Below are 57393 nucleotides of genomic sequence, written 5' to 3' on the forward strand. Positions count from 1 at the left end.
GAAGAAGCTAAGAAGGCAGAAGAAGCTAAGAAGGCAGAAGAAGCTAAGAAAGCAGAAGAAGCTAAGAAAGCAGAAGAAGCTAGGAAGGCAGAAGAAGCTAAGAAGGCAGAAGAAGCTAAGAAGGCAGAAGAAGCTAAGAAAGCAGAAGAAGCTAAGAAAGCAGAAGAAGCTAGGAAGGCAGAAGAAGCTAAGAAGGCAGAAGAAGCTAAGAAGGCAGAAGAAGCTAAGAAAGCAGAAGAAGCTAAGAAAGCAGAAGAAGCTAGGAAGGCAGAAGAAGCTAAGAAGGCAGAAGAAGCTAAGAAGGCAGAAGAAGCTAAGAAAGCAGAAGAAGCTAAGAAGGCCGAGGAAGCTAGGAAGGCAGAAGAAGCTAAGAAAGCCGAGGAGGCTAAGAAGGCCGAGGAGGCTAAGAAGGCCGAGGAAGCTAAGAAAGCAGAAGAAGCTAAGAAGGCCGAGGAGGCTAAGCGTCCAGAAACAAATACCAAGAAACAAGAACTTTTGAAATTAGAGAAAAAAGTTATTAAAATTAAAGAACAAATCTCTATTTCAAAAATGAATGGTGTTGAAAATGATCAAGTAAATGAATTGCAACAAGCATTGGCAGACTATGAAGATGCCATTAAGACTCTAAGTAGTGTCATGTCAGCTGTTCTTGAAATTGAAGACTTTAAAGGTGGAGTGAATGCAGTTGAAGCTGCGACTACAGAATTGCCAGAATACAAGCAAGGTGTAAACGCGGTAGAAGCTGCAGTAAATGAACTCCCAGTCTATGCAGAAAGCGGTGCTCCAGCAGTAGCGAATGTTCCAGTTTATGCAGAAAGCAGTGCTCCAGCAGTAGTGAATGTCCCAGTTTATGCAGAAAGTGGTTCTCCGGCAGTAGCGAATGTCCCAGTTTATGCAGAAAGTGGTGCTCCAGCAGTAGCGAATATTCCAGCTTACGCTGAAAAGATTGAACCAGCAGTAAACGAAGTTCCAGAATATACTGGCAGTGCGGTTCCTTTGGCTACAAATCCTACTCTCGGTACGAAACAAGATCGTACCTACAAAGCCCCTGCAGCAACGGACGAGCAACTCCTTCCAAATACTGGAAGCCAGGACACCTCAGCAGTCGGATCGCTCGGATTTATCGGTCTCCTTCTTGGTTTGCTACCATTTGCAAAGAGAAGATTGAACAAATAAATTGCCTAACATTGATACAAGAAAAGGATTCGTAGGATCCTTTTCTTTTTATGGAGAAATAGAGATAAATCAAAGTCTTTCGGCTCTTTCCGATGGTATTTTTCCTTGCTTTCATTTATAATGGGTGTATGGACAAGAAAAAATTATTATTAATTGATGGATCTTCTGTTGCCTTTCGAGCTTTTTTTGCGCTTTATCAGCAACTAGATCGGTTTAAAAATGCTAATGGCCTTCATACCAATGCAATCTATGGCTTTCAACTCATGTTGAATCATGTCTTAGAGCGGGTTGAGCCTAGTCATGTTTTGGTAGCCTTTGATGCAGGTAAGACGACTTTCCGAACAGAGATGTATGCAGACTACAAGGGTGGTCGCGCGAAAACTCCAGATGAGTTTCGTGAGCAATTTCCCTTCATTCGTGAGTTGCTAGACCATCTTGGAATTCGCCATTATGAGTTGCCACAGTATGAAGCGGATGATATCATCGGGACTCTTGGTCGTTTGGCTGAGAAAGATTCTTTCGATGTGACAATCGTTAGCGGAGATAAGGACTTGATCCAGTTGACGGATGAACGTACAGTGGTCGAGATTTCCAAGAAAGGTGTGGCTGAGTTTGAGGCCTTTACACCAGCTTACCTTATGGAAAAGATGGGCCTCACACCAGCTCAGTTTATAGATCTCAAGGCCCTGATGGGGGATAAGTCTGATAATATCCCTGGCGTCACTAAAATTGGTGAAAAGACGGGCATCAAGCTCTTGCTGGAACACGGCTCGCTCGAGGGTATTTATGAAAATATCGATGGGATGAAGGCTTCTAAGATGAAGGAAAATCTCATCAATGACAAGGAACAAGCCTTCCTGTCTAAAACCTTGGCGACTATTGAGACTCATGCACCTATTGAGATTGGCCTTGATGATTTGGTCTATAGTGGACCAGATGTGGAAAATCTCGGAAAATTCTATGATGAGATGGGCTTCAAACAACTCAAGCAAGCTCTAAATGTTTCATCAACGGATACGCCTGAAAGTTTGGATTTCACTATTGTTGACCACGTCAGTCAAGACACGCTGAGCGCAGACTCTATCTTCCACTTTGAGCTTTTTGGTGAGAATTACCATACAGATGATTTGGTTGGTTTTGCCTGGTCTTGTGGGGATAAACTTTACGCTACAGATAAACTTGAGCTCTTGCAGGAGCCTATTCTCAAGGAATTTCTAGAAAAAACAGCTCTGAAAGTGTATGACTTTAAGAAAGCGAAGGTTCTGTTAAATCGCTTGGACTTGAACCTGCAGGCCCCTGCTTTTGACAGTCGCTTGGCCAAGTACCTTCTCTCTACTGTCGAGAATAATGAAATTTCAACCATTGCGAGTCTTTATGGTCAGACTTACATAGTCGACGATGAGACCTTCTACGGCAAGGGGGTCAAGAAGGCACTTCCTGAACGGGAAAAATTCTTGGAACACCTAGCTCGCAAGGTTGCGGTATTGGTTGAAACCGAGCCTGTTCTACTTGAAAAACTCGGTGAACATGGACAGTTAGACCTTCTCTATGATATGGAGCAACCTCTGGCCTTTGTTCTTGCCAAGATGGAAATCGCTGGAATTACGGTCAAGAAAGAGACCTTGCATGAGATGCAGGCTGAAAATGAACTTGTCATTGAAAAGCTAACTCAGGAGATTTATGAGCTAGCTGGTGAGGAGTTTAATATCAACTCACCCAAGCAGTTGGGCGTGCTTCTCTTTGAAAAGCTCGGCCTTCCTCTAGAATACACCAAGAAAACCAAGACAGGTTACTCGACAGCCGTGGATGTGCTAGAGCGTCTGGCTCCTATTGCGCCAATTGTTAAGAAAATTCTAGACTATCGTCAGATTGCTAAAATTCAATCGACTTACGTGGTTGGCTTGCAGGATTGGATTTTAGATGATGGCAAGATTCACACGCGCTATGTGCAGGATTTGACTCAGACAGGGCGTCTGTCTAGTGTGGATCCAAACTTGCAAAATATTCCTGTACGTTTGGAACAAGGCCGCCTCATTCGTAAGGCTTTCGCGCCAGAGTGGGAGGATAGTGTCCTTCTCAGCTCGGACTATTCACAGATTGAGTTGCGCGTTTTGGCGCATATCTCTAAGGATGAGCACTTAATCAAAGCCTTCCAAGAGGGAGCAGATATCCATACCTCGACAGCCATGAGGGTCTTTGGGATTAAACGCCCTGAGGATGTGACTCCAAACGATCGTCGTAACGCCAAGGCCGTTAACTTTGGGGTTGTTTATGGGATTTCAGACTTTGGCTTGGCAAACAATCTTGGTATTAGCCGTAAGAAGGCCAAAGCCTATATTGACACCTATTTTGAACGTTTTCCTGGAATCAAAAACTATATGGAAGAAGTGGTGCGTGAGGCGCGTGATAAGGGATATGTAGAGACCCTCTTCAAGCGTCGTCGAGAGCTACCAGATATCAATTCGCGCAACTTTAACATTCGTGGTTTTGCAGAGCGAACTGCCATTAACTCCCCTATTCAGGGTTCGGCAGCAGATATCCTCAAGATTGCTATGATCCAGCTAGATAAAGCTTTAGTTGAGGGTGGTTATCAGACCAAGATGCTCTTGCAAGTGCATGATGAAATCGTCCTTGAGGTTCCGAAATCAGAACTAGCAGCCGTTAAAGCTCTAGTGAAACAAACCATGGAAGAAGCCATCCAGCTTAGTGTCCCACTCATTGCTGATGAGAATGAAGGAGCAACCTGGTACGAGGCTAAATAAGAAAGTTATGAAAGAGTTTGAAGCATTTATCTTCAAACTCTTTTTCATAGTTTTCTGTAAGTAGTTTCCTTGACTTTTCCTTGCATTTGCGTTACTATATTTCCATATAAGATATGGGAGTCTGTGTACAGTCTGAGAGGAAGTGTTAAACTTCGACCGCACCTGATCTGGGTAATGCCAGCGTAGGGAACGATACTTAGCCGAATTCTGCACCTTTTCCATATATGGCAAAGGTTTTTCTTTTTGTTCAAAAGGAAAGCCGAGAAGAGGAGGATTTTATGAAAGCAAGCATTGCCTTGCAAGTCTTGCCCCTATCACAGGGGATTGATCGAATTGCTATTATCGATCAAGTGATTGCTTATCTGCAAGCTCAGTCCGTGACCATGGTGGTGACACCATTTGAAACGGTCTTGGAAGGGGAGTTTGATGAGCTCATGCGCATTCTCAAAGACGCGCTAGAAGTGGCAGGGCAGGAGGCAGATAATGTCTTTGCCAATGTCAAAATAAATGTAGGAGAAATTTTAAGTATTGATGAGAAACTTGAAAAGTATACTGAGACGACACATTAGTCTATTGGGTTTTCTAGGAGTCTTGTTAATCTGGCAGTTAGCGGGAATATTCAAACTTTTACCCAAGTTTATCCTGCCAACCCCTTTTGAAATTCTTCAGTCATTTGTTCGTGATAGAGAATTTCTCTGGTACCATAGCTGGGCGACCTTGAGAGTGGCTTTGCTAGGTCTAGTCTTAGGAGTCTTGATTGCCTGTCTTATGGCGGTGCTCATGGATAGTCTCTCTTGGCTCAATGACTTGATTTATCCTATGATGGTGGTTGTTCAGACCATTCCGACCATTGCCATAGCGCCTATCTTGGTCTTGTGGCTAGGCTATGGGATTTTGCCCAAGATTGTCTTGATTATCCTGACAACAACCTTCCCTATCATCGTCAGTATTTTGGATGGATTTAGGCATTGTGACAAGGATATGCTGACCTTGTTTAGTCTGATGCGAGCAAACCCTTGGCAAATCCTTTGGCATTTTAAAACACCAGTCAGCCTGCCCTACTTTTATGCGGGATTGAGGGTCAGTGTCTCCTACACCTTTATCACAACCGTGGTGTCCGAGTGGCTAGGAGGCTTTGAAGGACTAGGTGTCTACATGATTCAGTCCAAGAAACTGTTTCAATATGATACTATGTTTGCGATTATTATTTTAGTGTCGATTATCAGTCTTTTGGGTATGAAGCTGGTTGATGTTAGTGAAAAATATGTGATTAAATGGAAACGTTCATAGGACAAGAACGTTTGAGAAAAAGAAAAGAGGAAATGAAAATGAAGAAAACATGGAAAGTGTTTTTAACGCTTGTAACGGCTCTTGTAGCTGTCGTACTGGTGGCCTGTGGCCAAGGAACTGCTTCTAAGGACAACAAAGAGGCAGAAGTTAAGAAGATTGACTTTATCCTAGACTGGACGCCAAATACCAACCACACAGGGCTGTATGTTGCCAAGGAAAAAGGTTATTTCAAAGAAGCTGGAGTGGATGTTGATTTGAAATTGCCACCTGAAGAAAGCTCGTCTGACTTGGTGATCAATGGCAAGGCGCCATTTGCTATCTATTTCCAAGACTACATGGCTAAGAAATTGGAAAAAGGTGCAGGAATCACTGCCGTTGCCGCTATCGTTGAGCACAACACATCAGGAATCATCTCACGTAAATCGGACAATGTCAGCAGTCCAAAGGACTTGGTTGGGAAGAAATACGGAACTTGGAATGACCCGACTGAACTTGCTATGTTGAAAACCTTGGTGGAATCTCAAGGTGGAGACTTCGAAAAGGTCGAAAAAGTACCAAACAACGACTCAAACTCCATCACACCAATTGCCAATGGCGTCTTTGACACTGCTTGGATCTACTATGGGTGGGACGGTATCCTTGCCAAATCTCAAGGTGTAGACGCCAACTTCATGTACTTGAAAGACTATGTCAAGGAATTTGACTACTACTCACCAGTTATTATCGCAAACAACGACTATCTCAAAGACAACAAGGAAGAAGCTCGTAAAGTCATCCAAGCCATCAAAAAAGGCTACCAATATGCTATGGAACATCCAAAAGAAGCTGCGGATATTCTCATCAAGAATGCACCTGAACTCAAGGAAAAACGTGACTTTGTCATCGAATCGCAAAAATACTTGTCAAAAGAATACGCAAGTGACAAGGAAAAATGGGGACAATTTGATGCTGCTCGCTGGAATGCCTTCTACAAATGGGACAAAGAAAATGGTATCCTTAAAGAAGACTTGACAGACAAAGGCTTCACTAATGAATTTGTAAAATAATGACAGAAATTAGACTAGAACACGTAAGCTATGCCTATGGCGATGAAAAGATTTTAGAGGACATCAACCTGCAGGTGACTTCGGGTGAAGTGGTTTCTATCCTAGGTCCAAGTGGTGTTGGAAAGACCACTCTATTTAACCTAATCGCTGGGATTTTAGAAGTCCAGTCTGGGCGAATTGTCCTTGATGGCGAGGAAAATCCCAAGGGGCGCGTGAGTTATATGTTGCAAAAGGATCTCCTCTTGGAGCACAAGACGGTGCTTGGCAATATCATCCTGCCCCTCTTGATTCAAAAGGTGGATAAGGCGGAAGCTATTGCCCGAGCAGATGAAATCCTTGCGACCTTCCAGCTGACAGCCGTACGGGATAAGTATCCTCATGAACTTAGTGGTGGAATGCGCCAGCGTGTGGCCTTGCTTCGTACCTACCTTTTGGGGCACAAACTCTTTCTTTTAGACGAAGCCTTTAGCGCCTTGGATGAGATGACAAAGATGGAACTCCACGCTTGGTATCTGGAGATTCATAAGCAGTTGCAGCTAACGACCTTGATCATCACACATAGTATTGAAGAGGCCCTCAATCTCAGCGATCGAATCTATATTTTGAATAATCGCCCTGGGCAGATTGTTTCAGAAATTAAACTAGATTGGTCTGAAGACGAGGACAAGGACGTCCAAAAAATTGCCTACAAACGTCAAATCTTGGCAGAATTAGGTTTAGATAAGTAGAAAAATAGGGAGTTGGTGAAGATTATCCTTTACCAGCGCCCTTTTCCTTTAAAAAAATCAAAAATTTCGGTATAATAGTCAATTATACCGAAATCATTCTATAATCGTTGATACATAAGGGTATTATGTGTCGCTTTTTTTATTTTGTGGACTTTTTTAAGAACTTTTTATTTTTTCGAGGGCAGTTTCAAAGAATGAGACTGCTCTTTTTTGGTTCTCTTTTGATAAATGGCTGTAAGTGTCCATAGTTACAGATATTTTTGCATGGCCAAGTCGTGTCTGTATTTCCTTGTAGGGTAGACCGGCATTAAGCAAGATACTAGCGTGAGTGTGTCGGAAAGCATGAAAGCCTAAATCAGTACAGTTAGCGTTTTTTAAGTGTTTATGTAGGCGATAATCGACCTTTCGAGTATTGACATAGTTGTCAAAGCTATCAGAGAATACCTTCTCATAGGTTAGGCCAATGTTTCTACCGTTTTCTGCTTGTCTTGCTCGGTTGAGACGAAGCATGAGTACTGTTTTATGATCGATATCTAGGACTCTATAGCTTGATTTTGTCTTAGGAGTGTTTACCTGGTTTAAAATATTGAGTGTTTTGTTAATATCGATTGTTCCGTTCTGCAGGTCAATATCAGACCATTCCAGGGCCAGACATTCACGGATGCGCAGTCCAGTAGCTAGGAGCGTTTTATAAAGCACAGTATCATAGAAATTGATAAAGGTATTCTCCAGGTTATCGAGATAGGAGAGGAAGTTTTTAAGTTCCTGATCTTGAAAGTATTTAATTTCTTGCTTATCTCTTGTTATCTTTCTAGGAATGACAACATCACGAGCAGGGTTATTATCCAATGCCTGGATAGAAACTCCATACTGTAGAATACGTTTATTTAAGGCGTGAAGGTGATTGTATTCTTTATATCCCGTTCCGTCCTGATTGTACTCATCCGCCCATTTATTTACCTGAGTTTGGATAATAACAGGAGTAAGTTTATCTAGTTTGTAAGTACCAAATGAGGGCAAGAGGTAATTATTTAAGCAGCCTTTTATCTTTATCTGCGTGTTAGTCTTTATGGTATGTTGGTAGGTTTGCCAAAATAAGTCCACAAGTTCGCTATAGGTTGTTATATGCGAGCGTTGTTTCCGTGTAGAGCCGTTTTTCTCAAATTCTACCTTAGCCTGGGTGACCTTGTTTTTGAGTTCTTTCTTTGTTCGTGCTGATATGGTAGTCTTGACCTTCTTACCAGTAATAGAATCAATGCCAAGATAGATACTGGAGCGGTAGACTGCTGATCCGTCTTTTTTCGTGTGTTGTGTAATTTTCATGGTTTTAACTCCTTTTCCATCAGCAGGCAAGCAATTAGAAAAGGTTTTGAATTTATACCATGCGAGGAGCTACGAGAACCCCTCTATTTTCGATTTTAAGCAGTCGGACGGTAAATTGTACCAGAATAGAAAACAAGGCGAATATGGGGAGTTTTTTATTTTAAGTTATGTTTACTAGAATATAAAAAGAAAAGTAGCCGTATCAAATACGGCTACTATCACGTTATGGATCTAAAATCCAAATGTAAACTTTATGGAGCTAAACTCCTAATAGCTGTATTGTAATATAATTATTAAAAAATGTCAAGAGATTAGAAAAGGTATAATTCTTTTAACTTTTCGTTAATTTTGTCCAATGTGTTATCAGATACTTTCATTTTTCCGATTGGATCTAATCTATTTTTCTTTAAAATTCTATCTTTGCTGATTGTTTGAAGGTTATTACACTTGGCATAAGAACGCTTAATGTATTTTTTGTAGTATTGAGTTAATTCAATAACGTCATTTATTTCTGATTGTGTCCGTTTAAGGTTATCATCGTCTATTATCTTAGGTTGAATTATTTCGTTTGAAAATTGTTCTGTATAAGCTTGGTAGACATCCGATAAGGCAGCTTCAGTAATTGCATTATTGGAATCTAAATATTTTAGGTAGGCAAATAATTCTTTGTGTAATTTTTCAATATATTCATCAAGCAAAATAGAAGGATATTCCGCAATGACTTCGTCTATGAGTACAGTATCTATTTGATTTTTAGATGTTAGAGGAATTACTGTAAGTGTTTTTTTATAGGGACTATCTACTTTGTCTAAGACAATAGCCCAATGATTATTTGATAATTCTCCGCCTATATTTACACCGAACTCTACAAATACCAGAGAACCACGACTGAATTTCCAATATTTTCTTTTTTGAGTCTTGGCTTCAAATAAGAATTGTTCAGATTGTCTTTTAACTGCTGGTGCAAGAAATCTGTATTTAGAAGATGTATGCTTTGCTTTACCAAGTTTATAGAGTTTTTCAACTTCTATGTAGTTTTGTTTGGTTTGTTCAAAATATGGATTTTCTTTGTTCATTTTAATTCTCTCTACATATGCCCACGATTTCGCCGATGGTTTAGAAGATATTAGTCATCTCTATTTGTCAATTTTGCCGTTTTTTGCGCTTTAGTCTGTAAAATTGGCTTTCTATTTTTCACTTTCCCTTGTTTTTGCACAATAGACCTTAGAAATATGGGCACTATTGGCGAATATGGGGGATTTTTATAGAATCTTCTCAAAAACCATTGTGGCCTGGATACGGTTTCCACCACCCAGTCCTTTGCTTCCACCATTGGCGGTTGTGATGGTATGTAGGCGATAACCTTTTGATGCTTGCTTATTGATAACATCTTCTAACTCTGTAAGGTTTCCTGATCCAGTTCCGAAAAACTTTTCTTTCAAAGTTACCTGAAGGACAACGTAGTGTAGTCCATTTGCTCCAGATGCAGTAGAAAAACTACCTTCTTGTTTTACAGTGTCAAAAAATCCCATGGGGTTACTCCTTTTCTTTGTCTCTCTCAGATAGTTTTTGAACTAAATCAAAAGCTATTTTTTTATCATAGTCATTTAAAGAAATATAGTTGATTAAAATATCTGCAAAATTTGTATTGTTCTCTTTATCAGCATTTATTAGTTCTTCAATTGTAAACATATACGATGGGATATGATTAAGCAATCCTTTTCCAAAATTGTTATACTTTACAGGATTATTTATATGTTCTTCAACGTTTTTGTACGCTGAACTAAGTTCATTTATTTTTTCAATATCTATATCATTAAGTAATTTTTTAAATTCGTTACTTTGGATTATTTTTAAAATATTTTGTTCATCTTCATGTCCCAATAAGTGGCCAACGCTTACCCCAAAGTGGTTAGCGAGTAGCTGGGCTTTATCTGGTTTGATAGTATGTTTATTATTTTCCCAATTAGATATCACCATTTTGGATATTGGTTTTTCGTTTTCTTTTAGTTCTTTATTTATTATTTGAGCTAATTCATCTTGAGTTATTCCCTCTTTGGTTCTTAGAATCTTTAGCCTATTTTTTATTGTTGACATTTTATCACCTCAGTTAAATTATAACCGCTAAAAAAACTTTTGTAAAGTTTTTATTTATTTTCTCTTGACAGGTAAAGAAAAACATTATATACTTGGTCTAAGTAAAGATAAACTTTACAAACAAGAAAGGAGGGAACTGTATTGCTTATCACCTCAACACAAGCAAAAGCAATTCGCCGAAAGCAAGCGGACAAGAATTTGACTGCTAAAAGAGCCAGCGAGGAAATTGGAGTGAATCCAATTACTTACAGGAAAATCCGAGACGGAGGCGAAGTAAAGCCTAGCATTTACCAAAAAGCCATGCAGTGGCTTGCTGAAGATTACTAGAAAGGGGCATAAGACAGAGTCTAGAAATATTTTGCTTGCTACCTATGGCAGTATCAAGGGTTTGTAGGGGTTTATTCTCTCCTAAATTTTCCCTACCTCAATGATTTACTTTGGTACTGTTTTAGGTGGCAAGCACTGACAAAAGAAGAAAGGAGCGAACCAATGGAACTGGTTTACATGGACGGCAAGAAAGAGCCGTATACACTGAGCAGTGTCGTAGCAGAATGCACTGGATTGCAACATCACACAATAACCAAGACAATCCGCAAACATCAAGTAAGGTTTGAACGGTTCGGAAAGGTTGGATTTAAAATCCAAGCTATGGAAAGCGGTCAGAATACTAAGGATTATATTTTGAATGAGCAACAAGCGACCTTGTTAGTTACATTCTTAAAAAATACTGAGCAAGTGGCCAACTTCAAAACTAATCTTGTCAAAGCCTTCTTTGAAATGCGTGATGAACTTTCTAAACGCTACCTTCAAAGAGAACTGGAAAAACCAAAGCGTAAAAGCTTAACTGAAGCTATTCAAACATGGGAGAAAGCCCCCAAGCATGCCTATAGCACCCTGACAAACTTACTGCTAAAGGGAGTGACAGGGAAGAATAAAGCGCAACTAATGAAGGAGCGAGAAAGTAAGAACGGTATTGATGGCTTGACAAGTGTAGAGCTGACAAACTACCAACGTTTGGAAGATATGGCAATAGCTATGATTAACTTGAATAGGGGGTATTCAGAAATTAAGGAATTAATTTTTAAAGTATAGGAGTATGGAAAATGGAAAATGAATTTAAGACAGTTACAAATGCCAAAGGGTTAGAAATTCCCAAGTATTTCAAGGATTTTAAAAAGCTAGTTGAGAAAGACAGACAACTAGCCGAATATCTTTGTATGAACTATGAGGACTTAGAAAGTGAAGACCTGGGCGCATTTCTTGAAATGGTGAAGCAGGGATTCAGCTGGATTCTGGATCTTATCGATAGTAAAGATTTGATTTATAAACCACAGTCGGGTAGTAATCATGCAAAAAGAAAATAAAAAAATCACTTGCTCAAATTTTAGACGAGGCGAGCAAGCGACAAGATTAAGGATATAGAAATTTTTTCTATGCTTTGATTATAGCAAAAAATATCTATTCTATCAAATACCTAAAGAAAAACCGAAGAGCAGGCAAGCAATTAGAAAAGGTTTTGAAATCAAGCGCTGACAGGGTGATTCTAAGGCCTTGTTTAGCTGAAAGATGGGTAATTACTCATGAAACACCGCTACAAGCGTTCGCCAACTTGGGGCCACTGCCCAGCGTTTGGAGTGGTGAAGCATACCATATAGAAAACAGGCAAGAAAAAGGACAAGGAAAGGCTAATGGAGAAAAATATGACTCTAGATCTAGATAACATGACACGATCAGAATTTGACAAGCTAATGACTAAAATCAAGGATAAACATCCGAACCTCTTTCAGTTCATCATTGACTTTTTAGATGATAAAGTAACTTCTGAAGAGGTGTACGACTTTCTGAAGATGAAGCGAAGCTATCAAGTAAATTATATCAAGAATTACAAAGCGAGGGCATAGCATGAATGAACTAGATTTAAGCAATACACAGGCGCTTATTTTTACCGTGATATTGATTGACTTTCTCATGTATTTAAACCACCGAGACCACAAAAAAAGCGCCCAAATCGAGCGAGAAAGTACACAGACGATAGAAACAACTATCGAGGATTTAAGCCCTGATTATGGGCGATATATTCAGCTTGCAGCGGTTAAGCCATGGGGGTACTAAGATGTTTGAAAAAATGATTGAAGATTTAAAGTCTAAGATTTTGGAGGCAGTGGAACGGTATTTAAAAAGCCATGAGAAAGTACCTCAAAAAAGATTAGATTTGATCAGCAAGGTGGAATTAAAGGAAGAACTGGGCATAGGAGATAAAACCTTGATAAAATGGGAAGGTGCGGGACTACCACAGTATATACCGCCTATTGAAGATACTAGAAAAGCGTATTATAAAATCTCAGATGTTTTAAAGTTTTTGGGGGTAGATGATGGCAAAGACTAAAGTATATTTTTGGTTGAAAATTGATAAGAAATTTTTTGACAACCTATTTATTAAGCGTCTAAAAAGTATGCCTGGTGGCTATACCATGACAGTGATCTATATGCGCATGATGTTAGAAAGTCTTGAAAGTGATTGTATTCTGTATTACGAAGGGTACTTTGAAACCTTAAAAGAAGAACTGGCCTTGAAATTAGATGTTTCTGAAGATGATATATCTATGACTATAGCTTATTTTACGCAATGTGGCCTGATTCAGATTGATGAAGATAAAAATGCCGAGTTAACACAAGCAAAAGCTTTGGTACAACAAGAAACAAACCACGCTGCATATATGAGAAGCTACCGCAAAGAGCAACAAGAGAAAGAAAATAATCTTACATTGTTATCTAATAATTTTACAACGTTATCTACATGTAAGACAGAGAAAGAGATAGATAAAGAGAAAGAGTTAGAGCAAGATTTAAAGTTAGATATAAATAAAGAATATATAGTCGAGGGAACCTCGCCTAATGAGCAAAGCTCATCTTTCACTTTTCCTACTTGGCTTGAAGAAACAGCTATAAAAGATTTAGAGAAAACAAAACATAAAGAACTTTGGATTCCTATTGTTTATCTGAATCAAGTAGCTAATAAGAGGTATAAGTTTGTTGATAAGACAAAAAGGCTTTTACTAGCACGATTCAAAGAAGGCTATACACTTGAAGATTTTAAACAGGTGATAGATATTAAAACGGCAGAATGGAAGGATAGTCCTGAATTTTCTAAATATCTGAGACCAGAAACACTTTTCGGATCTAAGTTTGACGGTTATTTGAATCAAAAGCCTAAAACCATAAAAGGGAAGTCCGAAGACAACTTTCCAGATCTACCATTTTAGGAGTTGCAAAGATGAAGGAACAATTTAAAGAATTTAATAACAGAAAAATATCGGATAAGGTTTGCGATATTCACCAGGTAAATTATTGGGAAATTTCTGTACCAGTGTTAGGGAGTTCAGAAAGGAAAGTACAAGCATTTTGCCCGGAGTGTGTGAAGGGAGAGATTAAACAAAAAGAGCAAGACTTATTACAGCAGTTCGAGGATAGACAGGCTTACTTTAAAACTTATGATGTCTTAATGCGTGACAGTACGATTCCTAACGAGTTGAAGGGGGCAACGTTTGATAATTTCTTTGTTAAGACGACAGAAGAGCATCAGATGTTAGAGTTTGTAAAGGGGCAAGTCCAGAAGTACCTTGCAGGTATGACAGGAAATACTTTAATCAGCGGTAGCACAGGAATAGGGAAAAGTCATTTATCTCTTGCCCTGGCCAAAGAAATCAATGAGAGCTTCAGAGAGAAGAACGAGCCTAAGAGTGTCTTGTTTGTCAGCTTAACCGAGATTATCAAGCAGATAAAAGAAGGCTGGGCTTATGGAAGAAATGCAAATTTAACAGAGTATGAGGCGGTTAAAAAGCTTGTTGATGTTGATTTTCTAATCATCGATGACCTGGGGGCAAAAAATGGGACGGTAACACCTAAGAGCGATTGGGAACAGGATTTCTTGTTTGATATTATCAATAATCGAGAAACTACGATTTTCAACACGAACCTAGATAGTAGTGAACTGCGAACGGTATACAATGCTAGAAATTCAAGTAGAATTTTGAAAGGTTTAGAAGGGAACACTTTCAAGGCTTTTACGATCAAAGATAAGAGATACACTATAAACACAGTGAGGGGAGAATATCAATGAATGATGATAAAATGCGATTTGCAACAGAAAAAGGCTTTGTTGTCTATGAAAAATGTGGTATAATAGAGATAGAAAAAGTTCCAAGTTTTGGAGAAGTTACTTTATTCTATTCAGATGGGAAGTTTACCCATCTAGTCAAAAAAGAAACTAAAAAATAAGTCTATTGAGAACAACTCAGGGACATACCGTAAGCATATAATGCTAGTGGTATGTCCCTTTTTGTTTGCATAGAAAGGGGGTGAGGGAGATGTCAGGAGATACTTCTTTAGGGTATGTAGTAGCCAATAAGTTTTCTATGGACCCAGATAAAAGACAGAAAATCTTTTCTCAGTGTAAAAAAGAAGATGATAGCTTAGAACAACGGAAACAAGAAATACTAGAAAAATATGCTAACAAACAAGACAAATCAAAATCTAGAAAAAATGATTCTAAAGGCTCGGAGAGTCATAAAAGAAAAGCTAAGAGCAAAGAATTTTAGAAAAAATTATAAACAAAAATCAGATATTAAAAGATAAAGGAGCAAAAAATGACAACTAACTTAGTTAAACAAAAAGAAAATTTAGAAGCTTATATCCGAAGTACAGGTTATAACACTAGAGGGATGAACGTAGAAAATAATCATGTACTCATTGAAAAACCAATACTTGATAGTTATGAAGATGAACATCAACGTAAAGAGCTGGTTGATCTAGTAAATGTTATTGAGACTCGTACCCGTGGTGGGAAGTATGAAGTAACTGACTTTGAATCTGATTCATTACAAGAAGTTAGCGAAAATTCGGTTGAGAGAACAGAAGCAGATAAAAAGAAAACTATCAGCGTTGATTACTTAGTTAAATTATTCAGTGGAAAACTTGATTTTTCACAGGAACAATTAGATGATGGCCAATATAATTTAACGGATTTTCTTGGTAAGAAGATTATTAAATTAAAACGTAGAACACGAAATAGAGAGATTGGCAAAATTCTCCAAACTGCGAAAGTGCAGACTGCTACAAGTATGGACGACTTGAAATCTATTGTTTCTTTAATCAATCCAGAGCGCAATGTATCTATGGTTGTTAGTCAATCACTATTTAGTGTCTTAGAAAAAATGAAAGACACTTCAGGAAATTATCTTCTTAAAGTTGATAAAGAGACAGGAACAAGTGAAACATTCTTTGTAGATAACTTTTTAATTGTAGATGATACAACCTTAGGGAATAAAGGTGACAAAAAAGGCTTTATCGGAGATCTAGAAAATTTTGTTACTTTGTTTGACCGAAAGAAAGATACACTTAGCTGGGTGAATGCGAATGACTATTTTGGAAAACGGTTGATTTTACATACCCGTTTTGATGTAAAAAAAGTTGAAGAAGATTGTGGTTACTTTATTCAATGGAACTAGGAGAAAGAAATGGATATTAATCAAGTATTTGAAACACTGGATGATCTAGATAATAAAAAAAGTAAGATTAATTCAGCACGAGAACAGTTAAGCGAAAAAAGGAAGAGTCTTTTAGGCAATCAAACAGTTTCATTTGAGAATATAGATTCTTTTTTGTCAAATAACTTAGAATCTTTAGAAAAGCTGGAAAAGATGGAAAAAGCTATTAATTCTCTTCAGGAAAAATATAATAGTGATTTTTCAGAAGCTAAAGCAGTCATCTTTGAATACATTTTTAAAGAAACTAAGCAACGGATGGAAACTAAGAAGATCTATAAACAATACCGAAAGAAACTTAGACGAATTCTGGACGCATATGATGAAATTCAAGAACTAAAGAAGGATGTAGAAGAAATCCATGCAGGTGTAGTCAGGGAAATAAGTCAGAAACATTCTCTATTGCTATATCGAACGGAAGTAAGTCCGCGTACTGTCTTACCATTCTTAAACCCTGATATTAGCGGGTGGATGAATTTTTATAAGGAATATCGGGACATTAAAGAGTATTTAGAAAAATAGGGAACAAATTAAGTAAGGCTAGTGATATATGGCTGAAACAGAAGAGATATCGCTAGTCCTACTTTTATGCTTTACTAAGTTTCACATAACAAAGTAAGCATAAACTGAAAAGAAGTAATAGCTTGAAAGCAAGGTATATCAGGGGTTTACAGAATGGAGTGAGTTTCACAGAATGTAAGATATGAGAAACTGAGGGGATAAATTAAAGAAATTTCCCTTGAACTTGTCATATTGAAGAGTTGTCAAACTTAAAACAATGATACCTGGTAAGTGGAGTGTTGGAAGGCTTTTAGCGCTTTTTGTCAGTTTGACAGAATTTACAATTTGACAAATTGAAAGATAAAAAAATTTTTAAATTTAAGTGGAGGTACTTGCCTATGTACGAGTTGAGTAACAGAGACCTGGACGGGATAGATATTGAGTTAGGACGATATAGAACGCTTGCTAATAGAATTTATTTGAGAAGACAGGAACTGATACATAATAAGAAACATAGCACTGAAGATTATACTGGTGGGAAAGGCAAGACAGTATCTAGTCCTACTGAAGCGACAATCATTAGAATTGAAGAAGACCAAACACTAAGATATTTAGAAGGCTTCAAACTAGTTGTAGATACCTTGATGGAAAACTTAATTGAAAGTGATCTAGTCATTTTTAAAATGAGATATTTAGAAGCTGGTGCGACTTGGGAAGACGTGGCAGAGAAACTAAATAAAACTACTCGTTATATAAATAGCCGTAGAAAGGTAATCGCTAAAAGATTTGTGGAATTGAAAGGATATTGACTCCCCCCACCTTTTAAAAAATCTTTTTGGCCAGTAGGGTACCGGTGAAGGGAACTTTTTCCAAGTCGGAGCACTTCAGACAAAAAGGGGGTAAAAACTGGCCGATTTTGAGTAAAATGCAGGATTTACATTGAGTGTTTAAAATTCAAGTTGAACTTCAGTAAGTCCTTACTTTGTTGTATATGAACTAATTGAATCTTAATTAAAAATAAATCAACACCGACTGATTTTTTTGGTAATACTTAATCAACAATATTGAATAATAAGTAAAAAAGGGATATAATTAGTTCAAAGTATTAATTTATCTCTTGAAAAACTACATTATACAATCAGGAATTGCAGATATGATTAAATCATTGTTTGATTAAAGTATGGAGGGGAATATGCAATTTAACGTACATGGGAATCTAGAGGGTGGCGTAATTGATGTACGAGAAAAATCAGAAATTGAAGATTTTTTGGTGAATGGCTTTCGAACTTCAACTACACGTTATAGAAATTTTGAATCATTTTGTAGTTTTTGGAATGAATTAGATAAAAATAAAGTAACTAGAGTCTGGATTGATGGCAGTTTTTGTTCCAATAAGGTGAATCCAAATGATATTGATTGTGTTGTATTTATTGAGCCAGATCCCAATAATTGTGAATATTTTCAATTATTAAGGAGTAAACATGGTGATTTATTAGATAAATATTTAGATGTTTATGTTTGTTGGGATAAAAATTTCTTTATTCAGTTTTCTAAAGAATGGTATGAAATAGATTACCAGGAAACCTATTGGTTAGGGAAATTTGGTTTTGACAGAAATCATAACCCTAAAGGAATTATCGAATTAGATAAGGAGGTGGTTTTATGAGTACAGAATTAAAAATACTTGAAGATAGAGCGAATAAAGTTTCTAATGATGAATTAAGAGCTATGTTGCATATGGGACTTGAATCAATGAGAGAATTTGAAGAAGCGATAAATTCAAGTAATGTTAAGAGTATGCTTTCTATCAGATTGCTTTCAGAGAATCTTCCTTCTGGACAAATTGGGTTAAGACAACTGTCAGAAACTCTCAAATCAGTCGAGAGTATTCAAGAAAATGGGATAGCATCGTGTATTGGATTTGAAGGAAAGCGAGGACAGATTCCAAAAGATATTCTAAATAGGAATGAGCTTATAATTACTTCTACCAGAGCAGGTTCATTTATAATTGATTTGGGATTAAAAACTAATCAACTTTCAATCTTCGATCGTGAAAATAATATAGCAATAAATGTAATGAATGATGTATCTGATTTGCTTGAAGGAACAATTGATATTCCAGAATTTGTGGAGACATATAGTTCAAGAACTTTTAATTCTGTGAAACAATTAGTCTCTAGATTGAATAAAGAAAAACTTGGGATAGAGATTCAAGATAAACTAAATAATTCGAATAAGCTATTTGCTAAAGAACAGATCGTAGAGATTAACAAAAAATTTAAGGATACTCATATAGAAAAACAAGAAAATATCATAGTTCAGGGGAAATTAATCAAGGTTGACTTATCTACTCAAAAGATAACTTTGGATACTCAAGAAGGAATTGTGAATGTAAAGGTCAACGATCCAGAAATAAAATCACTTCATTTAACTACAAATGAAGAATATCAAATTAAGACAAGTGTAAAAGTAGTTATTAGACGTACACAACATACTTTCACTTATGTAACTTCATCAGTTAGAAATATAGTAGAAATATAATCCTAATTATCCAATAAAAATAATTAGAGCAAAAAGGGGTAACTGTCAAAGATAGTTACTCCTTTATTTTTGCGAATAGTAGAGAAAGAAACGAAAGTTCTAAATATTAAATTTGCAAGTATTAAGAAAACTAGACTAGGCTTTGAACACCACGTAGAAGCGACTTTTAGTACATCAATACAAAAAATTACACCTCAACAGTGCGTCAGTCGGCACAAATGTGCGAAATGGAAATGCTGAGGAAGATATGCTATAATATTACCAGGTAATAAAAAAGCACGTTTGACCGTGCTAGTTTCTTGCCTGCTGAACTCGTCAATATTACGCCCTTTTTAGGGCTCTTTTTTGTGGACTTTTTTAGGAATTTTCAAGAAAAACTAAGGCGATTTAATACCTAAGTGTTTTAAAAAAAGTCAGTATTTTCAATGGTTGAGCCTTAAAAATTTGACTTATAGAGTGTTAAATGATAGTATAGTCAAAGATAGTCAAGGTTCAAAGAAGGAGTTTGATTTACTATGAGATTTAAAAATACATCAGATCATATCGAAGCCTATATCAAGGCAATTTTAGACCAAGCTGGTATCGTGGAATTGCAGCGGAGTCAGTTGGCGGATACCTTTCAGGTTGTGCCAAGTCAGATAAACTATGTCATCAAGACACGTTTTACTGAAAGCAGAGGATACTTGGTTGAGAGCAAGCGTGGTGGCGGAGGCTACATTCGTATCGGACGGATTGAGTTTTCCAATCATCATGACATGCTCCGCGATTTGCTTTACTCGATTGGTGAGCGAGTTAGTCAGGAGATTTATGAGGATATTCTCCAGCTTTTGGTGGAGCAGGACTTGATGACCAAGCAAGAGATGACCTTGCTGACTTCTGTAGCAACAGATCGTGTCCTAGGGGAAGAATCTTCAGTTGTCCGTGCCAATATGCTCCGACAGCTATTACAAGAGGTAGATAGAAAAGAGAAGTAAGATGAACTATTCAAAAGCATTGAATGAATGTATCGAGAGTGCCTACATGGTTGCTGGCCATTTTGGAGCTCGTTACCTAGAGTCTTGGCATCTATTGATTGCCATGTCCAATCACAGTTACAGTGTGGCAGGTGCGACTCTAAATGATTATCCTTATGAAATGGACCGTTTAGAAGAGGTTGCTTTAGAACTGACTGAAACGGACTATAGCCAAGACGAAACCTTTACGGAATTGCCCTTTTCCCATCGTTTGGAGGTCCTCTTTGCAGAAGCAGAGTATGTAGCCTCAGTGGTCCATGCTAAGGTGCTAGGGACAGAGCATGTCCTCTATGCGATTTTGCATGATGGCAATGCCTTGGCAACTCGCATCTTGGAGAGAGCAGGCTTTTCTTATGAAGACCAGAAAGATCAGGTCAGAATTGCTGCTCTTCGTCGCAATTTAGAGGAACGTGCAGGTTGGACTCGTGAAGATCTCAAGGCTTTGCGTCAACGCCATCGCACAGTAACTGACAAGCAAAATTCCATGGCAAATATGATGGGTATGCCTCAAGCTCAAAGTGGCGGTCTAGAGGACTACACGCATGACCTGACGGAGCAAGCGCGCTCTGGCAAGTTAGAGCCAGTTATCGGTCGTGACAAGGAAATCTCACGTATGATTCAGATTTTGAGTCGGAAGACCAAGAACAATCCGGTCTTGGTTGGAGATGCTGGTGTCGGGAAAACAGCTCTGGCTCTTGGACTTGCCCAGCGTATTGCTAGTGGGGACGTACCAGCTGAAATGGCCAAGATGCGTGTGTTAGAGCTTGATTTGATGAATGTCGTTGCGGGAACACGTTTTCGTGGTGACTTTGAAGAACGTATGAACAATATCATCAAGGATATCGAGGAAGATGGCAAAGTAATCCTCTTTATCGATGAACTTCACACCATCATGGGTTCTGGTAGCGGTATTGATTCGACTCTGGATGCGGCCAATATCTTGAAGCCAGCCTTGGCTCGTGGAACTTTGAGAACGGTTGGTGCAACCACTCAGGAAGAATACCAAAAACACATCGAAAAAGATGCTGCCCTTTCTCGTCGTTTTGCAAAAGTGACGATTGAAGAGCCAAGTTTAGCTGACAGCATGATCATTTTGCAAGGTTTGAAGGCTACCTATGAGAAACACCACCGTGTGCAAATCACAGATGAAGCTGTTGAAACTGCTGTTAAGATGGCGCATCGTTACTTGACCAGTCGTCACTTGCCAGACTCTGCCATCGATCTATTGGATGAAGCGGCAGCAACAGTGCAAAACAAATCTAAGCATGTGAAAACAGACGAATCCGACTTGAGTCCAGCTGACAAGGCCTTGATGGATGGCAAGTGGAAACAAGCGACCCAGCTAATCGCAAAGGAGCAGGAAGTCCCTGTCTATAAAGACTTGGTGACAGAATCCGATATTTTGACCACCTTGAGTCGCTTGTCAGGGATTCCAGTCCAAAAACTAACTCAGACTGATGCCAAGAAATATCTGAACTTGGAAGCGGAACTGCACAAACGTGTCATCGGCCAAGATCAAGCTGTTTCAAGCATTAGTCGTGCCATTCGTCGCAATCAGTCAGGTATTCGTAGTCACAAGCGTCCGATTGGTTCCTTTATGTTCCTAGGGCCGACAGGAGTCGGTAAGACCGAATTGGCAAAGGCTCTGGCAGAAGTCCTCTTTGATGACGAATCAGCCCTTATCCGCTTTGATATGAGTGAGTATATGGAGAAATTCGCAGCTAGCCGTCTCAATGGAGCACCTCCTGGCTATGTGGGCTACGAGGAAGGTGGGGAGTTGACTGAGAAAGTTCGCAACAAGCCATACTCCGTTCTCCTCTTTGATGAGGTAGAGAAGGCCCACCCAGATATCTTTAATGTCCTCTTGCAGGTTCTGGACGACGGTGTCTTGACAGATAGCAAGGGACGCAAGGTTGATTTTTCAAATACCATTATCATCATGACGTCAAACCTTGGTGCGACGGCTCTTCGTGATGACAAGACTGTCGGATTTGGCGCCAAAGACATTCGTTTTGACCAGGAGAATATGGAAAAACGAATCTTTGAAGAGTTGAAAAAAGCTTATCGACCAGAGTTTATCAACCGTATTGATGAAAAGGTGGTCTTCCATAGCTTAGATAGCGAACACATGCAAGAAATTGTCAAGATTATGGTGAAACCATTGATTGCTAGCCTCGCTGAGAAGGGCATCGACTTGAAACTGCAAGCTTCAGCGTTGAAGTTACTAGCAAGCCAAGGATATGATCCAGAAATGGGAGCCCGTCCACTTCGCAGAACACTGCAAACAGAGGTGGAAGACAAGTTGGCAGAACTCCTTCTTAAAGGGGAACTGGTAGCAGGCAAGACTCTCAAGATTGGTGTCAAAGCTGGTCAATTAAAATTTGATATTGCTTAAAAATGGAGAATCAGGAGCAATCCTGGTTCTTTTTTGCTACTTTTTTATAAAAAATGATAAAAAACTATTGACAAAACAAAAATATAGTATATAATAAAAACATAGAAAATAAAAATATCAAAAATTATAAAAAGGTAAAACGTTTATGAAAAAGAAAACAGCAGTGGTATTTGGGACCTTTGCCCCTCTCCATCAAGGGCATATCGATCTGATCCAGCGAGCGAAGCGTCAGTGTGACCAGGTCTGGGTAGTCGTTTCAGGCTACGAGGGAGACCGAGGTGAGCAGGTAGGTTTAAGTCTTCAAAAACGATTTCGCTATATTCGAGAGGCTTTTCGTGATGATGAATTGACCTCTGTCTGCAAGCTGGATGAGACCAACCTTCCCCGTTACCCTATGGGCTGGCAGGAGTGGTTGGACCAGATGTTAGAGGAGATTTCCTATGATGAAACCCAGCAAGAACTGACTTTTTTTGTAGGAGAAGCAGACTACCAGCAAGAATTATCTAAGCGTGGATTTGGCACTGTCTTGCAAGAAAGAAAGTTTGGTATCTCAGCGACTATGATTCGAGAAAATCCAAGCAAATATTGGAAATACATCGCTCAACCCTTCCGCCGTCAGTTTACAAAGAAAGTGTTGATTATGGGAAGTGCTAGCAATGGGAAGATCACTCTAGCCAAGGATTTGGCAAGGTATTACGATGCGCCCGTCAGTCTGGAGTATGCGCGTGAGTACCAGATCAAAAACAATGTCCGCGACGATGAATTGACTCCAAAGGATTATTATTATCTCCTGTTGGGACAGTATGACCAGACCTCAAAGCTAATCGATAGCAATGCCAATCGAGGTCTAGTGATAGCTGATACCAACTCCTTGGTAACCAAGGGTTACTATGACTATTACATGGAGACTGAGGATCAGGGGGACTTATCAGGAGAAACCTTTGACAATCTCTTTGCCTCTATCTTGGCCAAGGAAAAATGGGACTTGATTCTCTTTGTGCAACCTGTCGGATCCTATGTCAATGATGGATTTAGAGATATGACCATGGCAGAAGACCACATTCGCTACAGTTTTTCCCAGCATTTGGATCAGATGAGAGAGATATATTTAACCAACATTCCACTAGTTTATCTAGCGGAGGATTACCTAGGCAATTATGAAGCAGCAAAAGTGGCTATTGATGCCATTTACTAAGCAGATTAGGAGAAAAATATGAAAAAACTAACTGAAAAAATCACACAATTTATCGAAAACTTTAAAAATGTCCATGCCGAAGCTCGCAAGATTGGTTTTGCAGGAATCATGCGCTTGCTATGGAAAGATCTCTTTGTCGGTCGCAGTCTTTTCCAGTGGTTGTATCTCATCGCCCTGTCAAGTGTTCCCTTGATCTTGGAATTCACACAAAATACGGAAAGCCATGACTGGTTGAGCTTGTTTGCATCCTGGACTGGGATTGTCTGTGTCATCTTAGTAGCAGAAGGGCGTGCGAGCAATTATCTCTTTGGGGCTATTAACTCGGCTATCTATTTGATTTTGGCCATGAATGCGACTTTTTATGGTGAAGTTTTGACGACCGTTTACTTCTTTGTCATGCAACCGATTGGTCTCTATGCTTGGTTGTCCAATCGTATCAATGACCAAGGAAAACCAGAAGAATCCCACTTTGAAGCTAAGAAATTATCTGTTCTTGACTGGCTTAAGTACTTGGCCTTGACTGCCATTATCTGGATTGGTATGGGCTTGGCTTATCAAAGTATCAATAGTGCTCGCCCTTTCCGTGATAGTGTTACTGATGCGACCAATGGTGTTGGACAGCTCTTGATGACACGTCTCTACCGTGAGCAATGGATTTTCTGGATTGCAACCAATCTCTTTAGTATTTATCTCTGGTGGGGTGAAAATATCCACATCCAAGGGATGTACTGGGTTTACACACTCAACAGTCTAGTGGGATGGCACCAATGGACCAAGGCAGTTCGAAAGGAGGCATAAGATGGCAGATACGATGATTCCAGCAGGGATGACGGAAAAAGAATATTATGAAATCCATGCCAGTCAGGAGGAGTTTTTAGACTGGTACTACAGGCAGGAACTCCCTCAATATGAAAAACCAAGTGTGACAGTGGATATGGTAGCCTACTGCTTTGTCGAAGGAAAGATCAAGCTCTTACTGATCCGTCGCAAGGCTCACCCTTATCAGAACTGTTTAGCCTTAGTTGGAGGCTTTATGGATAAGGGAGAAGATGCTGCACATGCCTGTCAGCGCGAGGTGAGAGAAGAAGTCAATCTCGATCTACCTTTGGAGAAAATCGAGCAATTGATGACGGTATCGACCCCCGGTCGTGATCCACGGGGCTGGACGGTGACCATTGCCCACTTGGTGTACCTACCTAGTCGTGCCTTAGACCTCGTTCAGGCTGGAGACGATGCTAAGGATGTGGTTTTTGTAGATGTCGATTTTCAGACGGGCAAGTGCTTCTTAGAGGGAGTGGAGCTGGACGTACAAGCCTTCGCCTTTGACCATTATGCCATTATTCAAGAATCCATCAAACGAATTCAAGGCCGTCTCGACTGGAATCCGACTTTCCTTTATCTGCTGGAGGAGGAGTTTACTGTCTATGAAGGGACTGAACTGGTCAATCTCATCAACCCAGGTCGCCCAATCGTCAGCAATAACTTTCTCGTAAAATACGGCGAATATGTAGAAGAAGTCGGACTCAAACGAGTTCCTAAAAAGAAACCAAGAAAAACCTATCGATTGAAATAAAAAGTGAGGTCGGGACCAAAATCCCGACCTCTTTGTTTGCCCTTATTAAGTTACCTTGTTGTTGCGACTGTTTTTATTTTAGAACAATGCAAGCGATTACACAAGAGCGATACAAAAAATAGGACTCTTATCTAAAAAATTTTCTATTTTTTCGTTTCGATTACGAATAGAAATAGTAGAGAGAAATTTTTTAAAATAGTTTCTCTAAATAGTTGACAGATTCAAGGCCTAATGTTACAATCATATTACAAAAAGATTTCTTAACATTTCAAAAATATTACAAAGGAGTAGAAAAATGAAAAAGAAAACCTATATCAAATTGATGGCAGCGACTGTATTGGCTTCTACCTTGCTACTGGGAGCTTGTGGAAATAAAAACGAAACCACTCAAACCAGTAGCTCTGCAAAGACAAGTCAATCATCAAGTTCTAAAGCAGCTTCTTCTAGCAAAGAAAGCAAGACACAAAAATCTTCAAGCTCAGCTTCATCTGAAAAGGCTCAGGCATCTTCTGGTCAGTCTTCTACAACGGCAGATCAGTCACAAGCGAAACCGGCACCTGAATCAAGACAAGAACAAGCAGCTCCTAGTCAACAAGCCCCTTTTCAGGCTCCATCAACTCAGCAAGACTCTCAAGCCCAGTCTAACCAGTCAGGCTATGATCCAACAACTGACCGCAAACTTCAAGACAAGCAAGCAGAACACAACAAACGCTACAAGGGTGTTTTAACCATGGTCGATGGTGACTTCTCAGCAGCTGCAGGCAACTGGAAGGGAGCAAATGGCGAAACTATTACGGTTTCATCAGGGGGTCAATTTACAGTAGAAACTACAGATGGAAAGAAAGAAAACTATTCTATCAGAGGCTACTCTTACACTCTTGATGATGGCAAGTATAATGCCAAAATCGGTGGAGGAAAAATCATCCAAATTACAACAGGTGCGGATGGTAAAGTTTCGAGCGTTGCCTTGATTCAATAATAGTATCTAGGATTTCCTAGGATAAAAAAACCGTAAACTTCAAGTGAGTTACGGTTTTTTGTGTATTAAGCTTTATCTAATTGCAATAGAGCTTCAATCTCTGCCAGGGTGCTAGCTTGGGAAATGGCTCCACGAAGTTTGGCAGCACCAGATGTTCCCCGAAGGTAGTGAGGAGCGAGTCCACGGAATTCACGAACGGCTACGTTTTCTCCTTTGAGGTTAATCAAGCGTTTCAAATGTTCGTAAGCAATTTTCATCTTGTCTTCGAAGGTCAAATCAGGAAGGATTTCTCCTGTTTCAAAGTAGTGATTGATTTGATTAAAGAGGTAGGGATTTCCCATAGCTGAGCGGCCAATCATGACAGCGTCAGCACCGACTTCTTCGATACGCTGTTTAGCTTCTTGGACCGTACGGATATCACCATTTGCGATAAATGGAATCTTGGTCAGAGCTTGAGCAACCTTGTGTAGGGTCTCGAGGTCTGCGTGACCTGTGTACATTTGTTCGCGGGTACGGCCATGCATAGCGAGAGCAGAGACACCAGCAGCCTCAGCAGCGAGGGCATTCTCCACGGCTAGGGATGGATCAGACCAGCCAGTGCGCATTTTGACAGTGAGGGGGATATCAAGGACAGATTGGACCTTGTTGATGATAGAGTAGATCTTGTCTGGATCCTTGAGCCACATAGCACCAGCTTCATTCTTCACGATTTTGTTAACTGGGCAGCCCATGTTGATATCGACGATATCGGTCTTGGTGTTTTCTTGGATGAATTCTGCTACGCGTGCGAGGCTGTCTTCATCACTACCAAAGAGTTGGATAGAAACGGGATTTTCGCCTTCATCGATGTGAAGCATATGCAGGGTTTTTTCGTTGTTGTATTGGATTCCCTTGTCAGAGACCATTTCCATGACAACGAGTCCAGCTCCGAGCTCTTTTGCGATGGTACGAAAGGCTGAGTTGGTCACGCCAGCCATGGGCGCTAAAACAGTACGATTGGGAATCTCAACATTGCCAATCATAAAAGGTGTATTAAGATTTGTCACGAAAGAGTTCCTCCAGGTCGTTTTCATCAAAGTTATAAGTCGTTTGGCAGAATTGACAAGTGATTTCTGCCCCGTGGTCTTCCTCTTTCATTTCCTCTAAGTCTGAGCTTGGAAGGCTGGCAAGAGCGTTCATAAAACGGTCTTTGCTGCAGTCGCATTGGAAACGAATTTCTTCTTCAGATAGACGTTTGTAAGATTCGTCACCATAGATAGCCTTGAGAAGGGCTTCGATATGGTCGTCGCTTTCTAGAAGAGTTGAAATGGCTGGCATTTCTTGGATGCGTTTTTCAAAGCGGGCAATCTCTTCTTCCTTGGCTCCTGGCAAAACTTGGAGAAGAAAACCACCGGCAACTTCGACCTTGTCGTCTTTGTCTAAAAGAACATTGAGGCCAACTGCTGAAGGGGTTTGTTGGCTTTCTGTCAGGTAATAGGCCAAGTCTTCACCGATTTCCCCAGAGATGAGGGGAGTCATGGAGTTGTAGGGATTTCCAGTACCATAGTCTGTGATAACGAGAAATTGACCGTTTCCAACAAAAGGTCCAACTAGGACTTCACCCGTTGCAGTCTTTTTGATGTCAACACCAGGATTTTGAACGTAACCTTTGACATTACCCTTGGTATCTGCGACAGTGATGATAGCACCGAGAGAGCTCGTTCCAAGAACTTTTACAGTAATCTTTGTATTTCCTTTTTCGTTGGCTGCGAGAATCTGACTAGCGATAAGGGTGCGACCAAGTGCAACAGTTGAACTGGCTTGGGTTTGATGTTTTTCTTGAGCAGTGCGGACGGTTTCTGTGCTGTCAAGGACAAAAGCACGAAAGGCCCCGCTTTCTGATATAGTTTTAATAATTTTATCCATAGCTACTATTTTAGCATAAAAATGCCCAAAGGGGGAGCCGTGTGTTTGCTGTTTCTCTGGAATAAGGACGAGGAAATCGGCTTGAAGGTAAAATGAGAAACAGATTATTTCAGCATTTGTAAGATTTATGCTATTCTTGTAGGAGAAAATGAAAGGGGTAACAAATGTATTTAGGCGATTTGATGGAAAAAGCAGAATCGGGTCAATTTTTAGTCCTTTCCTTTTTATTACAAGATTCGCAGACAACGGTCAAGAAAGCCATGGAAGAAACAGGCTTTTCAAAGGCGACCTTAACCAAGTATATCTATCTGATTAACGAAAATGCCTTGGAAAGAGGGTTAGAGCTGACCATCCACTTGGATGATGAAAGCCTGCGTCTGTCTGTCGGCACTGCCACAAAGGGGAGAGAGATTCGGAGCTTGTTTCTAGACAATGCTATTAAGTACCAAATTTTGGTTTACCTTCTCTATCACCAACAGTTCCTAGCCCATCAACTAGCTCAAGAATTGATGATTAGCGAGGCCACGCTTGGTCGCCATTTATCTAGCTTGAATCATATTTTGTCAGAGTTTGACTTATCCATCCAAAATGGTCGTTGGCGAGGTCCAGAGCATCAGATTCGTTATTTCTATTTCTGTCTTTTCCGCAAGGTTTGGTCCAGTCAGGAATGGGCAGGTCACATGCAGAAAGCTGAGAGAAAGCAGGATATTGTTACTCTAGAAGAAATCTGCGGTGCCAGCTTGTCTTCGGGTCAGAAATTAGACTTGGTTCTCTGGACTCATATCAGTCAACAGCGCCTTCGGGTTAACGCCTGTCAATTTCAGGTTATAGAAGAAAAAATGCGAGGGTATTTTGACAATATTTTCTATCTTCGTTTGCTTAGAAAGACTCCTTCTTTTTTTGGTGGGCAGCACATTCCTCTAGGAACTGAGGATGGGGAGATGATGATTTTCTTCTCTTTCCTCCTTTCTCATCGCATTTTGCCCCTTCATACTATGGAGTATATCCTTGGTTTCGGAGGGCAATTAGCCGATTTGTTGACGCAATTGATTCAAGAAATGAAGAAGGAGGAGTTGCTGGGGGACTACACAGAGGACCATGTCACCTATGAACTCAGTCAGCTTTGTGGTCAAGTTTATCTCTACAAAGGCTATATCTTGCAAGATCGCTACAAGTATCAGATAGAGCATCGGCACCCTTATTTGCTGATGGAGCATGACTTTCGAGATATTGCTCAGAAAATTTTCGCCTCCTTGCCAGCCTTTCATCAGGGGACGGATTTGGATAAGAAAATCCTCTGGGAATGGCTTCAGTTGATGGAGTATATGGCAGAAAATATAGGTAAACATCTGAGAATAGGGCTAGATCTAACAGCAGGCTTCCTTGTTTTTTCGAGAATGTCGGCCCTTTTAAAACGATATTTGGAGTACAATCGTTTCATAACTATCGAAGCCTATGACCCTACTCGTCATTATGACTTGCTGGTTACCAATAACCCTATCCATAAGAAAGAACAAACACCTATCTACTATTTGAAAAATGATTTAGACATCGAAGATTTAGCTATGATCCGTCAGATGCTATTTGCCTAAAAGACCTGAGTTTTCAGGTCTTTTTTGTGAAATTCGCACAATCTCCTCACATTTTTTTAAAAATTTAAAAAAATTGATGAACAAGAAAGCGCTTTATTTTGTATACTAGTTACTGTAAAGAGGAACCCCCTCAAGATTTTATCAGGAGGACAGCACATGTCACAAGAAAAATACATCATGGCTATTGACCAAGGAACTACTAGTTCTCGTGCCATCATTTTTAACAAAAAAGGAGAAAAGGTCAGCTCGAGTCAAAAAGAGTTCACTCAGATTTTCCCTCAAGCAGGTTGGGTAGAGCACAACGCCAATGAAATTTGGAACTCGGTTCAGTCAGTTATTGCAGGTGCTTTCATCGAAAGTGGTGTGAAACCAAGTCAAATCGAGGCAATCGGGATTACCAACCAACGTGAAACTACTGTCGTCTGGGATAAGAAAACAGGGCTCCCTATCTACAATGCTATCGTTTGGCAATCACGCCAAACTGCTCCTCTAGCTGAACAACTAAAAAGCCAAGGTTATGTGGAAAAATTCCATGAAAAGACTGGTTTGATCATCGATGCTTACTTCTCTGCTACCAAGGTTCGCTGGATCTTGGACCATGTAGAAGGTGCTCAAGAGCGAGCAGAAAAGGGTGAATTGCTCTTTGGTACCATTGATACTTGGCTGGTTTGGAAATTGACTGACGGTGCGGCTCACGTAACTGACTACTCAAACGCAGCTCGTACCATGCTCTATAACATCAAGGATCTTAAATGGGATGATGAGATTTTGGAAATCCTCAATATTCCTAAGGCTATGCTCCCAGAAGTTCGTTCTAACTCTGAAATCTACGGAAAGACAGCTCCATTCCATTTCTACGGTGGAGAAGTACCAATCTCTGGTATGGCTGGTGACCAACAAGCAGCCCTCTTTGGTCAGTTGGCTTTTGATCCTGGAATGGTTAAAAATACCTACGGAACTGGTTCCTTCATCATCATGAACACTGGCGAAGAGATGCAGTTGTCTGAGAACAACCTCTTGACAACCATTGGTTACGGAATAAATGGCAAGGTTTACTATGCCTTGGAAGGTTCTATCTTCATCGCAGGAAGTGCCATTCAGTGGCTTCGTGACGGTCTTCGCATGGTGGAAAACTCACCAGAGTCTGAAAAATATGCTCTCAATTCTCACAATAATGACGAAGTCTATGTCGTGCCTGCCTTTACAGGTCTAGGGGCACCATACTGGAACCAAAACGCTCGAGGCTCTGTCTTTGGTTTGACTCGTGGAACAACTAAAGAAGACTTTATCAAGGCAACTTTGCAATCTATCGCTTATCAAGTACGTGACATCATTGACACCATGCAAGTGGATGCGCAGACAGCTATCCAAGTCTTGAAGGTAGATGGTGGTGCAGCCATGAACAACTTCCTCATGCAGTTCCAGGCTGACATCTTGGGAATTGATATCGCACGCGCTAAAAACTTGGAAACAACTGCCCTAGGTGCAGCCTTCCTAGCAGGATTGTCAGTGGGCTACTGGAAGGACTTGGATGAGTTGAAACTCTTGAACGAGACAGGAGAACTCTTCGAACCATCGATGAACGAATCTCGTAAGGAACAACTTTATAAGGGCTGGAAGAAGGCTGTGAAAGCAACTCAAGTCTTTGCGGAAATCGATGACTAATACTGAAAGAATAAAGCGACTCAGTTAGAAAGTGTGTAAATATGGAATTTTCAAAGAAAACACGTGAATTGTCAATTAAAAAAATGCAGGAACGCACCTTGGATCTCTTGATTATTGGTGGAGGGATTACAGGAGCTGGTGTAGCTTTGCAGGCAGCAGCCAGTGGTCTTGACACTGGTTTGATTGAAATGCAGGACTTTGCAGAAGGAACATCCAGCCGATCAACAAAATTGGTCCACGGAGGACTGCGTTACCTCAAACAATTCGACGTAGAAGTGGTATCAGATACAGTTTCTGAACGTGCAGTAGTTCAACAAATCGCTCCACATATTCCAAAACCAGATCCAATGCTCTTGCCAGTTTACGATGAAGATGGGGCGACCTTTAGCCTCTTCCGTCTCAAAGTAGCCATGGACTTGTACGACCTTTTGGCAGGTGTTAGCAACACGCCAGCTGCTAACAAGGTCTTGAGTAAGGAAGAAGTCTTGGAACGCCAGCCAAACTTGAAGAAAGAAGGCTTGGTAGGAGGTGGAGTTTACCTTGACTTCCGTAACAACGATGCGCGTCTGGTGATTGAAAATATCAAACGTGCCAACCAAGACGGTGCCCTCATTGCCAACCACGTCAAGGCAGAAGGCTTCCTCTTTAACGAAAGCGGCAAGATTACAGGTGTTGTAGCTCGTGATTTGTTGACAGACCAAGTCTTTGAAATCAAGGCTCGCCTAGTTATTAACACAACTGGTCCTTGGAGCGACAAGGTACGCAATCTGTCTAATAAGGGAACGCAATTCTCACAAATGCGTCCAACAAAGGGAGTTCACTTGGTAGTGGACTCAAGCAAGATTAAGGTTTCTCAACCAGTTTACTTTGATACAGGCTTGGGTGACGGCCGTATGGTTTTTGTTCTCCCACGTGAAAACAAGACTTACTTTGGTACAACGGATACAGACTACACAGGCGATTTGGAACATCCAAAGGTGACGCAGGAAGATGTAGATTATCTACTTGGTATTGTCAACAACCGCTTCCCAGAAGCCAATATCACCATTGATGATATCGAAAGCAGCTGGGCTGGTCTTCGTCCATTGATCGCAGGCAATAGCGCTTCTGACTACAATGGCGGAAATAACGGGACCATTAGCGACGAGAGCTTCAACGCACTGATTGCGACTGTCGAAGCTTATCTATCGAAAGAAAAAACGCGTGAAGATGTTGAATCTGCTGTTAGCAAGCTTGAAAGCAGCACATCTGAGAAACATTTGGACCCATCTGCAGTTTCACGTGGTTCGAGCTTGGACCGTGATGACAATGGCCTCTTGACCCTTGCTGGTGGTAAAATCACAGACTACCGTAAGATGGCTGAAGGGGCTATGGAGCGCGTGGTTGACATCCTCAAAGCAGAATTTGACCGTAGCTTTAAACTCATCAACTCTAAGACTTACCCTGTTTCAGGCGGAGAATTGAACCCAGCAAATGTGGACTCAGAAATCGAAGCCTTTGCTCAACTTGGAGTTTCACGTGGTTTGGATAGCAAGGAAGCTCACTATCTAGCAAACCTCTATGGTTCAAATTCACCGAAGGTCTTTGCCCTTGCTCACAGCTTGGAACAAGCGCCAGGACTCAGCTTGGCAGATACCTTGTCCCTTCACTATGCAATGCGCAATGAGTTGGCTCTTAGCCCAGTTGACTTCCTCCTCCGTCGTACCAACCACATGCTCTTCATGCGTGATAGTTTGGATAGCATCGTTGAGCCAGTTTTGGATGAAATGGGACGATACTATGATTGGACTGAAGAAGAAAAAGCAGCCTACCGTGCGGATGTCAAAGCAACTCTTGCTCACAACGATTTGGCAGAACTAAAAAATTAAGAAAAACTAGAAGAGAGGGAAGCAGGATTTCCTTGCCTTCTCTCTCCTTCTTTTATATGGAGACAACGATATGATGAAAGAATTATTTGGAGAATTTTTGGGGACCTTAATCCTCATCCTCCTAGGAAATGGAGTTGTAGCAGGTGTGGTTCTTCCCAAAACTAAGAGCAACAATTCAGGATGGATTGTGATTACTATGGGATGGGGAATTGCTGTAGCCGTTGCGGCCTTTGTATCTGGCACTCTCAGTCCAGCCCACCTAAATCCAGCTGTGACGTTTGCGATGGCCTTAAAAGGAACGCTCTCTTGGGCTTCTGTTTTCCCTTATATCCTAGCCCAATTCGCAGGAGCGATGGTGGCTCAGATTCTGGTTTGGTTGCAATTCAAACCACACTATGAGGCGGAAGAAAACGCAGGAAATATCCTAGCGACATTTAGTACTGGACCAGCCATCAAGAACACAGTATCCAACTTGGTTAGCGAAATCCTTGGAACTTTTGTTTTGCTCTTGACAATCTTTGCCTTGGGACTCTATGACCTTCAAGCCGGTTTAGGGACCTTTGCAGTGGGGACCTTGATTGTCGGTATCGGTCTTTCACTAGGTGGGACAACGGGTTATGCCTTGAACCCAGCTCGTGACCTTGGACCTCGTATCATGCACAGCATTCTTCCAATTCCAAATAAGGGAGATGGAGACTGGTCTTATGCTTGGATTCCTGTTGTAGGACCTATTGTTGGTGCGGCCCTAGCAGTTCTAGTATTTTCACTTTTCTAAGATAAAAGAGTGATTGGCAACAGAGTTTGAGATGGAAATCTCAGGCTCTTTTTTGATGGCCAAAACATTAATATTTTAACTTATCTTAAAATAAGCTAAAACCAATTTTTAAGTTATGGTAAACAGTTGAAAAAAAGGTTGATAAAGTGGTAAAATGTTAGGAAGATAAGATGCTAACAATACGTACTGATAGTTAATAGAAACAATATATTAATGAATAGCTTATGAAAAAACAACGAAATTTACATGTGTTCTTAGGCCGAACGGCTCTATATTTTGTAATCTTACTTGGTTTGCTTTATTTTTTTAGTTACCTTGGACAGGGGCAAGGTGGCTTTATCTATAACGAATTTTAACTCAAAGGAGAAAACCTATTGTGTCAAATAAATCCATAGTTGATATGATTGAAACGATTGAGCACTTTGCTCAGACACAAGCCAGTTATCCAGTTTACAATGTTTTGGGGCAAGAGTATACTTATGGTGATCTGAAGGCTGATTCGGATAGTTTGGCTGCAGCTATCGACCAACTAGGCTTGCCTGAGAAATCTCCAATCGTCGTTTTTGGTGGTCAGGAATATGAGATGTTGGCTACCTTTGTAGCGCTAACTAAGTCAGGTCATGCCTATATTCCCATCGATAGCCATTCAGCCTTAGAACGGGTAGCTGCTATCGTAGAAGTAGCAGAACCGAGCTTGATTATTGCTATTTCAGATTTTCCATTAGAGCAGACAAGTATACCAATACTGAATTTAGAGCAAGTCCATGAAGCCTTTGCTCAAGCTTCTAGCTACGAGATGACCCATCCAGTCAAGGGAGATGACAACTACTACATCATCTTTACTTCTGGAACGACTGGTAAGCCTAAGGGAGTGCAGATTTCCCATGATAATCTCCTCAGCTTTACCAACTGGATGATTACGGATAAGGAATTTTCGACGCCAAGTCGTCCACAAATGCTGGCTCAACCCCCTTACTCTTTTGACCTATCTGTCATGTATTGGGCGCCAACCTTGGCACTGGGTGGCACGCTTTTCGCTCTTCCTTCAGCCATTACTCAGGACTTCAAAAAACTCTTTGCGACAATTTTTTCCTTGCCAATCGCTATCTGGACCTCAACACCGTCCTTTGCAGATATGGCCATGTTGTCAGAAGACTTTAATAGTGAGAAAATGCCAGGAATCACGCATTTCTACTTTGATGGTGAAGAATTGACGGTCAAAACAGCTCAAAAACTGCGCGAGCGATTCCCAAATGCCCGTATTATCAATGCCTATGGTCCAACAGAAGCGACAGTAGCTTTGTCAGCAGTTGCTGTAACAGACGAGATGTTGGCGACTCTCAAACGCCTGCCAATCGGCTATACCAAGGCTGATTCTCCGACCTTTGTCATTGATGAGGAAGGTAAGAAAGTTCCAAATGGTGAACAGGGAGAAATTATCGTTTCTGGGCCAGCTGTTTCAAAAGGTTATATGAATAATCCTGAAAAAACGGCAGAAGCTTTCTTTGAGTTTGAAGGTCTGCCAGCCTACCACACAGGGGATGTAGGAACCATGACAGATGAGGGCTTGCTTCTCTATGGTGGACGCATGGATTTCCAGATTAAGTTTAATGGTTATCGTATTGAGCTTGAAGATGTCTCTCAAAACCTCAACAAGTCTCGCTTTATCGAATCAGCTGTCGCTGTCCCACGTTATAACAAGGACCACAAGGTACAAAATCTACTGGCCTATGTGATCCTAAAGGACGGTGTCCGTCAGCAGTTTGAACGGGATATTGATATTACCAAGGCTATCAAGGAAGACTTGACTGATATCATGATGTCCTATATGATGCCGTCCAAATTCCTTTATCGGGACAGCCTCCCACTGACTCCTAATGGTAAGATTGACATCAAAGGCTTGATCAATGAGGTAAACAGTCGATGATGGAATTTTTCAAACAGTTTCCTCATTTGGAACCTTATGGGAATCCACAGTATTTTCTATACATCATCGGAGCGACCTTGCCCATCTTTATCGGTCTTTTTTTCAAGAAACGTTTTGCCTTATATGAGGTGCTCGTTAGTCTTTTCTTTATCGTCACCATGTTGGTTGGTGGAAAGACGAATCAAATAAGCGCTTTGATCCTTTATGTTATCTGGCAAGTACTTCTTGTATCTTTCTACAAAAGGTACAGGAAACAACGGGATAGTAAGTGGATATTTTACCTGGTTAGCTTTCTATCCCTATTGCCTATCGTCTTTGTGAAAGTATCTCCTGCTATTCATGGACCTCAATCTTTGTTTGGATTTTTAGGGATTTCTTACTTGACCTTTCGTGCAGTTGGGGTTATCGTTGAGTTGAGAGACGGTGTCATCAAGGATTTAAGGATTTGGCAATTCTTACGTTTTCTTCTCTTTATGCCGACTTTCTCAAGTGGTCCTATTGATCGTTTTAAACGCTTCAATGAAAATTACGAGACCATTCCTGAGCGGGATGAGCTGATGGATATGCTAGAAGAGGCTGTCAAATATATCATGCTTGGCTTCCTCTACAAGTTTATCTTGGCTCACATTTTAGGAGAGACATTATTGCCTCCGCTGAAAAATTTGGCCTTGCAAACAGGTGGTTTCTTTAACCATTATGCTCTTGCAGTCATGTATACCTTTGGTTTGGAATTGTTCTTTGACTTTGCGGGCTACTCTATGTTTGCCTTAGCCATTTCAAACTTGATGGGTATTCATAGTCCTATCAACTTTAACAAGCCCTTTTTGTCAAGGGATTTAAAAGAGTTTTGGAATCGCTGGCACATGAGTCTGTCCTTCTGGTTCCGTGACTTTGTCTTTATGCGGATGGTCATGGTGTTGACCAGAAAGAAGGTCTTTAAGAATCGCAATGTCACCTCAAGTGTAGCCTATATTGTAAATATGCTGATTATGGGATTTTGGCATGGTGTGACCTGGTACTATATCGCCTATGGGCTTTTCCATGGGATTGGGCTAGTCATCAATGACGCTTGGGTTCGTAAGAAAAAAGCGCTCAATAAAGAACGGAAAAAAGCTGGAAAGGGTTCCTTACCTGAGAATCGCTGGATTCAGTTGCTTGGCATGGTTGTCACCTTCCATGTCGTGATGGTTTCATTCTTAATCTTTTCTGGATTTTTGAATGATTTGTGGTTTAAAAAATAAAAGGATATTAAAATGGATATCAAATCAGAAGTTATTGAAATTATTGATGAGTTGTTTATGGAAGATGTTTCTGACATGATGGATGAAGATCTTTTTGATGCCGGTGTCTTGGATAGCATGGGAACGGTTGAATTGATTGTTGAGATTGAAAACCGTTTTGACATTCGTGTTCCAGTGACGGAGTTCGGTCGTGATGACTGGAATACGGCTAATAAAATCGTAGCAGGTATTACGGAGTTGAAGAATGCTTAAACGCTTGTGGCTGATCTTCGGGCCTCTGCTTCTTGCTAGTATTCTTGTTTTCTTACTAATCTTTTTCTATCCAAACAATCCAAGTCATAATTTGATGGAAGAGAAATATTCTGCAGCAGCGATTAGTTCGGAAAGTTTTAAAGAGAGAAGTCAAAAAGTGAGAGCCTTTACGGAACCAAATATGCGCTTTATTCCCTTTTTTGGCTCAAGTGAGTGGATTCGTTTTGATAGCATGCACCCAGCGGTCTTGGCGGAAAAGTATAGCCGTCCCTACCGTCCTTACTTTTTGGGGCAAGCAGGAGCAGCTTCTCTCAATCAGTATTTCGGCATGCAGCAGATCTTGCCAGAAATCGAGGAAAAGCAGGCAGTATTTGTCATTTCCCCTCAGTGGTTTACAGAGGAGGACTATGAGCCAGCCTTCTTCCAAAACTACTTTAACAACGATCAGTTGACAGCCTTTCTAGAAAATCAATCGGGAGATATAGCAGCCAAACATGCAGCTAAACGTCTCTTAAAGCAAAATCCTGGAGTCTCTATGAAGGGTATCGTTGAGAAACTGTCAAAGGGTGAGGAATTATCAGAGGTTGATCATGCTATTATCAAGGCATTTGCACGTTTTAATGAGCGTCAGGCCTCTCTATTTGGACAATTTTCCATTCGAGGAAAACTCAAGTACAAGGAACACGTGGAGAACTATTTAAAAGATCTTCCAGATCAATTTTCTTATGAGGAGTTAGAAAAAATTGCTCGAAAGGATGCAGAAGCCAATACCAATAATAACGATATGGGAATTGAAAATCAATTTTATAAGACCCAGGTGAAAGACTACCTCGAGAAGTATAAGGGCTATCAAAAGAATTATAATTTCCTCAAGTCCTCTGAATACAATGATTTGCAGTTGGTTCTCAATCAATTTGCCAAATCAAAGGTCAATGTCCTTTTTGTGATCCAGCCTGTCAATAAAAAATGGATGGCCCATACAGGGCTCAGCGAGGAAATGTACCAACACGCTGTTGAAAAAATTCGTTACCAGTTAGAAAGTCAAGGTTTCACCAACATTGCTGACTTTTCTAAAAAAGGTGGAGATCCCTACTTTGTCAAGGACACCATTCACATTGGTTGGTTGGGTTGGCTAGCTTTTGATAAGGTTGTCAATCCCTTCTTGACGGATCCGACTCCAGCTCCAGACTATAAGATGAATGACCGCTTCTTTAGCAAGGACTGGGCGACCTATGATGGGAACATCAAAGATTTCCAATAAAATGAGTTAAAAGTTTGGGATTTAAACCCAAGCTTTTTTGTTTAAATGGCGAATATTTCTTTGAAACAAAGTATAAATTTCTAATTATCTTTTTATATTTTCTTAAATGCTCGTAAAGCCTTATTCTATGTGCTTTCGAGTATTTTTACTGTAGGAAGATACTTCACGTTTCTTTGCATATTTCCTCATGTCTTAGCTGTCAGAAGTGGTAAATAAGTAGTAAATTCATTTGTACTACTAAGCAACAAGACGCTCCTGTTGCTTCTCTTTATTCAAGCGTTTCATTTCTGCCATTGCAGAATCGAATGTTGCATGTGCGTAATAGTTCAGCGTCATGGCTATATTAGCATGTCCCATAATGTACTGTAATGCCTTTGGATTCATTCCTGCATTTGCATAGTTGGTACAGAATGTATGTCGCAAACTATGTGGAGTGATGTGTGGCAATTTATCCTCGTTATACTTATTGTATTTCTTAACAAGACCTTTCATCATGCCGTTGTAATCACTTGCCACTTTTGGATAGTTCTTTCTATTAAGAAAGAGGAAATCACTATATCCATCAATCTCAACACGCTTATCATTCTTTCGATTCGCTAACACTCGCTTAAATGCTTGATAGGCTTCTTCAACCATAGGAACTTGACGTTCGCCACTTTTGGTCTTTGGTGTTTCAATGTAGTACCCAATTTCAGTACCTCTCAATAGCTGATGGTCTATATTGACAAGACGATTCTCAAAATCTAAATCTGGAAGTGTCAAACCACCAAACTCTGAAATACGAAGACCTGTTTTTAAGAGTATCAGAATTTCATCATAATTTTTGCTGTAGGTTTTATCAGCTTTTGCAAAGGCTAACAGTTTTTCTTCCTGTTCTTCTGTTAGTACGGTCTTAGGGACAGTATCATCATCAAGAACTGCTTTCAGTTGAAAGTCAAATGGATTCTTCCGAACACAATCATCTTGTATAGCAATATAGAATGAAGCCTTTAAAGAACGTTTGTAGTTATTGATGGTTTGATAAGCATAACCATTTTCACTCATTCTAATAGCCCATTCTTTAGCGTCTGATGGCTTAATACTGTCAATACTTCTTACACCTAACTTGTCTTTCTTCAAAATATCCATAAGATATTTGCGTCCAGTTTCAGTGTTTTTTCTAACCTTTGGTCTTTGAGCGTTCTGTTTTGCGTAAAGCTGGCAGAGTGTCATTTTCTTTCCTACAACATCAATACCATCATGAATGTCTTTCTGTAACTCTGCGATTTTCTCTCTAAGTGAGATACAATCACGCTTTCCTGCTGGTACTCGGTCTGTAGCCACAAGTTTCCACGAGTAAACAAATTGCGGTTCTCCAAATGAATCTATATATTTGTATAAGTATCTTCCGTCTTTTCGTTGGCTCTCTCCAGTCTTTAAGATTCGACCTTTATTGTCACGTCTTTTTTCTGACATGGCATTTGCTCCTTTCCTTTATGGAAAGAGCCTTGATACGACTTAATACTATTTTATCATATACAAGACCCTTTGGCGACGCTAGATTGCGTCCAATGTATCTATAATTTTTTCAAATTGTTTTCGTTTAATCTGAATACGATTGCCATTCATAATCAGCCAATTTGCATTTTTATTTTCCTCTGCCAAGCGTCGTAGCTTGTTTTCGCCAATACGAAAATATTTTGACGCTTCTTCAATGGTTAGGGTATAACGTTCCCAAATAGGAATGTCAGTCTGCTTCATAAAATCCTCCTTTCCAAATCACTTATTTGGATTTCATAAAAGTTGTTTTACCAGCAATCGAACAGCTTTAGCAAAGCTCACGGGAGTTCCACCCCTGCATGGTTCTCATGTAGCCATACTCATTGCCTGCGACGGTTTTATCACGCTCGGACTATTGACTGTATGGGAGTATCATTATCACGATAAGAATGTCGTTGCAGGCAATCCTGCTAAAGATTGCTTCTCGGATCACTAACATGAATCGCTCGCTATCTTTATAAGATAGGTCATGGCGGTTAGTTCCGTTGGCTCTTTTCTTATCGAAACGTATTCGATTACTTTTATTCAGTTTTCAAAGAACAATGGCTCGTTAGCCTATCAAAACACATTGAAAGCTCAATATGCTTTGGTGGAATAACAAACCTCCCTGTTCGGGAAGCGTGGAATGGTTTAGCACGCTTCCACGAAAGGAGAGAGGATATTACTTAATTTCAAATGACAAAATCTTTGTAATCAGTCTGGTTTCCATTCTTCCACGTAAGACTTCATCAACGACCATACTTTGATTGCCATATTCATCTTTCATAAGTCGTAGGGAACGCTTCGTTATGTACCCTCTGTAATGATGTAGAATCTGGTTAATCGCTTCGGTATCGCCATCTGTTGCCTTTACAATGAGAGGAAAGGGAATCATAGGATATTGTGTTTTCATTCTTCAAATTCCTCCATAAACTTTTTAATTAAGGCTAGTCCACTGGTTCTATGCCGATAGACAGTAGAACGGTTCAATTTCAACAGGTCTGCAATTTCTGAATCGCTCATGTCCATAAAGTAAAACAGCAGTAGAATTTCACGTTTCTTGTCTGGCAACTCACGTAATGCTTCACTCAACAAATCATTTTCAACGCCTACTGATAACCCATTGAGTGTAAAAATCTGAAAGTCAGTTGAATAGTTATCTGTTGTCGCAAACTGGCTAACAAGATAATCGCCAACATCCGAAAAGGACACCTCACGCTTTGCAATCCTTGAAAGATAAAGCATATAATTCTTTCGCTCGTCTTCCATAGCACGTTTACAGATATAGTCAAACTGATTTTCTATTGTGGTCTGAAAAGAAGATGGTTTCATGTTTCTCACCCCCTTTCTGTCTAGGAAAGGAAGTGAGCCTTGCTCGTTTATCTCCTTTCACTCTTAGTCCCAATGTGAAAGGGGGATTTGTTGCATTACTGATAAATAAACTTTGTAAAAAAGTTCTGAATAGCCAAAAAAGCATATAAACAGATTTATTTCTCTGTTTACATGCTTCTGTTATTCTATCTATATGATTTATAAAACCACATTGGTGGACGTACTTATCTATTGCAGATAGACGACTTTTTTTGACAAGAACCCAATGTAAGGAAATTTATTGTATATGATGTACTTCATGGCGACGTTGACCTCCAACAAACCGCCATTTGGAAGTAATATACAATATTTTAACAGCGTAAATAGCACTACCATATAACGGTTTTTTTTATTGGCGTTTAGTAGTGCTTTTTATTAAATATAAACCTATAAACCATATAACACGTTTTTCTATACCTGTTTTTAATTCAGTAGGAACAATAAAATGTATAGAGGTGGTCTACTATGCGTAAAAAAGAAGATAAATATGATTTTAGAGCCTTTGGTTTAGCCATTAAAGAAGCTCGATTGAAACGAGGTTTAACTCGTGAACAAGTGGGAGCATTGATTGAAATTGACCCACGGTACTTAACTAATATTGAAAATAAAGGGCAACACCCCAGCATACAAGTTCTTTATGACCTTGTATCGTTACTTCATGTTTCCGTTGATGAATTTTTCTTACCTGCTAATAACTTGGTAAAAAGCACCCGACGATTACAGATAGAGAAATACATGGATAGCTTTACAGACAAAGAACTATCCTTAATGGAATCTTTAGCCAGCGGTATCAACGAAGCAAGAAACATCGAAGACTAATTAAAAGAATCCATACATAACGGAAAGAGCCGATAAAATGAGATTGTATTAATCTCATTTTATCGGCTCTGCGTCTTTGCGTCTGGCTCTGTAATCACAGTTACTTTGAACTGCTTTATTTCAATTAAATTTTCTTGTCTGCATTTCGGACAATAGAGGGGGAATTTTTTTAATTCAGTATCTTCCCTTATCTTTAATCGTGTTTTATTTCCACATACAGGACACAATATCCACTTGTAGTTTATAATAACTATCTCCTCCTTTACACTTTAATTCAAATCTTTATTAAAAAATATTTCATCTTATTTAACAAGAAACCATATTTATATAACAACATAAAATACACTAAGTTATTTTATTGAACATATATCGTACTTTATCTATCCGACTATTTGGACGACGGGGCTGGCAAACAGGTTCACCGGTAGTAACATGGTACCCTTTTAACTCTGTTAAACAAACACTACGTCCATTTGTAAAGAAAGTTAAATCACTACGATATTCTTGAATACACCGAGCAGGGATTTCTCCACTAAGAATGACCTCATTATTTTTCAATTGAGTGTCTACGATGTTCGCACAATATTTAGGAGCATCGTTGTATGCTCGTGAAAGATATTCCTGTGGCGCATAAATTTTAAAACTAAGATATGGCTCTAACAATTCTGTTCCAGCTTTTTTTAAGACTTGTTCCAATACAATAGGAGCAAGCATCCGAAAATCTGCTGGGGTACTAACAGGGCTATAGTATAAGCCATACTTAAAACAGATTTTACAGTCCGTCACATTCCAACCATATAATCCTTGTTCGCAACCATAGCGTATCCCTTCCATAACTGCATTTTGAAATGATTGATTTAAGTATCCAAGAGAAACCGAGCTCTCATACTGCATTCCACTTCCCAACGGAAGCGGTGATACAGATAAACCAATGGAAGCCCAGAAAGGATTTGGCGGCACTTCGATGTGAATGGTATATTCTGCATTTTTTAACGGTCTCTCCATATAAATGACTGTAGGCTCTTTTAGTTCTATCTCCACATGATACTTTTCTTGCAACAGTGCACTAATCACTTCCATTTGTACTTTCCCTAAGAAAGAAAGTATAATTTCATGTGTCGTAGAATCCACGTAATATCGTAGAAGCGGATCACTATCTGAGATTTCCAAAAGGGCATCAAGCAACATTTCTCTCTGTTCAGGTTTACTCGGTTCAACAGTTGTTTGTAGTAGAGGGTGCGGATTTTCAATCTTTTTTCTCTGTGGCAATAGTTTTGTATCTCCAAGAACACTATTTAACTTCAAAAACTCATTTTGCAAAATAACAATTTCTCCAGAATAAGCTCTATCAATCTTACATAATTCACCATTTATTGAAGTATACATTTCTGTAACTTTTATTTTTTCTTTTTCTGATACTCTAACCGAATCTCGTAAATGTAGTACTCCACTATAAAGGCGTATATATGCAAGACGTTGTCTTTTTTTTGTATATTCAATTTTGAAAACATTTCCGCAAAGTTCAGACGGACCTCGATGTGTTGATGAATAAAATTTATTAGTAATAACTTCTATAAGGTTATCAATCCCTATATTACTTTTTGCACTTCCATGATAAAGAGGGAACAGAGAACAATTCTGAAATCTTATGCTTTCCTCTTGTTCGAGTTCCAATGCTTCTAATGATTTACCGGACATATATTTCTCTAAAAGGTCATCGTTTCCCTCTATTACCGTATCCCATTGTTCAGATTCGGTAAAGTTCGTCACACACATATTAGGATACAGTTCTACCTTCTGTTTGATTACAATTTCGGCAGAAAGTTTCTCTTTAATATCCTGATAAACCGTTGATAAATCAATTCCATTTTGGTCAATCTTATTGATAAAAAAGATTGTGGGAATCCCCATTTTCCTAAGTGCATGAAATAATATACGAGTTTGTGCTTGTACGCCATCTTTTGCAGAAATCAGTAGAATTGCCCCATCTAAAACTGATAATGAACGATATACTTCTGCTAAGAAATCCATATGTCCTGGCGTGTCTATGATGTTCACCTTCGTATTTTCCCACTGAAAAGAGGTTATTCCTGTCTGAATTGTAATTCCTCTCTGACGTTCTAAAAGCGTATTATCCGTCCTCGTTGTACCTTTGTCCACGCTTCCTAATTCTGTAATCGCTCCACTGTTATATAATAAGCTTTCTGTTAAGGTAGTTTTTCCTGCATCAACATGAGCTAAAACTCCAATATTAATAATTTTCATGTGATTTTCCTCCATTCAAAAACCCAAAAGGGCATAAAAATCCCAGTGATAAATACTTTTATCACTGGGATTTTTATGCATAACCATAGGTATACAAAGCATACAGATATTCTCTGGATACTTTAGAATCACATGATAAAGGTATTCTTAAACTGGGTACAAAAAACTAAGCCCTCCTAAAAAAGGACATCCAATTATTTGTTCCCACTATCAAATTGACAGTTTATTTAAGAATACCTTGCCGCATATTTATTAACTCCTTTTAAATAGATACTTAAATAATAGCACGTAAGAGCATATTTGTAAAGGAATCTCCAATTTTTTATCAAAGAGAGTACGTGATTACAAAATAGCTGTAATAATGTACCAATATTTGTTATTCTATAATCTTCCAATTACTCCCGTTCTTTTCAAGTACCAAATCAAATTGAGATACCTGCGTTGCTTTGGTCTGCTGGTCGATATACTCCACTGTCAGCGATACCGTGACTTGATTATCCTTACGATTGTGAATAGGATTTACCAGTTCTTGAAAGATGTACTCTTTTCCGATTGGTTTTAATATCCCGTCATTCACATAGTAGGAAAGTTCACTGGCTGTCGCTGTAGGATAGAGCTTGAAGAACGTCGTTAAAAACTCATTGATTTCATTGGTTGTAATGGAATCAACCGTCCCCTCACTTTCAATGGCTTTTGGTTTATAACTTGATTTCTTAGGTATGTTGGTAATGGTCGGATTCTTAACCAGTACCATATTTCCAGAACCATCTACATAGACACTCACTATATAAGCAGAGTGGACGGTCTTTGTATTTTCTCCCTCTGTAATGAGCTGGTCTACACTGTAGGTTACATTAAACTCATTGTCGCCAGTTGGCTCTACCGTCCATATCTGAAATCCTCTTACAGAAGACGATACAGGAATATCTTTGCGTACTGTATCAACATTGAGAGCTTGAAGTTCATCTGTCAGATAGCCTTTTAGACTTTCCATTCGATTATCAATGGACTTATCGGATTGCTCCCATGAATAGTAGACTTTCGCAAAGTTCTCTACAAAATTTTCTACATGATGAGTATCAACGTATTCCTTTTCTATGATAGTTGTTTCGTGAATAGTATGAGTATCTATAGCTGTAAAGTGCTTGAATATCGCAAAGCTGAAACTAAGCCCTAAAAGTACCCACAAGGCAATCACAACCTTTTTATGAGGATTGACCTTATAGTAGACACGAGGTTTCTTTTCCTTTGGTATCTGTTTTTCTTTATTCTGATTTTTTCTAAATTTCATCATTAAATCTTCCTTTCTCATTGTTTGATTCGTCCTGCTCCCACTAAATGCTGTTGCCAGTAGGGGCTTGTTAAGTCGGCATAACCGATTGGGTCGCCTGCATGAAACATACGGTTATTGCCAAGGTATATCCCAACATGAGTAATATAAGAGCCAGCGTTATAGGTAGAATGAAAGAAAACCAAATCGCCAGCTTGTGCTTCCGATAGTGGGATATGCTGGGTCACATCATATTGCTGTTGTGCGGTTCGTGGTAAGTTAATTCCAGCTTTTCCATACGTCCATTGTGTCAGTCCGCTACAATCAAAAGAAGTAGTCGGGGAAGCTCCACCGTAAACGTATCGCCAGCCCTCATATTTCAGTGCTTCGTCCATGATGGCTTGTACCGTATCATCATCAAACTCTGTTGTGACAAGATACTGCGTTACCAGTTGCACATAAAACATATTGCCATAGTTGTATCGCCAGCCCCCATTGATAGGTATGGCTATGGGATTGGGGTAAGACACTTTTTCGCCACCTGAATACTCTTTTGAGAAACTTTGAGCCAGTTCAAAGGTATATTTATTTCCACGATTAGCCACATACCCTAAGAAACCACCACCATAATTGTAGGACTGGATAACCGATTCTAAATCTACACTGAGCCTTTCGCTACTGGCTAATAATTCACTGAAATACTTCACACCTTGCTTAATGGATTCTTCTGTACTCAATGAATTAGGTGGAAGACCGAGGGATTCCGAGGACTGCATAACATCTTCCGCAGTACCGCCCGATTCCACCTGTATAATCGCAAGAAGTATGTTGACATATTCTTCAACGCCATATTCTTTGGCATATTTTTCTACCATAGGCTTATGAGCCAGCACTTCTGCGGAAACATTCACACCTCCATAATGAATATTGGAAATTCCGCTGTCCTGTTCATCTGAAAATAAAATGGCAACAAACAGAAGCAGTGAGAAGACCATCAAGAATAATCCAGAACCACCAATCACTAAAGTTTTCAACTTCATGGTTTCTTACCGACTTTCTTAATGGTGGCGGTTTTGATTGGTGGTCTACTTCTTGTATTTTGTAGTGGTACTCTTTGAACAGTAGACGGACGTTCTTTTGTGATTGGACGTTGTGAAGTTCTATCTGCTGTAGTGGTTGAAGTTGCTGGCTTTTGAACGGTTTTTTCTTGAACGGTATTGCCTTGGCGTTCCACTTTTGGACTTGAAAAATCGGACTTAACTGCTGGACGCTCTTGTTTGGCTTGTTGAGATTCCTTATATGAAGTCTGAATATTAGACTGTTTTGAGGTCTGTTCATCATGATATTGTTCTTGTCTTGTAGTCGGTCTTTCATGAACAGAAGAAGCAGGCTGTTTTTTCTGTTTGACCTGTTCCATTTCAGAGCGACGCTTCGCAATGGTTTTTCGCCTTTGTTCCTGCTGTTCCTTGCGTCCACTGGCTCTGTCCGCTTTGGTTTGAGAAATACTACTGGTTAAATCACGGACATTCTCTTTTACTTTGGATTTTCCTTGATATACTGCATATCTTGCATTGGTCGGCAAATCTTTAACCTGTTCTTTCAAACCACTAGCAGTGTCTACCATTCTGTCTTTGGTATCAGCTACTGTACCGATGGTTTGACCGATACGTTTTCCAAGTGTTGATTTTTCCTTTCCGTCTGGTCGGGAGTGATCTGCTTGTGTCCTTGCAGAACTCCCCGAACCCGACTGTCCTTTTTTACCTGTAACAATGGCAGACCCAGCCCCTAGAGTAGTCATGGAACGTCCAAGTTTCCGCTGTAGACGGTGCATGTGAGCGTGCATAAGCATACGAGGTTTTCTCATCACACGACTTCCCACACTTTGAGAATCGTTACTCTGTAGAGAAAACATACTCATTAAATCGCCCAGCTTGAAGTAGATTCCTGCAAAGGTCACAATCTGTAGAAAAGCAATCAAAAAGAACGGATAACCAGCCGATAAGGTATAGAGCATGGTTGAAATACTAAATGCTGTCGTAATAATCAATGTGATTCCAGCTCGTGTCAAAATGGTATTAAAGAGCTTTGTTATGGCTCGTTTTGACATACCATCAAATGATGGAATCATGCTTAAAATAAAGCTCACAGGCAGAAACATAGCATAGATGATAAAAAGTACCTGCGAGAAAATCATGATTCCTGTTAATAGGAATACAAATATGGAAATCCCAATATTGAAGACAAATAGGAAGAAGACTGTACCTAAACGGTTAATGGTCTTTGTAATGGTTAGATTGGTATTGCTTCTGTCTTCAATTTCTTCCGCAACAATTTTTTCTCTGTCTTCGCCATTGTTGGAATCTGGGCTGGTGGAGAGCAGGCTTTCCACACGGTCAATACCGATACTTTCAATGTCTGAACTGTTGTATTGAAGCAGTAGCCACGGTTGCTGAACCTGTATGGAAAACAGGCTATCTCTGATTAAGTCCACGCTGTCCTTGCCTTGACTATCGGAATGGGGCATGACAATCTTCGTGCCAAGTGATAAACTGGCATTACTGATGTCTGATGAAAAGTCATTGATTTTTTTAATGTAGTCGGGAGCGTAGGCAATAAAGGAAGCCGATAGGATAAACACCAGCACAAAATTCATAATGGCATGAATTGCCTTTGTGGTTTCTCTCTTTATCAGTCCCGTATAGGCAACATAAACCCCAAGAACCAAAATCAAGAGTAAGAGGAATCCAACATAGAAACCCTCTGTTGAAAATCCGTTTGCACTCACACCAGCTAAGGTCTGCATATTCTTACCAATGGAATCTGCTGTAGCGGAAATGAAGTCTAAGGAATAGGCTTCCTGTACTAAGTAACCTGTCGCATTGGAAACATACAAACTGATTGTCCAAATAAAATTGGTAATGGCATATAGTCCATACATGACCTGTTTTCCAATCCCGTCCGACCAGTTCCACGGAAGCCAGCCCCAGCTATTATCCACATAAAAATCCAGTTGATAGTTTTCAAGTGGGTATCGGCTGTATTCATTTGCCACATTGACCGTATCATCTACCAAGCCCGCAGCTTGAACCACCGTTCCCAGCATGGCTAAAAGAAAAATGGCAATCACAAGTGTGAAAGCCACTGTCATTGCCACTTTACCTAGACGTTTCAGCGTCCAGTTTGATTTTATTCTGTTTACTATTGATGGTTTCACATTTACACCTCTTTTCGCACAGGTGGTCTGGTATCAAAGGCATGGAGCAGTTCTTCAAATACAGGGTGGAACTGTATCACACCGACACGACCATATAAATCACTGATAAGGCATTGCCCGTTTTCCAAATCACGCAATCGCTTCTGATTGTTTTCGTCCTCTGGGTCTACACCAAAAAAGGCTAAGGTCTTTTTAATCTCGTTAAGGTCAGTGGAACGAAATGCAAATTTTAAGCCGAGGTTATTTTTCAGTTTTTCATCTAAGAGGTCGTCTGTATTTTGGGTCACGAAATATACCCCAGCGTTCATAGCACGACCAGCCCGAACCAGCTTCATAGATAGTGTTTTTCCTTGTGCTACCTGTAAAAAGCTCCATGCTTCGTCTAAATCTACAATCTTGAAAATGCTTCGGTCTGTATGGATAAAGTCTAAAGCAAAGGTACTAATGACAATCAGCATAGCAACGGATAAAAGCTCCATAGTGGTATATTCCTCAAAGGAAGTTTCCTTGTCGGGAAGTACCAAGTCCGCAACCTGTATAATGTTCAGTTGTTTTTCTAAGCTGATAGACTGCTCCACATAACCATTACTGAATAATAAATGTGCAAAGTCATAGTCTGTAAAACTTTCGATATGGTCGGCTATACTGGTACTTAGTGGCGTATTCTCAACCCGTAATTCCTCAATCACTTTCATCAACCCTCGTACTTCACTATTGGTTACTGCACGAATGGCTTTTCTAAGGATTGGGAAGCGTTCCCCATCACGAGAGGAAATCCCCGTAAGGAATGTCAGAATATCAATAGCCAGTGATTCAGAATCTTTGGGATTTTTCATAATCACATAAGGGTCAAGTAAGCCTTTGTTTTTCTCATCAGAAGTCAGAGTGACGATATTGATTTCATGGGAAATCTCTGGCAAGGTTTCTTTCCATCTGCCACGTTCTGCTTTTGGGTCTACAATCACTGCTTGTGCCCCATAAAGCACCGCATAATAGACGATAAGGTTATTCGCAAAGGATTTACCACCACCCAGCGAACCAACAAAAGCCGACGCTAACGCATTGGTTACTGAACCCTTAACCCCTTGACTGGCAAGAGCAGGTTTCAGATAGACATTGCGTCCAGTATCTAAGCTGTAGCCAACATAAATCCCCTCATTTTCCCCCAGCATTTGAGTAGCACCAAAACCTAAACCAGCGAGGAAATCAGAGGTCACGTATTGAATATAATCATTCATATAACGCTTGCTGGCAGGTAAAAATTCTTCATGTAAGCCGAGCATATCCCCAAATGGTCGTACCAGTTTTACGCTTAAATCGTCATAAAAATCTTTCACTTCATTACAACGACGTTTGAGTTCGTCAAGATCATTTGCTGATACCCTTACCACATAAGACAGCTTGTACATAGATTCCTTGCTTTGGTCTAAATTGGTTTCCAGCTCATTCACACTTTCCAGAGCTTCCGCCACATTGGAGCTGGTTTCATTATCACTTTGCCAAGCGTGGTTATCCAAGTCTTTCAGTTCTTTCTTTTTATTGCGGACAGTAGATAGGGCTTTACGATTCGCTACAATTTCCACATTCATTGACGTATCAATCGGGAATGTAAATTGCTGTTGCTGGTAGTAGAAGATTTCAGAGGACGGGAAGTCCAGTTCTCCGACAATGCTGTTAATGGTAAAGTAAGCTACATAGACGGTTTCATCTTCCTGCTGGATTTTCAAATATCGCTGTTTTTCTTCCACCAAACAGCGAGTAGGCTTAATCAAGTCATAGTATTTAATCAGCGTTTCATTATCCAGCTTTTTCTTTGATAGATGGTACTCATACTCTTCATAGGCAGTGCCTGTCTGTCCGTAAAGGTGTTCAATCAGATAGCCGAAGTCGTCCTTATCTAACCTGCGGATTTTGAAACGACGAGAGATTTTATTTTCTAAGAGCTTTTCCATCTTCTGAAAACGCAGGATTTCATCATTACTCATACTAACAAAATCGCCCATCAGCTTATGGTTCACATCATAGACAAAATCAGACAAAGCATTTTTTGCTTCAACGGTAAGACTTTTCATAGAAAACTCCTGATCGTTGAGAAGCAACTTAAAGCCGATAAAGAAACGGTAGTTCACTTGATTTTCGCCAATCATGGATATTAAAGCGTCTGTCTGTTGGTCGATTTTGTCATAGGCAACCGCTTTGAGCTTGCCAGTGACTTCATTTTTGGAACGCTCTTGTGCAGAACGTATGCTGGATTCTGTACTGATTTGTAAAGCATGAATTTTGCCATCACGATTTTGTGCGATAAGCTGTCTGAAAGAATCATGCACTTGTATTTTCTGTTCTGGACTTAGAAATGAGTAATTGTAAGGAACAAGCTCATAGTAAGCATAACATTCCCCGTCTGTATTCCAGACGAGATTGTTTTCAATGTATTTAATTGGATATGCCATAAAATTCACTCCTAACTGCTGTAATGGCTTCTTGTGGCTGGTTTCTGCCAAGCGTTACTTTTTTTCCTGCATAGGTCAGCTTTGGTCGCAGTGCATAAGCAATGACAGACTTCAAAAATCCATAAGACTTTTTACCATCAAAAGTTTTTGTAGACATAAACCATGTGAAAGCCACAGGAATCCCAAAGTATTTGAGAAATGCTCCCTCTATCATGGAAAGAGGGGGCAAGTTGCCAAGTATCATCACTGCAAAGAGTGACACGACAAACCATGTCATTTGCGTAAAGGTTATGGGAAACGGAAGTCTAAAATCATTGATAGAATACAGTACCTTTTCCACAGACCAGATACTGGTATAGCTTCGTATTTTCTTCATGTAATCAATCCTTTCATAAAAAATAGGGGTAGCTGATTGAGCCACCCCGTAAAATAGAAAATCTGCCAGTAGTAATGTACCGACAGATTTAATAGACGATTTCAAAAATCCCATGATTGGTTGAGATAAACGTTCCTGAAAGGTCTAAATCCCGACCATAGGCTTGATAATCAATATAGTTTTGAAGACTAGCTGGTACTTCGCCTAAAGCACCCGTTTCTTCAATGTAGTAGCGTGCCACGTCATACATATCATCACAATCGGAATGAATGATAATATCCTCTTGATGTTCGCTTAGTTCTTCAATGCTTGAAAAATGAGTGAGCAGAGCAGATAGCTCCGATTGTAATTCTTCGGGTAATTCCGATACCATTTCCCATAGTCGATTGAGTTCGCCAATGGAAGTGTATTCGTCAACCGTAAAGGGTAACTCGTAGTCATGAATGGCGTATTCCTCATATTCATCATTCAAGCCGATTTTCTCTTTGACTTCCTCAAAGTCAATGGGAAAGGTAAACCACGCACCGACCAATTCGCCCTCATTGTATTTGCCTAAATTCGCAATATAGACTTGCATATCGTCCATATATTCACGTCCTTTCTTTGTAGAGATTCAAAAATCCCTACCGCACTTCGTTTGGTGTACCATTCCTTTGCGGAACATAAGAAAACCACTTATATTCCACAAAAGAACGGTTTTATTTAAGCACCAATAATGCGATTGAATAGCTCTAGTAAAATGTCTTTTACTCCAGCAGCGTTGAAGACTAAGCCAACCGCAATAATCGCAATAATTAAAAAGCCAATCAGTTTGCTAAACTCACGCTTGAAGCCAAGATACAAGCCAATCACAACGATTGCTAAAAGCACCAGTGATTGAGCGTTTGATAGAAACCAGTTATAAAGGTTTTGTCCAAAATTCATAAAAATGTTCTCCTCTCTATATTCAATGAATTTGTATTTGAGTTATTTTTTTGTTGTTATCACGTCCTGTTCTTTTACTGACTGTTGCTTCAAAATCTGCTTGTGTCGGTCTGTCAGTTTCGCATGGTCGAGAATGTCTTTTACAACCTGCGTCTGGTTGATTTCATCAAGTTTAATCGCAACCTTTAAGGTCGGGGCAACTTGATGAGATAGCCAGTTCAGCGTCCTTTGGAAGGAGTAAGGCTCTGGTTTTGTGGTTAGTTTTAATCGTTCACGATTGTTCCCAATAAACCAAGCCCATTCTTCATTCAGTTTCCAATCAGAACGAGGTTTGGAATCGTCTTTATCTACAAAACGGATATACCGATTGATAATTTTAAAGGCGGTATGCTCTGGATTGTCATAGACGAGTAAATCACGGACTGCATAATAGGCACGCTCATTTTTCAATCGAATCTCAAAACGGTTTTTTACTTCTGCGTCTTCAATGGGAATATCATTTTTCTTGTACTGCTCGTAGTCCTTTTCATAGATACAGAAATAAACTTCACTTTGTAATGAACCGATATAGAGGGTGTTTCCCATACATTCCTTTTCCTCTTTGCGTACCAGTTCGCCACTGCGATAGCTTTTAAAACTGCGGAAGACGGAGATACATTCTTCCTGTTGGCACTTTTCAGTGAGTACAGGGATATTCAAAATCCCTGTCTTATCGTTAATGGCAAGGTCAAGGCGTTTCATCACACCGCCAGCCACCAAAACGTCCATAAAGAACTCATACCAGCTTCTTTGTTGTGCCAGAAGATAGCTTTCAAATTGTCTGCACCCACGACCTTTCAATTCCACCAGAACTCCTTTGTCCAGTTCATGGGAGCAAAGGACGAATATGTCGCCTAAAGCATAATGCTCTGAATAAGAATAGAAACCATAGTCCTCATGAAGAAAATAGGACAGTTTCAGTTGTAAGATGTTTTCGACCACCTGCTGTACGTCTGTTGTCGGAAAGCGAATCCTTACATAATCAAACAGCATTTCAAGGGGAGCGTCGGGATTGAAGCGTTCCAGAGCTTCCCAAAGGGACTGCTGTAAATCCTCTGATGGCTTGACTTTTCCTGTTTCAATATCGCTTAGATACTGCCTTGTAATACCAGTCGCAACAGCTAAACGGTTTTGAGATAGTCCATAAGCCAAGCGTTTTTCTTTTAAATGCTGTAACCAAGTTTGTTCATTCAGTAAAAATCCCTCCAATCAAAAAGGCGTATGTCAACTTTTAAAGCCCATTTGACATACGCTGAAATTTTGTAAATCCCTTGTAACCAAAGGATTTTCTAATGTTTTTTTGACTGTTTCCTGTCGATTTGTACCCCCCTGTTAGATACGGGGGGTTAAGTGCTGGCGTGGCTATTGCCACACCAGCCAGCAAGATCAGTCCACACCTGCGACTTCCGCTTCGCACGTCGCCTGCGTGGACTGTCTGCTGTTGGATAACTTTTTAATTTCCTCCAAGAAATCATATCCTTTTGGTACAAGGGGAGTATAAAACTCTGATATGACACTTGTTCCTACATCAACATAGCCACGACCTTTGATTCGCTTTAAGAAGAAATCCTTTTGTACGTCACTGCCAAACATCATGCCATAGCCCATTTCAGACATACGACCTAAAGCCACTCTGAAATTAAACTGATCACGGATTCCGTCGCCTAAATATTTTGCGTCTGGACGTTGACAAGCCAGTATTAGAAAGAAGCCAGCTTGACGACCTAACATGACAATCTGTTTCAGCTTATTCATAACTGCGGTGTTTTCTTTTGTTCCCAGCATTTCCATGAAAGCGACGTATTCATCAAAGATTAAGAAGTGTGCCGGGAGACCTAAGTAAGCATAATTTTTGCCAGTCTTATAGTTCTTCATCTGCTTCATTTCCTCACTACGTTTCATCATTTCTTCATAGAATGTTTCAATGCAAGAAAGCAAGTCTTCTTTTCTATAGTAGACATTTGCCATCACAGAACCTAAGTCCGCAAGGTCAGCATTTTTCGGGTCAAGAATATACAGTTTTGAATCTGTATGAAGCAAGGCTTCAATCAGTGTCAGTATAAAGTAAGTTTTACCGCCACCTGTACCACCAGCAATCAACATATGAGGGAGCTTATCATATTCCCACCATACGTTTTTCATTAAGCGAAGTTTACCATCTTTAGCTTCTACTTCATCAATAGAAATACGACTGGCTATGGTGTCATAGAGCAAAGTATATTCCACATAGGAATCCTTTAACTCTTTATCCGTCAGCTCACAGTACAAGCCACTCTCTAATTTCTTTTCCAAGTGTAAGAGTTGGTCTTGATATTTTCCCAGCGTGATTTCCACCCGTATCTGTATCAAGCCATTTTTAAGTCGATAATACATTTTAGGGAAGTAGGTTATCTTTTCCTTTGTACGACCAGCACTATCTTTAAAGAAACCCTCTGTTTTGACCTGTTCAGATTCATACCACTTGTTTTCAAGTATCATCTTTGCCAGTTTTTGACGGTGGTAAAGTTGTTTAACCGTATCATAGCGAACCCGTTTGAATACAAACGCTACCAGCAAGCAGATAAGAATTGCGACACTGAAACTGATAATTAAATAGGGAATGTCAATCTTATCTGCTTGTGATAGGTTAAAATCCTGCCAGTTGATCTGCTGGATTGTCTTCACATGAAACAGTCCGACAACCAGCAGGAAAACAGGCAGGAGTGACGCTATCGTAAAATGAAAGACTAAATCTTTACCAGATGGGCGAATCCTTTTACCACGCTGTTTCATGCGAAAAAGTCTCCTTTCTACCTAGCGACTATTTGTCTTGTGTCGGTTCTTTCTTTGCTTGTGGTTGAGCTTTGAATGAACTAGAATCCTTTGTCAGCACAATATCGTCTGCCTTGATATACCAGTCAACATCTGCTCCTTGATAGGTGGCAGTAGCAACGGTGTCCGCAATGGGATTGATAAGTTCCACCCGTGCGTTATAATCAAACTCTTTCAAAGGCACGCTGGCAGGAATACTTACTTGAATCATGCGTCCTTGTCCTTTGGATTTTAAGTCATAGGTACGTTCCTTGATTTCATCTGAAACCGACCCGTCTTCATTTTGGATTCTCACTTCACGACGTAGAGCAGAGAATTTCAATTCTCCAAAAGTCGTGTCTTTATCTAATACAATGCCATTTGCTAATCTCATCATTTTTCCTCTCTTTCTTTATTCTTTTATCATGTCGTCAGCATGTAAAAGGTAATTTGTAAAACCACGAGTGCCGATTTTGTAGCCCTCTGCGGTAATACGTGGATTGACTAACTTCACACGTTCCTCAAAGCCGAAATGTTTTTCGCCAGCTTCAGCAGGAAGCACCACCACAATATCATCTGCTCTTTGAACATCAGAATAGAGATTATAGCTTCTTGATAAGACAGTTAGCCGTCCGTTGATTCTTCGCTGAACGACTTTATCCTCGCCAGCAAATTCTAAATTGCCGAATGTTTTTTCCATGTTGGGAATCACAAATTTAAGTTCCATATTTTTACCTATCCTTTCTTTTTTATTGGCTGAATGAATGTTTGATGGTCTTAAAGAGTGGGGAACGACCTTTTGATTCTTGATTTTTTGTTTTCATAAGTTCACTTCCTTTCAAAATCGGGTAAAAAAATAGACACCTCATTTTTTGAAGTGTCTACCTATTAAATATTCAAATTTTATTGGAAGTATCTTTATATCTTCACTTTTCAAGGATAAATCGTCGTATCAAAGCTCATTCATAAGTAGTAAATTAGTAGTAAATTGAGTGGTTTTGACCTTGATAAAGTGTGATAAGTCCAGTTTTTATGCGGATAAATAGATTTTTATGCTATTTTTAAGATAAAAATAGGTCAAAAGTTTCAAAATTTTTAGAAATAGCGTATAATATAAAAGAGAAAAAGAAAAGAAAGGGATTTTAAAATGAACAAACGTTCTTTGTTACCTGTCTTATCGACAGCCCTGTTAGCTCCAGCCTTCTTAGCTGGACAAGTATACGCTGAAGAAGCAACAACTCCTGCAGAAAGTTCAGCTGTTGTAGCGACTCCTGCTACGTCGGCGACTCCAGCTCCTGTTGAGAGCCCTGCGGTACCGGAAACTTCGGAAACTTCAGAAGCGGTTGCACCTGCAGAAACTCCGTCAGCTCCTGCTGAATCTCCTAAAAGCGAAGAAAAGGACACCGTTATCTTACACACTAATGATGTCCATGGTCGTATTGTAGAGGAAAAAGGAGTAATTGGAGATGCCAAGTTAGCGACTGTCATTGAGCAGGAGCGTGCAAAATCAAATCAAAATACTCTGGTTGTTGACGCGGGAGACGCTTTCCAAGGTTTACCGATTTCCAACTCTACTAAGGGTGAAGCACGCGCTGAAATTCTCAATCAGATGCAGTATGATGCCATGGCAGTAGGAAACCATGAGTTTGACTTTGGTCTTGATGAAGTTAAAAAATACAAGGAAATCTTGAAATTCCCATTACTTAGTT

64 protein-coding genes and 1 pseudogene (1 of these 65 running past the window's edge) are annotated in these 57393 nt (G+C 39.8%); 40 read left to right on the top strand and 25 right to left on the bottom strand.

All coding sequences use genetic code 11. The annotated features are described in order from the left end of the window. The 6 genes from ADI74_RS11235 to ADI74_RS07040 form a co-directional block, all read left to right on the top strand. Positions 1-1176: SIALI-17 repeat-containing surface protein (locus ADI74_RS11235; RefSeq protein ID WP_192833034.1), on the top strand; the 1176-nt coding region annotated here is incomplete at its 5' end. Between the two features lie 128 nt (positions 1177-1304). After that, positions 1305-3938, top strand: a complete 2634-nt coding sequence (gene polA / locus ADI74_RS07020) for a DNA polymerase I (RefSeq protein ID WP_049538079.1) — start codon at positions 1305-1307, stop codon at positions 3936-3938. A gap of 278 nt (positions 3939-4216) precedes the next feature. Continuing rightward, positions 4217-4507 carry a thiamine-binding protein gene (locus ADI74_RS07025; protein ID WP_049538080.1) on the top strand — a complete coding sequence of 97 codons (291 nt, stop codon included), beginning with the start codon at positions 4217-4219 and terminating at the stop codon, positions 4505-4507. Then, positions 4470-5228, top strand: coding sequence for an ABC transporter permease (locus ADI74_RS07030; protein WP_192833035.1), 759 nt, complete (start codon positions 4470-4472; stop codon positions 5226-5228). Before ADI74_RS07025 ends, ADI74_RS07030 begins: the two co-directional genes overlap by 38 nt. 38 nt (positions 5229-5266) lie before the next feature. After that, a complete protein-coding gene (locus ADI74_RS07035) occupies positions 5267-6274 on the top strand; it encodes an ABC transporter substrate-binding protein (RefSeq protein ID WP_049537970.1) in 1008 nt (335 codons plus the stop codon). Beyond that, positions 6274-7002, top strand: a complete 729-nt coding sequence (locus ADI74_RS07040) for an ABC transporter ATP-binding protein (RefSeq protein ID WP_049537972.1) — start codon at positions 6274-6276, stop codon at positions 7000-7002. Before ADI74_RS07035 ends, ADI74_RS07040 begins: the two co-directional genes overlap by 1 nt. 156 nt (positions 7003-7158) lie before the next feature. Here ADI74_RS07040 and ADI74_RS07045 read toward each other — a convergent pair whose 3' ends face one another. The 4 genes from ADI74_RS07045 to ADI74_RS07060 all read right to left on the bottom strand — a co-directional run bounded on the left by ADI74_RS07045 (position 7159) and on the right by ADI74_RS07060 (position 10422). Next, positions 7159-8325: a tyrosine-type recombinase/integrase gene (locus ADI74_RS07045; RefSeq protein ID WP_049537973.1), complete on the bottom strand. Its 1167-nt coding sequence runs from the start codon at positions 8323-8325 to the stop codon at positions 7159-7161. Between the two features lie 311 nt (positions 8326-8636). After that, positions 8637-9401, bottom strand: coding sequence for a type II toxin-antitoxin system PemK/MazF family toxin (locus ADI74_RS07050; RefSeq protein ID WP_042900397.1), 765 nt, complete (start codon positions 9399-9401; stop codon positions 8637-8639). 186 nt (positions 9402-9587) lie between these two features. Then, on the bottom strand, positions 9588-9857 hold the full coding sequence (locus ADI74_RS07055; protein ID WP_049537975.1) for a DUF4177 domain-containing protein: 270 nt from the start codon (positions 9855-9857) through the stop codon (positions 9588-9590). 4 nt (positions 9858-9861) lie between these two features. Then, on the bottom strand, positions 9862-10422 hold the full coding sequence (locus tag ADI74_RS07060; protein ID WP_049487577.1) for a helix-turn-helix domain-containing protein: 561 nt from the start codon (positions 10420-10422) through the stop codon (positions 9862-9864). 141 nt (positions 10423-10563) lie between these two features. Between ADI74_RS07060 and ADI74_RS07065 the strand changes: the two genes are divergently transcribed. From ADI74_RS07065 to ADI74_RS07165, 22 genes are all read left to right on the top strand, one after another. Next, positions 10564-10749 carry a hypothetical protein gene (locus ADI74_RS07065; protein ID WP_000909284.1) on the top strand — a complete coding sequence of 62 codons (186 nt, stop codon included), beginning with the start codon at positions 10564-10566 and terminating at the stop codon, positions 10747-10749. A 162-nt stretch (positions 10750-10911) separates the two neighbouring features. Further along, positions 10912-11514, top strand: coding sequence for a Rha family transcriptional regulator (locus ADI74_RS07070; protein ID WP_049537977.1), 603 nt, complete (start codon positions 10912-10914; stop codon positions 11512-11514). Positions 11515-11525: 11 nt separating this feature from the next. Beyond that, positions 11526-11786, top strand: a complete 261-nt coding sequence (locus tag ADI74_RS07075) for a hypothetical protein (RefSeq protein WP_049537979.1) — start codon at positions 11526-11528, stop codon at positions 11784-11786. A 336-nt stretch (positions 11787-12122) separates the two neighbouring features. Then, positions 12123-12323 (top strand): hypothetical protein, encoded by a 201-nt coding sequence (locus ADI74_RS07085; RefSeq protein WP_049537981.1) that lies wholly within the window; start codon positions 12123-12125, stop codon positions 12321-12323. A gap of 1 nt (position 12324) precedes the next feature. Beyond that, a complete protein-coding gene (locus ADI74_RS07090; RefSeq protein WP_049537983.1) occupies positions 12325-12534 on the top strand; it encodes a hypothetical protein in 210 nt (69 codons plus the stop codon). Between the two features lies 1 nt (position 12535). After that, on the top strand, positions 12536-12808 hold the full coding sequence (locus tag ADI74_RS07095; protein WP_049490554.1) for a hypothetical protein: 273 nt from the start codon (positions 12536-12538) through the stop codon (positions 12806-12808). Continuing rightward, the gene (locus tag ADI74_RS07100) at positions 12795-13685 is read left to right on the top strand and encodes a conserved phage C-terminal domain-containing protein (protein WP_049537985.1); all 891 of its coding nucleotides are present in this window, start codon (positions 12795-12797) and stop codon (positions 13683-13685) included. Before ADI74_RS07095 ends, ADI74_RS07100 begins: the two co-directional genes overlap by 14 nt. An 11-nt stretch (positions 13686-13696) precedes the next feature. Continuing rightward, positions 13697-14542, top strand: coding sequence for an ATP-binding protein (locus ADI74_RS07105; protein ID WP_049537987.1), 846 nt, complete (start codon positions 13697-13699; stop codon positions 14540-14542). Then, entirely contained in the window at positions 14539-14700 is a 162-nt protein-coding gene (locus ADI74_RS11240) for a hypothetical protein (RefSeq protein WP_000997172.1), read from the top strand. Before ADI74_RS07105 ends, ADI74_RS11240 begins: the two co-directional genes overlap by 4 nt. A gap of 89 nt (positions 14701-14789) precedes the next feature. After that, a complete protein-coding gene (locus tag ADI74_RS07110; protein ID WP_004261935.1) occupies positions 14790-15020 on the top strand; it encodes a hypothetical protein in 231 nt (76 codons plus the stop codon). A gap of 48 nt (positions 15021-15068) precedes the next feature. Further along, on the top strand, positions 15069-15929 hold the full coding sequence (locus ADI74_RS07115) for a phage major capsid protein (protein ID WP_049509664.1): 861 nt from the start codon (positions 15069-15071) through the stop codon (positions 15927-15929). Between the two features lie 9 nt (positions 15930-15938). After that, positions 15939-16487, top strand: coding sequence for a hypothetical protein (locus ADI74_RS07120; protein WP_049518856.1), 549 nt, complete (start codon positions 15939-15941; stop codon positions 16485-16487). 377 nt (positions 16488-16864) lie between these two features. Continuing rightward, the gene (locus ADI74_RS07125; RefSeq protein WP_049537989.1) at positions 16865-17275 is read left to right on the top strand and encodes a DUF722 domain-containing protein; all 411 of its coding nucleotides are present in this window, start codon (positions 16865-16867) and stop codon (positions 17273-17275) included. 383 nt (positions 17276-17658) lie between these two features. Beyond that, entirely contained in the window at positions 17659-18132 is a 474-nt protein-coding gene (locus tag ADI74_RS07130; protein ID WP_049537991.1) for a DUF6932 family protein, read from the top strand. Next, on the top strand, positions 18129-19007 hold the full coding sequence (locus ADI74_RS07135) for a hypothetical protein (RefSeq protein WP_049537994.1): 879 nt from the start codon (positions 18129-18131) through the stop codon (positions 19005-19007). The genes ADI74_RS07130 and ADI74_RS07135 overlap by 4 nt, the downstream gene beginning before the upstream one ends. A 69-nt stretch (positions 19008-19076) precedes the next feature. Further along, positions 19077-19247, top strand: coding sequence for a DUF7720 family protein (locus ADI74_RS11495; protein ID WP_422664248.1), 171 nt, complete (start codon positions 19077-19079; stop codon positions 19245-19247). Positions 19248-19522: 275 nt separating this feature from the next. Next, complete coding sequence (locus tag ADI74_RS07140; RefSeq protein WP_049537996.1) at positions 19523-19981, top strand: CtsR family transcriptional regulator; 459 nt, start codon at positions 19523-19525, stop codon at positions 19979-19981. Between the two features lies 1 nt (position 19982). Continuing rightward, positions 19983-22415, top strand: coding sequence for an ATP-dependent Clp protease ATP-binding subunit (locus tag ADI74_RS07145; RefSeq protein WP_049537997.1), 2433 nt, complete (start codon positions 19983-19985; stop codon positions 22413-22415). Positions 22416-22560: 145 nt separating this feature from the next. Then, a complete protein-coding gene (locus ADI74_RS07150) occupies positions 22561-23610 on the top strand; it encodes an AAA family ATPase (protein WP_049537998.1) in 1050 nt (349 codons plus the stop codon). 18 nt (positions 23611-23628) lie between these two features. Beyond that, on the top strand, positions 23629-24408 hold the full coding sequence (gene pnuC, locus ADI74_RS07155; RefSeq protein ID WP_049537999.1) for a nicotinamide riboside transporter PnuC: 780 nt from the start codon (positions 23629-23631) through the stop codon (positions 24406-24408). A 1-nt stretch (position 24409) separates the two neighbouring features. Then, positions 24410-25183, top strand: coding sequence for an NUDIX domain-containing protein (locus ADI74_RS07160; RefSeq protein WP_049538001.1), 774 nt, complete (start codon positions 24410-24412; stop codon positions 25181-25183). Between the two features lie 295 nt (positions 25184-25478). Continuing rightward, positions 25479-26162 (top strand): hypothetical protein, encoded by a 684-nt coding sequence (locus tag ADI74_RS07165; protein ID WP_049538003.1) that lies wholly within the window; start codon positions 25479-25481, stop codon positions 26160-26162. A 65-nt stretch (positions 26163-26227) separates the two neighbouring features. Here the strand turns inward: ADI74_RS07165 and dusB are convergent, their stop codons facing one another. Then, on the bottom strand, positions 26228-27208 hold the full coding sequence (gene dusB / locus ADI74_RS07170) for a tRNA dihydrouridine synthase DusB (protein WP_049538005.1): 981 nt from the start codon (positions 27206-27208) through the stop codon (positions 26228-26230). Continuing rightward, positions 27195-28067, bottom strand: a complete 873-nt coding sequence (gene hslO, locus ADI74_RS07175) for an Hsp33 family molecular chaperone HslO (RefSeq protein WP_049538007.1) — start codon at positions 28065-28067, stop codon at positions 27195-27197. Before hslO ends, dusB begins: the two co-directional genes overlap by 14 nt. A gap of 164 nt (positions 28068-28231) precedes the next feature. On the opposite strand from hslO, the gene ADI74_RS07180 reads away from it, so the two are divergent. The 9 genes from ADI74_RS07180 (at position 28232) to dltD (ending at position 38648) form a co-directional block, all read left to right on the top strand. Then, positions 28232-29659 carry a helix-turn-helix domain-containing protein gene (locus tag ADI74_RS07180; protein ID WP_049538009.1) on the top strand — a complete coding sequence of 476 codons (1428 nt, stop codon included), beginning with the start codon at positions 28232-28234 and terminating at the stop codon, positions 29657-29659. 156 nt (positions 29660-29815) lie between these two features. Continuing rightward, a complete protein-coding gene (glpK, locus tag ADI74_RS07185; protein WP_049538011.1) occupies positions 29816-31324 on the top strand; it encodes a glycerol kinase GlpK in 1509 nt (502 codons plus the stop codon). A 41-nt stretch (positions 31325-31365) separates the two neighbouring features. Beyond that, on the top strand, positions 31366-33192 hold the full coding sequence (gene glpO / locus ADI74_RS07190) for a type 1 glycerol-3-phosphate oxidase (protein WP_049538012.1): 1827 nt from the start codon (positions 31366-31368) through the stop codon (positions 33190-33192). 70 nt (positions 33193-33262) lie between these two features. Then, the gene (locus ADI74_RS07195; RefSeq protein WP_049490531.1) at positions 33263-33967 is read left to right on the top strand and encodes an MIP/aquaporin family protein; all 705 of its coding nucleotides are present in this window, start codon (positions 33263-33265) and stop codon (positions 33965-33967) included. 224 nt (positions 33968-34191) lie between these two features. Continuing rightward, positions 34192-34323 (top strand): teichoic acid D-Ala incorporation-associated protein DltX, encoded by a 132-nt coding sequence (locus ADI74_RS07200; RefSeq protein WP_007518064.1) that lies wholly within the window; start codon positions 34192-34194, stop codon positions 34321-34323. A gap of 20 nt (positions 34324-34343) precedes the next feature. Next, positions 34344-35894, top strand: coding sequence for a D-alanine--poly(phosphoribitol) ligase subunit DltA (gene dltA, locus ADI74_RS07205; RefSeq protein ID WP_049538013.1), 1551 nt, complete (start codon positions 34344-34346; stop codon positions 35892-35894). Then, positions 35891-37135: a D-alanyl-lipoteichoic acid biosynthesis protein DltB gene (gene dltB, locus ADI74_RS07210; protein WP_049538014.1), complete on the top strand. Its 1245-nt coding sequence runs from the start codon at positions 35891-35893 to the stop codon at positions 37133-37135. Before dltA ends, dltB begins: the two co-directional genes overlap by 4 nt. 12 nt (positions 37136-37147) lie before the next feature. Continuing rightward, positions 37148-37387, top strand: coding sequence for a D-alanine--poly(phosphoribitol) ligase subunit DltC (gene dltC / locus ADI74_RS07215; RefSeq protein ID WP_000351968.1), 240 nt, complete (start codon positions 37148-37150; stop codon positions 37385-37387). After that, positions 37380-38648 carry a D-alanyl-lipoteichoic acid biosynthesis protein DltD gene (dltD, locus tag ADI74_RS07220; RefSeq protein ID WP_000919848.1) on the top strand — a complete coding sequence of 423 codons (1269 nt, stop codon included), beginning with the start codon at positions 37380-37382 and terminating at the stop codon, positions 38646-38648. Before dltC ends, dltD begins: the two co-directional genes overlap by 8 nt. Before the next feature lie 237 nt (positions 38649-38885). Here the strand turns inward: dltD and ADI74_RS07225 are convergent, their stop codons facing one another. Continuing rightward, positions 38886-40103 carry a tyrosine-type recombinase/integrase gene (locus tag ADI74_RS07225; RefSeq protein WP_049538015.1) on the bottom strand — a complete coding sequence of 406 codons (1218 nt, stop codon included), beginning with the start codon at positions 40101-40103 and terminating at the stop codon, positions 38886-38888. An 81-nt stretch (positions 40104-40184) separates the two neighbouring features. Next, the gene (locus ADI74_RS07230; RefSeq protein ID WP_000814511.1) at positions 40185-40388 is read right to left on the bottom strand and encodes an excisionase; all 204 of its coding nucleotides are present in this window, start codon (positions 40386-40388) and stop codon (positions 40185-40187) included. On the opposite strand from ADI74_RS07230, the gene ADI74_RS11330 reads away from it, so the two are divergent. Then, positions 40372-40623: a hypothetical protein gene (locus ADI74_RS11330; protein WP_001845478.1), complete on the top strand. Its 252-nt coding sequence runs from the start codon at positions 40372-40374 to the stop codon at positions 40621-40623. The two genes, ADI74_RS07230 and ADI74_RS11330, sit on opposite strands and share 17 nt — an antisense overlap. Before the next feature lie 225 nt (positions 40624-40848). On the opposite strand, the gene ADI74_RS07235 is transcribed toward ADI74_RS11330, so the two are convergent. Both ADI74_RS07235 and ADI74_RS07240 read right to left on the bottom strand, forming a co-directional pair. Continuing rightward, positions 40849-41079, bottom strand: coding sequence for a helix-turn-helix domain-containing protein (locus tag ADI74_RS07235; protein WP_000857133.1), 231 nt, complete (start codon positions 41077-41079; stop codon positions 40849-40851). After that, positions 41076-41498, bottom strand: a complete 423-nt coding sequence (locus tag ADI74_RS07240) for a sigma-70 family RNA polymerase sigma factor (protein WP_000804885.1) — start codon at positions 41496-41498, stop codon at positions 41076-41078. The genes ADI74_RS07235 and ADI74_RS07240 overlap by 4 nt, the downstream gene beginning before the upstream one ends. Positions 41499-42002: 504 nt before the next feature. Between ADI74_RS07240 and ADI74_RS07245 the strand changes: the two genes are divergently transcribed. Next, positions 42003-42356: a helix-turn-helix transcriptional regulator gene (locus ADI74_RS07245; RefSeq protein WP_001227347.1), complete on the top strand. Its 354-nt coding sequence runs from the start codon at positions 42003-42005 to the stop codon at positions 42354-42356. Between the two features lie 59 nt (positions 42357-42415). Here the strand turns inward: ADI74_RS07245 and ADI74_RS10900 are convergent, their stop codons facing one another. The 15 genes and pseudogenes from ADI74_RS10900 to ADI74_RS07305 form a co-directional block, all read right to left on the bottom strand. Then, positions 42416-42583 carry a cysteine-rich KTR domain-containing protein gene (locus tag ADI74_RS10900; protein ID WP_000336323.1) on the bottom strand — a complete coding sequence of 56 codons (168 nt, stop codon included), beginning with the start codon at positions 42581-42583 and terminating at the stop codon, positions 42416-42418. Between the two features lie 118 nt (positions 42584-42701). Next, positions 42702-44621 carry a tetracycline resistance ribosomal protection protein Tet(M) gene (gene tet(M), locus ADI74_RS07250; RefSeq protein ID WP_000691736.1) on the bottom strand — a complete coding sequence of 640 codons (1920 nt, stop codon included), beginning with the start codon at positions 44619-44621 and terminating at the stop codon, positions 42702-42704. A 15-nt stretch (positions 44622-44636) separates the two neighbouring features. Then, positions 44637-44684 (bottom strand): annotated as a pseudogene (locus ADI74_RS11480) (hypothetical protein); the annotation flags it as partial. A gap of 313 nt (positions 44685-44997) precedes the next feature. Then, positions 44998-45933 carry a conjugal transfer protein gene (locus ADI74_RS07255; RefSeq protein ID WP_001224320.1) on the bottom strand — a complete coding sequence of 312 codons (936 nt, stop codon included), beginning with the start codon at positions 45931-45933 and terminating at the stop codon, positions 44998-45000. After that, positions 45930-46931 carry a lysozyme family protein gene (locus tag ADI74_RS07260; protein WP_000769868.1) on the bottom strand — a complete coding sequence of 334 codons (1002 nt, stop codon included), beginning with the start codon at positions 46929-46931 and terminating at the stop codon, positions 45930-45932. The genes ADI74_RS07255 and ADI74_RS07260 overlap by 4 nt, the downstream gene beginning before the upstream one ends. Next, positions 46928-49105 carry a CD3337/EF1877 family mobilome membrane protein gene (locus tag ADI74_RS07265; RefSeq protein WP_000804748.1) on the bottom strand — a complete coding sequence of 726 codons (2178 nt, stop codon included), beginning with the start codon at positions 49103-49105 and terminating at the stop codon, positions 46928-46930. The genes ADI74_RS07260 and ADI74_RS07265 overlap by 4 nt, the downstream gene beginning before the upstream one ends. A 2-nt stretch (positions 49106-49107) precedes the next feature. Further along, on the bottom strand, positions 49108-51555 hold the full coding sequence (locus ADI74_RS07270) for an ATP-binding protein (protein ID WP_049538016.1): 2448 nt from the start codon (positions 51553-51555) through the stop codon (positions 49108-49110). Beyond that, a complete protein-coding gene (locus tag ADI74_RS07275) occupies positions 51539-51931 on the bottom strand; it encodes a conjugal transfer protein (protein ID WP_239682814.1) in 393 nt (130 codons plus the stop codon). Before ADI74_RS07275 ends, ADI74_RS07270 begins: the two co-directional genes overlap by 17 nt. 88 nt (positions 51932-52019) lie before the next feature. Next, entirely contained in the window at positions 52020-52517 is a 498-nt protein-coding gene (locus ADI74_RS07280; RefSeq protein WP_000342539.1) for an antirestriction protein ArdA, read from the bottom strand. A gap of 116 nt (positions 52518-52633) precedes the next feature. Next, positions 52634-52855, bottom strand: coding sequence for a hypothetical protein (locus ADI74_RS07285; RefSeq protein ID WP_001009056.1), 222 nt, complete (start codon positions 52853-52855; stop codon positions 52634-52636). A 42-nt stretch (positions 52856-52897) separates the two neighbouring features. Then, positions 52898-54103: a MobT family relaxase gene (mobT, locus tag ADI74_RS07290; protein ID WP_000398284.1), complete on the bottom strand. Its 1206-nt coding sequence runs from the start codon at positions 54101-54103 to the stop codon at positions 52898-52900. A gap of 22 nt (positions 54104-54125) precedes the next feature. Then, the gene (locus ADI74_RS10910) at positions 54126-54278 is read right to left on the bottom strand and encodes a hypothetical protein (RefSeq protein WP_000879507.1); all 153 of its coding nucleotides are present in this window, start codon (positions 54276-54278) and stop codon (positions 54126-54128) included. 2 nt (positions 54279-54280) lie between these two features. Next, the gene (locus ADI74_RS07295; protein WP_000813488.1) at positions 54281-55666 is read right to left on the bottom strand and encodes an FtsK/SpoIIIE domain-containing protein; all 1386 of its coding nucleotides are present in this window, start codon (positions 55664-55666) and stop codon (positions 54281-54283) included. Between the two features lie 28 nt (positions 55667-55694). Then, a complete protein-coding gene (locus ADI74_RS07300) occupies positions 55695-56081 on the bottom strand; it encodes a YdcP family protein (protein WP_000985015.1) in 387 nt (128 codons plus the stop codon). Between the two features lie 15 nt (positions 56082-56096). After that, positions 56097-56411 (bottom strand): YdcP family protein, encoded by a 315-nt coding sequence (locus tag ADI74_RS07305; RefSeq protein ID WP_000420682.1) that lies wholly within the window; start codon positions 56409-56411, stop codon positions 56097-56099. Between the two features lie 420 nt (positions 56412-56831). Between ADI74_RS07305 and nt5e the strand changes: the two genes are divergently transcribed. Continuing rightward, on the top strand, positions 56832-57393 hold the 5' portion of the coding sequence (gene nt5e, locus ADI74_RS07310; RefSeq protein WP_049538019.1) for a cell surface ecto-5'-nucleotidase Nt5e. The gene runs 1490 nt beyond the window's last position; only the first 562 of its 2052 coding nucleotides appear in the window; the start codon lies at positions 56832-56834; its stop codon lies off the right edge, out of view.

The sequence above is a fragment of the Streptococcus pseudopneumoniae genome, from assembly GCF_001074565.1.
Taxonomy (GTDB): Bacteria; Bacillota; Bacilli; order Lactobacillales; family Streptococcaceae; genus Streptococcus; species Streptococcus pseudopneumoniae_J.

Bases quoted from the DNA above. Each gene is read 5' to 3' on its own strand.
- polA (WP_049538079.1), top strand. From the start codon at position 1,305: ATGGACAAGAAAAAATTATTATTAATTGATGGATCTTCTGTTGCCTTT.
- ADI74_RS07025 (WP_049538080.1), top strand. From the start codon at position 4,217: ATGAAAGCAAGCATTGCCTTGCAAGTCTTGCCCCTATCACAGGGGATT.
- ADI74_RS07030 (WP_192833035.1), top strand. From the start codon at position 4,470: ATGAGAAACTTGAAAAGTATACTGAGACGACACATTAGTCTATTGGGT.
- ADI74_RS07035 (WP_049537970.1), top strand. From the start codon at position 5,267: ATGAAGAAAACATGGAAAGTGTTTTTAACGCTTGTAACGGCTCTTGTA.
- ADI74_RS07040 (WP_049537972.1), top strand. From the start codon at position 6,274: ATGACAGAAATTAGACTAGAACACGTAAGCTATGCCTATGGCGATGAA.
- ADI74_RS07045 (WP_049537973.1), bottom strand. From the start codon at position 8,325: ATGAAAATTACACAACACACGAAAAAAGACGGATCAGCAGTCTACCGC.
- ADI74_RS07050 (WP_042900397.1), bottom strand. From the start codon at position 9,401: ATGAACAAAGAAAATCCATATTTTGAACAAACCAAACAAAACTACATA.
- ADI74_RS07055 (WP_049537975.1), bottom strand. From the start codon at position 9,857: ATGGGATTTTTTGACACTGTAAAACAAGAAGGTAGTTTTTCTACTGCA.
- ADI74_RS07060 (WP_049487577.1), bottom strand. From the start codon at position 10,422: ATGTCAACAATAAAAAATAGGCTAAAGATTCTAAGAACCAAAGAGGGA.
- ADI74_RS07070 (WP_049537977.1), top strand. From the start codon at position 10,912: ATGGAACTGGTTTACATGGACGGCAAGAAAGAGCCGTATACACTGAGC.
- ADI74_RS07075 (WP_049537979.1), top strand. From the start codon at position 11,526: ATGGAAAATGAATTTAAGACAGTTACAAATGCCAAAGGGTTAGAAATT.
- ADI74_RS07085 (WP_049537981.1), top strand. From the start codon at position 12,123: ATGACTCTAGATCTAGATAACATGACACGATCAGAATTTGACAAGCTA.
- ADI74_RS07090 (WP_049537983.1), top strand. From the start codon at position 12,325: ATGAATGAACTAGATTTAAGCAATACACAGGCGCTTATTTTTACCGTG.
- ADI74_RS07095 (WP_049490554.1), top strand. From the start codon at position 12,536: ATGTTTGAAAAAATGATTGAAGATTTAAAGTCTAAGATTTTGGAGGCA.
- ADI74_RS07100 (WP_049537985.1), top strand. From the start codon at position 12,795: ATGGCAAAGACTAAAGTATATTTTTGGTTGAAAATTGATAAGAAATTT.
- ADI74_RS07105 (WP_049537987.1), top strand. From the start codon at position 13,697: ATGAAGGAACAATTTAAAGAATTTAATAACAGAAAAATATCGGATAAG.
- ADI74_RS11240 (WP_000997172.1), top strand. From the start codon at position 14,539: ATGAATGATGATAAAATGCGATTTGCAACAGAAAAAGGCTTTGTTGTC.
- ADI74_RS07110 (WP_004261935.1), top strand. From the start codon at position 14,790: ATGTCAGGAGATACTTCTTTAGGGTATGTAGTAGCCAATAAGTTTTCT.
- ADI74_RS07115 (WP_049509664.1), top strand. From the start codon at position 15,069: ATGACAACTAACTTAGTTAAACAAAAAGAAAATTTAGAAGCTTATATC.
- ADI74_RS07120 (WP_049518856.1), top strand. From the start codon at position 15,939: ATGGATATTAATCAAGTATTTGAAACACTGGATGATCTAGATAATAAA.
- ADI74_RS07125 (WP_049537989.1), top strand. From the start codon at position 16,865: ATGTACGAGTTGAGTAACAGAGACCTGGACGGGATAGATATTGAGTTA.
- ADI74_RS07130 (WP_049537991.1), top strand. From the start codon at position 17,659: ATGCAATTTAACGTACATGGGAATCTAGAGGGTGGCGTAATTGATGTA.
- ADI74_RS07135 (WP_049537994.1), top strand. From the start codon at position 18,129: ATGAGTACAGAATTAAAAATACTTGAAGATAGAGCGAATAAAGTTTCT.
- ADI74_RS07140 (WP_049537996.1), top strand. From the start codon at position 19,523: ATGAGATTTAAAAATACATCAGATCATATCGAAGCCTATATCAAGGCA.
- ADI74_RS07145 (WP_049537997.1), top strand. From the start codon at position 19,983: ATGAACTATTCAAAAGCATTGAATGAATGTATCGAGAGTGCCTACATG.
- ADI74_RS07150 (WP_049537998.1), top strand. From the start codon at position 22,561: ATGAAAAAGAAAACAGCAGTGGTATTTGGGACCTTTGCCCCTCTCCAT.
- pnuC (WP_049537999.1), top strand. From the start codon at position 23,629: ATGAAAAAACTAACTGAAAAAATCACACAATTTATCGAAAACTTTAAA.
- ADI74_RS07160 (WP_049538001.1), top strand. From the start codon at position 24,410: ATGGCAGATACGATGATTCCAGCAGGGATGACGGAAAAAGAATATTAT.
- ADI74_RS07165 (WP_049538003.1), top strand. From the start codon at position 25,479: ATGAAAAAGAAAACCTATATCAAATTGATGGCAGCGACTGTATTGGCT.
- hslO (WP_049538007.1), bottom strand. From the start codon at position 28,067: ATGGATAAAATTATTAAAACTATATCAGAAAGCGGGGCCTTTCGTGCT.
- ADI74_RS07180 (WP_049538009.1), top strand. From the start codon at position 28,232: ATGTATTTAGGCGATTTGATGGAAAAAGCAGAATCGGGTCAATTTTTA.
- glpK (WP_049538011.1), top strand. From the start codon at position 29,816: ATGTCACAAGAAAAATACATCATGGCTATTGACCAAGGAACTACTAGT.
- glpO (WP_049538012.1), top strand. From the start codon at position 31,366: ATGGAATTTTCAAAGAAAACACGTGAATTGTCAATTAAAAAAATGCAG.
- ADI74_RS07195 (WP_049490531.1), top strand. From the start codon at position 33,263: ATGATGAAAGAATTATTTGGAGAATTTTTGGGGACCTTAATCCTCATC.
- ADI74_RS07200 (WP_007518064.1), top strand. From the start codon at position 34,192: ATGAAAAAACAACGAAATTTACATGTGTTCTTAGGCCGAACGGCTCTA.
- dltB (WP_049538014.1), top strand. From the start codon at position 35,891: ATGATGGAATTTTTCAAACAGTTTCCTCATTTGGAACCTTATGGGAAT.
- dltC (WP_000351968.1), top strand. From the start codon at position 37,148: ATGGATATCAAATCAGAAGTTATTGAAATTATTGATGAGTTGTTTATG.
- dltD (WP_000919848.1), top strand. From the start codon at position 37,380: ATGCTTAAACGCTTGTGGCTGATCTTCGGGCCTCTGCTTCTTGCTAGT.
- ADI74_RS07225 (WP_049538015.1), bottom strand. From the start codon at position 40,103: ATGTCAGAAAAAAGACGTGACAATAAAGGTCGAATCTTAAAGACTGGA.
- ADI74_RS11330 (WP_001845478.1), top strand. From the start codon at position 40,372: ATGTCAGTCTGCTTCATAAAATCCTCCTTTCCAAATCACTTATTTGGA.
- ADI74_RS07230 (WP_000814511.1), bottom strand. From the start codon at position 40,388: ATGAAGCAGACTGACATTCCTATTTGGGAACGTTATACCCTAACCATT.
- ADI74_RS07235 (WP_000857133.1), bottom strand. From the start codon at position 41,079: ATGAAAACACAATATCCTATGATTCCCTTTCCTCTCATTGTAAAGGCA.
- ADI74_RS07240 (WP_000804885.1), bottom strand. From the start codon at position 41,498: ATGAAACCATCTTCTTTTCAGACCACAATAGAAAATCAGTTTGACTAT.
- ADI74_RS07245 (WP_001227347.1), top strand. From the start codon at position 42,003: ATGCGTAAAAAAGAAGATAAATATGATTTTAGAGCCTTTGGTTTAGCC.
- ADI74_RS07255 (WP_001224320.1), bottom strand. From the start codon at position 45,933: ATGAGAAAGGAAGATTTAATGATGAAATTTAGAAAAAATCAGAATAAA.
- ADI74_RS07260 (WP_000769868.1), bottom strand. From the start codon at position 46,931: ATGAAGTTGAAAACTTTAGTGATTGGTGGTTCTGGATTATTCTTGATG.
- ADI74_RS07270 (WP_049538016.1), bottom strand. From the start codon at position 51,555: ATGGCATATCCAATTAAATACATTGAAAACAATCTCGTCTGGAATACA.
- ADI74_RS07275 (WP_239682814.1), bottom strand. From the start codon at position 51,931: ATGAAGAAAATACGAAGCTATACCAGTATCTGGTCTGTGGAAAAGGTA.
- ADI74_RS07280 (WP_000342539.1), bottom strand. From the start codon at position 52,517: ATGGACGATATGCAAGTCTATATTGCGAATTTAGGCAAATACAATGAG.
- ADI74_RS07285 (WP_001009056.1), bottom strand. From the start codon at position 52,855: ATGAATTTTGGACAAAACCTTTATAACTGGTTTCTATCAAACGCTCAA.
- ADI74_RS07295 (WP_000813488.1), bottom strand. From the start codon at position 55,666: ATGAAACAGCGTGGTAAAAGGATTCGCCCATCTGGTAAAGATTTAGTC.
- ADI74_RS07300 (WP_000985015.1), bottom strand. From the start codon at position 56,081: ATGATGAGATTAGCAAATGGCATTGTATTAGATAAAGACACGACTTTT.
- ADI74_RS07305 (WP_000420682.1), bottom strand. From the start codon at position 56,411: ATGGAACTTAAATTTGTGATTCCCAACATGGAAAAAACATTCGGCAAT.